36 protein-coding genes, 1 tRNA gene and 1 pseudogene are annotated in these 45,018 nt (G+C 69.8%); 21 read left to right on the forward strand and 17 right to left on the reverse strand.

The window, feature by feature from the left end; all coding sequences use genetic code 11:
* Positions 1-46: 46 nt before the first annotated feature.
* From B3I25_RS03925 to B3I25_RS12335, 5 genes and pseudogenes are all read right to left on the reverse strand, one after another.
* On the reverse strand, positions 47-802 hold the full coding sequence (locus B3I25_RS03925) for an SDR family NAD(P)-dependent oxidoreductase (RefSeq protein WP_286737864.1): 756 nt from the start codon (positions 800-802) through the stop codon (positions 47-49).
* Positions 799-1,791: a lipid II:glycine glycyltransferase FemX gene (locus B3I25_RS03930; RefSeq protein WP_286737865.1), complete on the reverse strand. Its 993-nt coding sequence runs from the start codon at positions 1,789-1,791 to the stop codon at positions 799-801. Before B3I25_RS03930 ends, B3I25_RS03925 begins: the two co-directional genes overlap by 4 nt.
* A gap of 40 nt (positions 1,792-1,831) precedes the next feature.
* Positions 1,832-3,544 carry an LCP family protein gene (locus tag B3I25_RS03935; protein ID WP_286737866.1) on the reverse strand — a complete coding sequence of 571 codons (1,713 nt, stop codon included), beginning with the start codon at positions 3,542-3,544 and terminating at the stop codon, positions 1,832-1,834.
* Between the two features lie 157 nt (positions 3,545-3,701).
* Complete coding sequence (gene purE / locus B3I25_RS12330) at positions 3,702-4,298, reverse strand: 5-(carboxyamino)imidazole ribonucleotide mutase (protein WP_349676524.1); 597 nt, start codon at positions 4,296-4,298, stop codon at positions 3,702-3,704.
* 12 nt (positions 4,299-4,310) lie between these two features.
* Positions 4,311-5,432 (reverse strand): annotated as a pseudogene (locus tag B3I25_RS12335) (5-(carboxyamino)imidazole ribonucleotide synthase); the annotation flags it as partial.
* Between the two features lie 238 nt (positions 5,433-5,670).
* On the opposite strand from B3I25_RS12335, the gene B3I25_RS03945 reads away from it, so the two are divergent.
* The gene (locus tag B3I25_RS03945; protein ID WP_064846186.1) at positions 5,671-6,303 is read left to right on the forward strand and encodes a GtrA family protein; all 633 of its coding nucleotides are present in this window, start codon (positions 5,671-5,673) and stop codon (positions 6,301-6,303) included.
* A 98-nt stretch (positions 6,304-6,401) separates the two neighbouring features.
* Here B3I25_RS03945 and B3I25_RS03950 read toward each other — a convergent pair whose 3' ends face one another.
* Positions 6,402-7,106 carry a TIGR03089 family protein gene (locus tag B3I25_RS03950; RefSeq protein WP_286737868.1) on the reverse strand — a complete coding sequence of 235 codons (705 nt, stop codon included), beginning with the start codon at positions 7,104-7,106 and terminating at the stop codon, positions 6,402-6,404.
* A 233-nt stretch (positions 7,107-7,339) separates the two neighbouring features.
* Between B3I25_RS03950 and B3I25_RS03955 the strand changes: the two genes are divergently transcribed.
* From B3I25_RS03955 to B3I25_RS03970, 4 genes are all read left to right on the forward strand, one after another.
* Positions 7,340-7,909: a WhiB family transcriptional regulator gene (locus B3I25_RS03955; protein ID WP_064846188.1), complete on the forward strand. Its 570-nt coding sequence runs from the start codon at positions 7,340-7,342 to the stop codon at positions 7,907-7,909.
* A 5-nt stretch (positions 7,910-7,914) separates the two neighbouring features.
* Entirely contained in the window at positions 7,915-8,574 is a 660-nt protein-coding gene (locus B3I25_RS03960; protein ID WP_231885538.1) for a DUF3499 family protein, read from the forward strand.
* A gap of 77 nt (positions 8,575-8,651) precedes the next feature.
* On the forward strand, positions 8,652-9,941 hold the full coding sequence (locus B3I25_RS03965) for a L,D-transpeptidase (RefSeq protein WP_286737871.1): 1,290 nt from the start codon (positions 8,652-8,654) through the stop codon (positions 9,939-9,941).
* Between the two features lie 9 nt (positions 9,942-9,950).
* On the forward strand, positions 9,951-10,670 hold the full coding sequence (locus B3I25_RS03970) for a TIGR01906 family membrane protein (protein ID WP_206399538.1): 720 nt from the start codon (positions 9,951-9,953) through the stop codon (positions 10,668-10,670).
* On the opposite strand, the gene B3I25_RS03975 is transcribed toward B3I25_RS03970, so the two are convergent.
* Complete coding sequence (locus tag B3I25_RS03975) at positions 10,654-12,279, reverse strand: dolichyl-phosphate-mannose--protein mannosyltransferase (RefSeq protein ID WP_286737872.1); 1,626 nt, start codon at positions 12,277-12,279, stop codon at positions 10,654-10,656. The genes B3I25_RS03970 and B3I25_RS03975 overlap by 17 nt on opposite strands.
* 81 nt (positions 12,280-12,360) lie before the next feature.
* Between B3I25_RS03975 and rsmI the strand changes: the two genes are divergently transcribed.
* The gene (gene rsmI, locus B3I25_RS03980; RefSeq protein WP_193519744.1) at positions 12,361-13,251 is read left to right on the forward strand and encodes a 16S rRNA (cytidine(1402)-2'-O)-methyltransferase; all 891 of its coding nucleotides are present in this window, start codon (positions 12,361-12,363) and stop codon (positions 13,249-13,251) included.
* 151 nt (positions 13,252-13,402) lie between these two features.
* Here the strand turns inward: rsmI and B3I25_RS03985 are convergent, their stop codons facing one another.
* Genes B3I25_RS03985 through B3I25_RS03995 form a run of 3 tightly spaced genes read right to left on the reverse strand, consistent with a single transcriptional unit; the run spans position 13,403 to position 18,437 of the window.
* On the reverse strand, positions 13,403-15,907 hold the full coding sequence (locus tag B3I25_RS03985; protein WP_286737873.1) for a transglutaminaseTgpA domain-containing protein: 2,505 nt from the start codon (positions 15,905-15,907) through the stop codon (positions 13,403-13,405).
* On the reverse strand, positions 15,904-17,490 hold the full coding sequence (locus B3I25_RS03990; RefSeq protein ID WP_286737874.1) for a DUF58 domain-containing protein: 1,587 nt from the start codon (positions 17,488-17,490) through the stop codon (positions 15,904-15,906). Before B3I25_RS03990 ends, B3I25_RS03985 begins: the two co-directional genes overlap by 4 nt.
* Positions 17,487-18,437 (reverse strand): AAA family ATPase, encoded by a 951-nt coding sequence (locus tag B3I25_RS03995; protein WP_098053364.1) that lies wholly within the window; start codon positions 18,435-18,437, stop codon positions 17,487-17,489. Before B3I25_RS03995 ends, B3I25_RS03990 begins: the two co-directional genes overlap by 4 nt.
* 170 nt (positions 18,438-18,607) lie before the next feature.
* Here B3I25_RS03995 and B3I25_RS04000 point away from each other — a divergent pair, with 170 nt between their 5' ends.
* The 6 genes from B3I25_RS04000 to B3I25_RS04025 all read left to right on the forward strand — a co-directional run bounded on the left by B3I25_RS04000 (position 18,608) and on the right by B3I25_RS04025 (position 25,334).
* The gene (locus B3I25_RS04000) at positions 18,608-19,768 is read left to right on the forward strand and encodes a TatD family hydrolase (protein WP_286737877.1); all 1,161 of its coding nucleotides are present in this window, start codon (positions 18,608-18,610) and stop codon (positions 19,766-19,768) included.
* Between the two features lie 701 nt (positions 19,769-20,469).
* On the forward strand, positions 20,470-21,156 hold the full coding sequence (locus tag B3I25_RS04005; protein WP_286737879.1) for a hypothetical protein: 687 nt from the start codon (positions 20,470-20,472) through the stop codon (positions 21,154-21,156).
* Between the two features lie 157 nt (positions 21,157-21,313).
* The gene (gene rsmA, locus B3I25_RS04010; RefSeq protein WP_286737880.1) at positions 21,314-22,372 is read left to right on the forward strand and encodes a 16S rRNA (adenine(1518)-N(6)/adenine(1519)-N(6))-dimethyltransferase RsmA; all 1,059 of its coding nucleotides are present in this window, start codon (positions 21,314-21,316) and stop codon (positions 22,370-22,372) included.
* Entirely contained in the window at positions 22,369-23,391 is a 1,023-nt protein-coding gene (locus tag B3I25_RS04015; RefSeq protein ID WP_286737882.1) for a 4-(cytidine 5'-diphospho)-2-C-methyl-D-erythritol kinase, read from the forward strand. The genes rsmA and B3I25_RS04015 overlap by 4 nt, the downstream gene beginning before the upstream one ends.
* Before the next feature lie 119 nt (positions 23,392-23,510).
* Positions 23,511-24,950 (forward strand): RNB domain-containing ribonuclease, encoded by a 1,440-nt coding sequence (locus tag B3I25_RS04020; protein ID WP_286737884.1) that lies wholly within the window; start codon positions 23,511-23,513, stop codon positions 24,948-24,950.
* Positions 24,951-25,040: 90 nt separating this feature from the next.
* Complete coding sequence (locus tag B3I25_RS04025) at positions 25,041-25,334, forward strand: antibiotic biosynthesis monooxygenase family protein (protein WP_085106956.1); 294 nt, start codon at positions 25,041-25,043, stop codon at positions 25,332-25,334.
* Here B3I25_RS04025 and B3I25_RS04030 read toward each other — a convergent pair.
* Complete coding sequence (locus B3I25_RS04030) at positions 25,274-26,305, reverse strand: GlxA family transcriptional regulator (RefSeq protein WP_064847158.1); 1,032 nt, start codon at positions 26,303-26,305, stop codon at positions 25,274-25,276. The two genes, B3I25_RS04025 and B3I25_RS04030, sit on opposite strands and share 61 nt — an antisense overlap.
* Before the next feature lie 157 nt (positions 26,306-26,462).
* Between B3I25_RS04030 and B3I25_RS04035 the strand changes: the two genes are divergently transcribed.
* Complete coding sequence (locus B3I25_RS04035; protein WP_286737887.1) at positions 26,463-27,101, forward strand: HD domain-containing protein; 639 nt, start codon at positions 26,463-26,465, stop codon at positions 27,099-27,101.
* 16 nt (positions 27,102-27,117) lie between these two features.
* On the opposite strand, the gene B3I25_RS04040 is transcribed toward B3I25_RS04035, so the two are convergent.
* Positions 27,118-29,070, reverse strand: coding sequence for an ABC-F family ATP-binding cassette domain-containing protein (locus tag B3I25_RS04040; protein WP_064847156.1), 1,953 nt, complete (start codon positions 29,068-29,070; stop codon positions 27,118-27,120).
* Positions 29,071-29,234: 164 nt separating this feature from the next.
* Between B3I25_RS04040 and B3I25_RS04045 the strand changes: the two genes are divergently transcribed.
* The 4 genes from B3I25_RS04045 to B3I25_RS04060 all read left to right on the forward strand — a co-directional run bounded on the left by B3I25_RS04045 (position 29,235) and on the right by B3I25_RS04060 (position 32,690).
* Positions 29,235-29,966 carry a hypothetical protein gene (locus B3I25_RS04045; protein ID WP_064847155.1) on the forward strand — a complete coding sequence of 244 codons (732 nt, stop codon included), beginning with the start codon at positions 29,235-29,237 and terminating at the stop codon, positions 29,964-29,966.
* Between the two features lie 73 nt (positions 29,967-30,039).
* A tRNA-Gln gene (locus B3I25_RS04050) sits at positions 30,040-30,111 on the forward strand.
* A gap of 64 nt (positions 30,112-30,175) precedes the next feature.
* Positions 30,176-31,651, forward strand: a complete 1,476-nt coding sequence (gene glmU / locus B3I25_RS04055; RefSeq protein WP_414672685.1) for a bifunctional UDP-N-acetylglucosamine diphosphorylase/glucosamine-1-phosphate N-acetyltransferase GlmU — start codon at positions 30,176-30,178, stop codon at positions 31,649-31,651.
* A 58-nt stretch (positions 31,652-31,709) separates the two neighbouring features.
* Entirely contained in the window at positions 31,710-32,690 is a 981-nt protein-coding gene (locus tag B3I25_RS04060) for a ribose-phosphate diphosphokinase (protein WP_064847154.1), read from the forward strand.
* Positions 32,691-32,817: 127 nt separating this feature from the next.
* Here B3I25_RS04060 and B3I25_RS04065 read toward each other — a convergent pair whose 3' ends face one another.
* Together B3I25_RS04065 and B3I25_RS04070 are read right to left on the reverse strand one after the other, a co-directional pair.
* Positions 32,818-34,515: a GH25 family lysozyme gene (locus B3I25_RS04065; protein ID WP_286737890.1), complete on the reverse strand. Its 1,698-nt coding sequence runs from the start codon at positions 34,513-34,515 to the stop codon at positions 32,818-32,820.
* A gap of 164 nt (positions 34,516-34,679) precedes the next feature.
* On the reverse strand, positions 34,680-36,158 hold the full coding sequence (locus B3I25_RS04070) for a sugar transferase (RefSeq protein WP_286737891.1): 1,479 nt from the start codon (positions 36,156-36,158) through the stop codon (positions 34,680-34,682).
* A gap of 510 nt (positions 36,159-36,668) precedes the next feature.
* Here B3I25_RS04070 and B3I25_RS04075 point away from each other — a divergent pair.
* Both B3I25_RS04075 and pth read left to right on the forward strand, forming a co-directional pair.
* Positions 36,669-37,295 carry a 50S ribosomal protein L25/general stress protein Ctc gene (locus tag B3I25_RS04075; protein WP_064845257.1) on the forward strand — a complete coding sequence of 209 codons (627 nt, stop codon included), beginning with the start codon at positions 36,669-36,671 and terminating at the stop codon, positions 37,293-37,295.
* A gap of 182 nt (positions 37,296-37,477) precedes the next feature.
* On the forward strand, positions 37,478-38,065 hold the full coding sequence (gene pth, locus B3I25_RS04080) for an aminoacyl-tRNA hydrolase (protein WP_286737892.1): 588 nt from the start codon (positions 37,478-37,480) through the stop codon (positions 38,063-38,065).
* Between the two features lie 76 nt (positions 38,066-38,141).
* Here pth and nhaA read toward each other — a convergent pair whose 3' ends face one another.
* Together nhaA and B3I25_RS04090 are read right to left on the reverse strand one after the other, a co-directional pair.
* Positions 38,142-39,434 carry a Na+/H+ antiporter NhaA gene (gene nhaA, locus B3I25_RS04085; RefSeq protein WP_064846889.1) on the reverse strand — a complete coding sequence of 431 codons (1,293 nt, stop codon included), beginning with the start codon at positions 39,432-39,434 and terminating at the stop codon, positions 38,142-38,144.
* A 115-nt stretch (positions 39,435-39,549) separates the two neighbouring features.
* A complete protein-coding gene (locus B3I25_RS04090; protein WP_286737893.1) occupies positions 39,550-40,050 on the reverse strand; it encodes a DUF2505 domain-containing protein in 501 nt (166 codons plus the stop codon).
* A 137-nt stretch (positions 40,051-40,187) separates the two neighbouring features.
* Between B3I25_RS04090 and B3I25_RS04095 the strand changes: the two genes are divergently transcribed.
* Positions 40,188-41,015, forward strand: a complete 828-nt coding sequence (locus B3I25_RS04095; RefSeq protein WP_286737894.1) for a sirohydrochlorin chelatase — start codon at positions 40,188-40,190, stop codon at positions 41,013-41,015.
* Here B3I25_RS04095 and B3I25_RS04100 read toward each other — a convergent pair.
* Positions 40,988-41,836 (reverse strand): uroporphyrinogen-III synthase, encoded by an 849-nt coding sequence (locus tag B3I25_RS04100; RefSeq protein WP_286737896.1) that lies wholly within the window; start codon positions 41,834-41,836, stop codon positions 40,988-40,990. The genes B3I25_RS04095 and B3I25_RS04100 overlap by 28 nt on opposite strands.
* Before the next feature lie 258 nt (positions 41,837-42,094).
* On the opposite strand from B3I25_RS04100, the gene B3I25_RS04105 reads away from it, so the two are divergent.
* Positions 42,095-45,018 (forward strand): transcription-repair coupling factor (locus B3I25_RS04105; protein ID WP_286737897.1); only part of this gene is annotated, 2,924 nt, incomplete at its 3' end.

Consider the following 45,018-nt stretch of genomic DNA (forward strand, 5'->3'; position numbering starts at 1 on the left):
ACGAGCCCCGCCCGCCCGGGACGAACTCTGCCGGCGCGGGGTGGGACTACTTGCGGCCCGAGACCACGTTCGCGGCGCGCGCGACCAGCGACCGCGGGAGCACGCCCGTGAGGGCGTCCAGGACGTAGTACGCGCGCGGGAACACGAGCCGGGACCGCTTCTTGTCGAGTGCCGTGAGCGTCGCGGCCACGAGGTCGTCCGGATTCGCGGAACGGCCCAGCTCGATGGCCTGCGCATTGGCGACCGTGAAGAACTGGGTGTCCACGGGACCGGGGTTAACGCTCAACACGTGTACGCCGTGCTTGCGGGCCTCCACACCCACGGCGAGGCTGAAGCGGTCCACGAACGCCTTGGACGCGCTGTACGTGGCCATGGACGGCAGGGGCTGGAAGCTCGCCACGGACGCGATGTTCACGATCGCGCCGTGCCCCGCGGCGGTCATGGCACCCAGGGCGGTGTGGGTCAGCGTCATGAGGGCCCGGACGTTGACCGTGAGCTCCTCGATCTCGTGGTCCAGGTCCAGGTGGGCGAACTCGCCGTGACTGCCGAAGCCCGCGTTGTTGATCAGCAGGTCCACGGGGTTGCGTTCCAGCACGTCCACGATGGTGTCGATTCCCTCGGTGGTCCCGAGGTCCGCCACGACGATCTGCGCGGTGCCGCCCGTGGCGGTCTGGGACAGTTCCGTGAGCTTCTCGGTGCTGCGGCCCGTGAGGATCAGGCCGTAGCCGCGCTCGTGCAGGGCATGGGTGAAGGAACGTCCGATGCCACCGGTGGCACCCGTGATCAGGGCTGTGCGAGTCATGCGCCCACCCTACGCTCGCGCAGGGTGCGCAGTTTGCCCCGGGCCGCCCCGAGGGTCTCACGGCCCGCACGCACCGCACCGTAGGCGGTGTAGCCCGCGCGGGAGACCGGCAGGTCCCACGTCCCCGGGTAGGACACGGGCTCGCCGCCGAAGGACTTCTTGAAGGACGTGAAGCCGTGCCACTCGTGTTCGGGCCCCGCGCCCTCGGGAGCGGTGCCGAAGAGGTCGAACCACGTGAGCCCCTTCTCCTTGGCGTCCATGATCATGGTCACCACGAGCGGGATCCCCGCCGAGAGCTTCCGGTGGGTCTGGTCCGTGGCCGCGTGCGCGTAGGTGCGGGTGTCCTCGGAGTCGTACACGAGCGAGGCCGCGATCGGCTCACCGTCCAGCTTGGCGAGGTAGAGGCTCGCGGCACCCGCGGGCATGAGCGATTCCGCGACGGCCCGCAGGTAGTCGTCATGCTGCCGATTGAAGTTGCGCCGCTTGGCGGTCGCGTCCAGGAAGGTCAGCAGGTACCGCACGTCCGCGGGATCCTCGGAGCGCTCGATGCTCACGCCCTTCTTGTGGATGTTGCGGTAGAGATTGCGGTTGGTGGACTTCATGTCCTTGAGCAGGTCCTTGGCGTCCTTGCGCAGGTCGATCAGCTGGGTGTGTCCCGGTTGCACCTGGCGCGGCGCGAGCTTCATGCCTCGCCGCTTGAGCGATGCCTCCGGGGTCTCCAGACCGTCCACCGGGTGACCGTTGATCGGCTCCACGCGCACGAACCAGCACCGGTGCGCCTCGGCCTGCGCCGTGAGGTCCGCCAGAGCGGCGTCGAACGTGTGCGGGGAGTCCGCTTCGGGGCCGTACGGGCAGTACAGGTACCGTCCGGTGCGCCCGCCCTCGACGGTCGCGAGGTACCGCCAGCCCGGCCCATTCGCCTGGATCACGCGGTGTCCGATGCTTTGCTGAAACCGTGCCCATTCGGGGGACTGCAGGATGTTCGCCACGCCCTCAACTGTACCGAGTGCGCGGTCCCGGGGCGCCAGGTCAGGGGACCGAGCACGTCCCGTTCGGCGACAACTGCTCCTGCGCCGGTACCTTGAGCGCGGCGGGCACGACCACGGCCGTCCCGACGCCCGCACCGCCGCCCAGCGCGGACACCCCGCCCGTTCGCGCCGCACCCTGGGAACCCACGGTGCCGGGCGTGTCGGCGGACGGCACCGCTGCGTCGCCGCGCGCGCCCCCGGCGGCCTGGGCGTCGTCGCCGTTCGCGTTCGCCAGGACCCGGGAGACGTCGGACTGGAATTGCGCGTAGTCCGGATAGGTGGGGAAGGACTGGTCGTAGTAGGGAGGACCCGCCGCGTACGCCTGCAGCTCGTGGTCCTTGGCCTTCGTGGCCACGGTGACCATGGAGCCGATCGAGGACTGCGGGATGTCCGTCTCGAGGATCTGCTGGCCAGAGCTCGCGAGCTCGTCGAACTTGGTGGCCACCGCGACCGGGTTCAGCTGCGCGAGCATCGCGGCCTGGACGCAACGCTGCCGGGCCTGGCGGTCGTAGTCCGTGGCGCCCTCGCGGGAGCGGGCGTACCACAGGGCGTGGTAGCCGTCCATGTGCTGGGTCCCGGGCTCGATCCACCCCAGGATGGGGTTCTTCAGCCCCGTGTCCAGGTTGGTCCCGCCGCCGATCGGTACGCGGCCACCCACGTTGATGTCGATCCCGCCGAGCGCGTCCACGAGGGACGCGAAGCCGTCCATGTCGATCAGCGCGTACGCCTGGATCTTCAGGCCCGTGACGCCCTCGGCGGCCTCCTTGGTGGCCTGCGCCCCGGGATCGGCGACGTCCGGGTAGAGGTCCTTGTGGTTCTGCATCACGTCCGTGTAGACGGCGTTCATGATGCACTCGTCCCCGCAATTGAACCCCTCGGGGTAGACCGCGTTCATGGGGGAGTCCGCCGGGAACGGGACGTTCTGCAGGTTGCGGGGCAGGGAGATCGTGACCGTCTGCCCCGAGGAGGCGTCGATGCTGAGCACCGTCATGGAGTCCGGGCGGCGGCCCTCGCGGTCGTCACCGGCGTCACCGCCCATGAGCAGGATGTTATAGCGCCCGTCCTCCGGGGCGAACGGCATGCCCCCGCCGAAGATATCTGAGACCGCGTTGCGGGCCACGGAGACCAGGTGCGCCGCGTAGCCGAGTCCCCCTCCGGTCAGGAGCATCGCGAGCACGGTCACGAGCACCACGGCCCGGCGCATCCCGTCCCCGAGCAACCCGGGTCTGATCAGGCGCAGCGTGTCGAACCACAACAGCACCCACCCGATCGCGAGCGCCACGAGGCCGTACATGAGCACCGCGGAGGTCACGGTGTTGGTCAGCAACCAGATCAGCGCGCTGCGCCACACGACCCACAACAACAGGGCGGCGAGCACGAGCGCCCACACCACGGCGGTCACGCGCACGGCGATCCGCCCCAGGCCGCGTCGGCCCGCCACGAGTTGCGCGGAACCGGGCACGAGCAACGTGGTACCCAGCAGCCACCAGGCGCGCTTGGTGCGGGTGGCGGGTGCAGCGAACCGGGGACTCCTGAGGGGATCCCCCACGCGGGAACGCGATCGTCGCGGCCCGTCGCCCGGGTGGCGCTCGGCGGTGGCGCCCGCGGGCGGCTCGTCCGATGCGGTGTGGGAGCCCGACGCCACGCTCTCGTAGGCCTTGGTGGCCGTGGGATGGGGGGCGGCGTCGTCGGGCCGGTCGCTGGATCCGTTCACGTGCAACTCCGTGCTGAAGGGGAAGTCGGTGTTGCGACGGGCCATGGGTGCGGGCCCGCCGGGCCGGGATCCATCAGAGGAGAACGGATCCCGACCCGATCATTGTGCCTTGTCCGCCTGGGTCCGGGCCGACAATGCACCCCGAAGGGGGTGGCGCTCAGTCCTGGGAGGCGGTTCCGCGGCTCACAGCGTCACGCAGCACGGAGCCCTTCCGGTGCGCCGCCTCCGAGAGCTCCTGTGCGAAGTCCCGCAGTCGTTCCCGCAGGTCCTGCCCGGACGCGTCCGACGCCGATCCCAGCACCCGGGCGGCGAGCAGACCGGCGTTGCGGGCGCCGTTGATCGACACCGAGGCCACGGGAACCCCCGCGGGCATCTGTACGATTGACAGCAGGGAATCCATGCCGTCCAGGGTCTTCAACGCCACGGGCACCCCGATCACGGGCAGCGGCGTGACGGACGCGAGCATGCCCGGCAGGTGGGCGGCACCGCCGGCCCCGGCGATGATGACCCGCAGGCCACGCTCGTGGGCGGTACGGCCGTACTCGAGCATCTCGGTGGGCATCCGGTGCGCGGAAACCACGTCCGCCTCGTACGGGACCCCGAGTTCCTCGAGGGCCTCGGCCGCGGCCCGCATGGTGGCCCAGTCCGAGTCCGAGCCCATCACGAGACCCACGCGCGGGGCCTCGTCCTGACCGGACGGGACCGCACCCCACGGTTGCCGCTCGGGAGCATCGCTCACGTCGGTGGGTCGCACCCCGCGGTCCTCGCCGTCGCGCAGGATGCTCGCCGCGTGGGTCGCGATCTCCCGCAGCCGCTGCACCTCGTGGGCGCCGCCCACCACGTTGACGTGACCGATCTTGCGCCCCGGGCGCACGGACTTGCCGTAGTTGTGGATCTTGGCGCGGGGTTCCGCGCTCAGTGCCTGCGGATACGCGGCGAAGAGGTCCTGGTTGTCCCCGCCCAGGTAGTTCTTCATCACGGCCGCCCCGGCCACGACGTCCGTGGCGCCCAGGGGCCAGTCCAGCACGGCGCGCAGGTGCTGCTCGAACTGTCCCGTGACGGATCCGTCCATGCTCCAGTGACCCGAGTTGTGGGGGCGCATGGCGAGCTCGTTGACCGCGAAACCCGCGTCCGTCCCGGGGGTCTCGAACAGCTCCACGGCCATCACTCCGGTCACGCCCAGTTCCTCGGCCAGCCGGACCGCGGCGTCCTGTGCCGCGCGGGCCACCTGGGGATCCAGGCCGGGGGCGGGGGCGATGACCTCGTCGCACACCCCGGCCACCTGGATGGACTCCACCACGGGCCACGCCACGGTCTGCCCCGAGGGCCGGCGCCCGACCATCGCGGACAGTTCCCGCGAGAACGCGACCGCTTCCTCGGCGAGCAACCCGGCGCCGTCGTCCTGGCCGGTGGCGCGTTCGAACCACTCGGCGGCGGTGCCGGTGCCGGCGTCCTGCGGGCCGTCGACCTTGAGGACGCCCTTGCCGTCGTACCCGCCGCGCGGGGTTTTGAGGATCACGGGCCAACCCACGCGCTCGCCGAACGCCACGAGTTCCTGCGGGGAGTAGACTTCCTGCCACTGCGGATTGGGCAAGCCCAGCTCGGCGACGGCGCGGCGCATCACGAGCTTGTCCTGCGCATGCACCAGGGCGGACGGCCCCGGACGCACCGCCACACCCTGCGCCTCGAGCGCGCGCAGATGCTCGGTGGGAACGTGTTCGTGGTCGAACGTGAGCACATCCACGTCCGCGGCGAAACGCTGCAGGGTCTCGAGATCCGTGTAGTCACCTGTGGGTGCCGTGCGCACCGCGGCCACGGCACTGACCTCCGGGCCCTCGGCCAACACGCGCAGTTCCACGCCGAGAGCGACGGCGGCGGGGGCCATCATGCGGGCCAACTGCCCGCCGCCCACCACACCAATGACAGGACCGGTAATGGGAGAATTCACGGTTTCAGGCTAGCGCCACAGCGGACGTTCAGCCATTTCGGAGTACGATGCACTCAATCTTCCTGCGGAGGCCACATCATCCGTGTCGTGGCGGGTCACGGGTCGGCGGCGGGCCACGCCGGTGCGGCCACCCATCCCTCTTCCCCGAGCGTCAGATTGGGATCGAATCTTGAACAAAATGTTTGATCGCGCACACGCGCTGTGGAATCTGTTCGTCAAAGAACTCGCGAAGTTCGGGGTTGTGGGTGCGGCTGCGTTCGCCATCAACGCGGGCCTGGTCTGGGTACTCATGCACACGCAGTACTTCGCGGAAAGCCACATCAAGGCCAAAGTGGTCGCCACGGTCGTGGCCATCATCTTCTCGTGGGTCGCCAACCGGTTGTGGACCTTCCGGGACAAGCGCCAAGAGGACAAACGCAAGGAACTCGTGCAGTTCCTGGTGGCCAACGGCATCGGCATGGGGATCGAACTCGGGTGCCTCGGGGTCAGCTACTACGTCCTGGGCCTGACCTCCGCGACCGCGTCCTTCATCTCCGGCACGATCATCGGTACCATCTTGGGCACGATCTTCCGCTACTTCGCCTACCGCTTCTGGGTATTCAGCACCAAGCTGGACCAGGACCCGGACTTCGCGAGCAGCCCGGACCAGGAACTCGCGTTCATCACCGGGCAGATCCCCGTGATCCCGCAGCGCGAGGACAAGACGCCCCGACACGACGACCCGGCATCCCACCACGGGAACCCGGCGCCGCGGCCCGAGGACACGGTGGCGAACACCCTTCCCGAGCAGGACGTGCGCCGCGCGTCCTGATCCGCGAGGACCGTCGAACAGGGCGCCTGCACCAGACAAACGCCGGCCGGACCACCGCCGGTCGCGCGGCCCGGTGCAGGCGCCACCGTGTTTCGGTGTCAACCGCGGGTTGCGCGCTCCTGGTCCAGGACAGCGGCCGTGGCGTCCTCGGGACGCGCGGTCAGCAACACCGCCCCACCGGCCGTGATGATCCCCAGGGTCCGCAGGGCCGCGTTCTCGCCCCAACCCTCGGTGAGCGGCAGGTACACGGTGCCCTCGTCGGTTCCGGCGAGCTCCAACGCTCGCGGCAGTACCTCCGCGTGGGTCACCCCGGACGGCAGGGCCACGCTGTCGGGTTGCGGGTTCTCGAGACCCCCGTACATGTCCGGTTGGGCCCGGACCTCGTCGCAGAAGTCCACCGCGCCCTGGGGCAGGGGCCCCGAGCACTCGAAGGCCAGTGCGGGTTCGGCGACCACCAGCAGGGTCTGGGCCGCGGCGTCGTCGTCAGGGTGAGACTCCGGGTACGCATGGACCACCGAATCCGGTTCGGGATGACGCGTGAAGTCCACGCGCGCACCCGCGCGTAACGCCGCGAACGTGAGCACCGCGAGTCGCCAGTGCGGCACGGGGGAAATCGTGAGGACGTCGGAGGCGCCGACGTCGAGCTCGTCCACGAGCAGCCCGGCGGCCTTCTCGACCCAGTTCACGAGGACCCGCCCGGACAGCTCGACCCGTTCGGCGCCGTCGCGCCAGATCAGAGCGGGGGTGGGGCGCTCGGCCACGGTCTGCAGGGCCTGGGTCAGGTCTGTGGGTGTGCGTCCCACGAGGAAACTCCTTAGGGTATGTGACGGAACCACGGGTTCCCGGACGGCGCGCCGGTGGACCCGGGAAGCCCAGGATACTCGGCTTGACTCAGTAGGACTTACACGCGTGTAATTAGGGGATCCACCGGGATATCGACGGTGTACGCCCCTACGTGGCGGACTCGTTTTCGGTCGGGACAACCGGGCTGGTTGAGGACATTTGAACAGCGAACGCGTGGGACGGAAGGAGTGACATGGGAGAGGCCGCACGCCGCCAGATCGATGCTCGGGAGGACTACGAACCCGGGTCGACCGGGGGTGCAGCTCCCGTGGACTGGTTCGTGGATCCCGTGGATCAAGCCCGGGGGGACTCGGGTGTGACCACACTGGACGATCTCGCCACGGCCTTCCTGGCCGCACACCCCGAGGTCGCCGGGGACGTGCTCCTGCGTTCCGACCGCAAGAAGCCGCGTGAACCGCAACCCCCCGTGAGCACCCCCCAAGACCTGAGCACCACCGAGGTCCACGACGTACAGAGCGTGGACGCCTCCGTGTGGCAGGCCGTGGCCGGGCTGTACTCCGTGAGCGAGGGTGACGCCGAGGGTGAGCTCGCGTGGCAGACCGACGCCCTGTGCGCCCAGACCGATCCCGAGGCCTTCTTCCCCGAGAAGGGCGGGTCCACCCGGGACGCCAAGCGCGTGTGCGAGGCGTGCCCCGTGAGCGGCAAGTGCCTGGACTACGCCATGGCCAACGACGAGAAGTTCGGGATCTGGGGCGGCCTGTCCGAGCGCGAGCGGCGCAGGCTGCGTCGCCGGGGACGCTGAACCCCGTGGCCGCTCCCGAGACTCCGCGGCGCACGTGCTCCAAGCAGATGTGCAACCGTGACGCGGTGTGCACCCTGACCTATGTCTATTCCGATTCCACCGCGGTGATCGGTGCCCTGTCCGCGCGGCGGGAACCGCACGCGTACGACCTGTGCCCCGTGCACGCGGACTCCTTGACGGCACCCAAGGGCTGGCGCGTGGTGCGCCTGGAGTCACCGGACGGCTGGAACCACGACGACCTCGACGCTGTGGTGGAAGCCGTCCGACCGGACGAGGATCCCGCACCCCACCGCACGGCGCGCGGTACGTTCCTGGGCGCCGTGCGACCGCCCGGGGCTGCGCGACCCTCGGGCCCGTCCCTGTCACGGGGTCCCGTGTTGCGCGACGTCTCCTACCAGGGCCGCGATGACGAATCCCGGGCCGACGCCGATTCCTCCGGCCCCGCGGGCGATTCCGGTTCCGCCGAAATGCCCCGTTCCGAGGGCTCCGCGGGCGCCAATGGCGTGCGCCCGGCGCGTCATGTTCCCATGGGCCGTTCCGGGGTGAATACCGGCTATTCTGTAGCGACGCGTACGATTGCGAACGCAAATACGCAGGTGGGGCAGCGCATGGACTTCGTCCCCCTCCCCGCAGCCCTGCGCACCCCGCACTGGCGGCGGCCGTAACCCGGTTGCCCCGTCCGGGTGGGCTGCGAGACCGTGATTCCCACGGCCGCCGTTCTCCCCCCCGATGTGAGGTGCCCATGAGACTCCCTTCCCACCACCGCGATCCGCTGCCCGGGACACCGCGCGAGCCCGCGCGTCCCGCCGGGGCGAGCGCGCGGCGTCGTCGTCCGGGCATCGCGTGCCTCGCTCTCGCAGGGCTCCTGGGCCTGAGCGCGTGCGCCGGGGGGAACGACGCCACCCCGGCAGCGCCGTCGTCCGCCGACGCCGCTCCATCGAGCTCCGCGCCCACGAAGAGTTTCGGGACCGTGCGGGTCGAGGTGAGCCCGGCCGCCGACACGAGCATGGTCAACCCCGTGGACCCCGTGGTCGTCACAGCGGACGGCGGGGAACTCACGGACGTGACCGTGAGCGCCGCGGGCTCGGGGGAGCGGGTCGAGGGCGAACTCGCGCAGGACGGCCACGAGTGGCGCTCGAAGGCGCCCCTTGCGTTCGACGAGACCTACACGGTGGACTACACCGCGCGCTCCGGGGACCGGGACAGCACGGGGCAGTCCGTGTTCAGCACGGTGGACGCCGCCCACGAGGCGGACGTGGCCCTCAACGTCAAGGACGGGCAGACCTACGGCGTGTGGCAGGTCGTGGAGTTCAACTTCTCCGAGCCCGTCATGAACAAGGACGAGGTCGAGAAGGCCGTGACCGTGGACGGGGCGCACCGCGACGGCGCGTTCCGGTGGTACTCGGACCGCAAACTACGCTTCCGCCCGGAGCAACCGTGGGACCCGAACGCCAAGGTCACGGTCACCGTTAACATCCTGGGCAAGGATCTGGGCAACGGGATGATCGGCAACGGCAACGAGACGGTGTCGTTCAGCACCGGTGCCGAGCAGCGGGTGTTCGTGGACAACAACACCAAGACCCTCGTGGCCTACGTGAACGGCAAGGAGACCGGTCGCTGGCCCGTGACCCTGGGCAACCCGGACTGGCCGTCCACCACGGGCAAGAAGGTCATCATCGAGCAAGCGGCCTCCTACGAGTTCAAGGCGTCGTCGCTGAACCTCAAGCCCGGCGACCCCCACTACTACCCGCCGTTCGACGCGTCCAACGTGTCCCGGCTGACGTGGAGCGGCGAGTTCATCCACCAGGCGCTGCCGTCCGCGATGCCCGTGCTGGGCGTGGCCAACGTGTCCCACGGGTGCGTGGGGATGCCGCCGGAGGGTGCGGCCTACATTTTTGAGACCTTCCGCCCGGGTGACATGGTGGAGGTGGTCAACACTGACTACCCCCAGGCCGATCCCGACGATGGCTACGGGGACTGGAACATCCCGTTCGAGCACTACTCGGACGAGGACTGGCACGGAAACTGGTGATACAGCCCGGTGAGCTCCTCCATCCCACGCGGCCCCTGGCCCCGCCCCACCGCGGTGCAGCGCATCCTCCAGGGATTCCTGGCACTCACTCTGCCCGTCCTGCTCGTGGCGCTGGGGGTACGACTCGTGGCCACCCCGGTCTTCCTGTGGCTCGAGTACCACCGCCCCGGCTTCCCCGCTGACCACTGGGGGATGAGCACGCAGGAACGGATGACGTTCGGTTCCTACGGGATGGACTACATCATGAACCTGGCCCCGCCCGAGTACTTGGGCGGTCTGGTGAGCAGTGAGGGCGGCATGGCGTTCACCCCGGCGGAGGTCTCTCACATGCGGGACGTCCAGCACGTGATGTCCTGGGGGCTGCTGATCGCGTTCGTCCTGCTCGTGCTGAGCGTCCTGGCGGCCTGGTACCTGCACCGGGCGACCCCGGGGACCGCCTCTTCCGCGTGGTTCGCGGGCTCGTGGCTCACCGTGGTCCTGTTGCTGCTCACGGCCGTGTTCGCGGTGGTGGGGTGGCAGAGCTTCTTCGCGGCGTTCCACTCCTTGTTCTTCAGCTCCGGGACGTGGACCTTCAGCATCTCGGACACCCTGATCCGGCTCTATCCCACCCAGTTCTGGATCGACGCCGCGATCGCCGTGGCGCTCGTGACGCTCATCGGGGCGTTCGCGGTCATGCTCGCCACGACCCGCCGGATGCGGGCGGCACGCTCTTTCAGATCCACGAGGTGAACCACATCCGCCAGCGCCAGTGCTCGTAGGGAATGGTCTGGGCGGTCCACACGGGCCAGAAGAACACCGCGAGCACCACCACGAGCAGCAGGAACACCACGCTCACCCTGCGCCAGCGCCGCGCCCACACCGGTGAGATCACCTGCTCGTGCACCGCGGCGGACGGCGTGCCCGCGGTGGCACCCAGGCGGGGGACCGCGAGCTTGCCTGTGAGCACCCCGATCGCCCCCGTGATCAGCAGGACCATGGCGGGGAAGTAGGACAGCGCGTAGAAGAAGAACATCGTGCGTTCCGGGTAGAGGAACCACGGGAGGTAACCGGCCGCGTACACGCCCACGAGGGCACCGAAGCGCCAGTCACGGAGCACCGCCCACAACCACAGTCCCAGCAGCACCGCCAGGATCCCCACCCACCACACGGCGGGGTTGCCCAGGTTGAGGATGGCCTGGCTGCACGAGTCCACCGTGCAGCCGTCCACGCCTCGTCCGGGGGATTCGTAGAAGTAGGACGTGGGGCGGGCCATGACCGGCCACGTGGCCGGGCCGGCCATGTACGTGTGGTGCGAGGACAGCCCCGCGTGGAACGAATAGGCCGCCACGTGGTACTCCCACAGGGAACGTAGGGCGGGCGGGAGCCACTGCGGGCCGTCGCCCGGGTTCAGCTCGGCCCAGTTGCGGTTGTAGCCCGTGCTCGTGGTGAGCCACCCGGTCCACGTGATCACGTACACCACCGCGCCCACGCCGATCATGCTCAGGAATCCCCACGGGCCGTCCTTGAGCACCGCACCGGCGAACCAGTTCTTGACCCCGGCGATCCGCCGCGCGTTCATGTCCCACAGCACCGCCAGGATCCCGAGCGCGGCGATGCTGAACAGCGCGTTCCACTTCACGGCCGCGGCCGCACCGCACGCCACGCCCGCGGCGATCCGCCACCACCGCACGCCCAACCACGGGCCCAGGACGCCGCCGGGGCCGCGGGCGAGCAGGCGGCGTCGACCGTCGTCGCGGTCCAACAGGACGAAGACGAAGGCGAGCAACAGGAAGAACATGAGGAAGACGTCCAGCAGGGCCAGGCGGGACTCCACGAGGTGCAGCCCGTCCAGGGAGGTCAGCACACCGGCGATCGTGGCCAGGGTGACCGAGCGGAACAACAACCATCCCGCGCACCAGATCACGGCGATGGACGCCGTGCCGAACAGGGCCGCGGAGAAGCGCCACCCGAATGGGTCGTCCGCGCCGAACAACCACAGCCCGATCGCGATGAGCCACTTGCCCAGGGGCGGGTGCACCACGAAAGAGGGGTGACCCTGTGTGTCTGGGATGTTCCCGGAGACGAACCCCTCGTCCGCGCCCTCGGGCCATTGCTGCTCCGTGCCGTGGAGCAGCAGCGAGTAGGCGTCCTTGAGGTAGTACGTCTCGTCGAAGACCACGGCGTGCGGCCACGACAGGTGCACGAAGCGCAGCACCCCGCCCAGCAGGGTCACGAGCGCCAGGGGGACCCACCAGTACCGGGGCAACCGGGTGACCGCGGGGAGCAGGCGGTCGCGCACGGAGGGGGCCACGGGTGCGGTCGAGGCGGGGGAGAAGACAGTCGAGGGCACGGATCCCATCGTAGGGTGCACCCCTGGAGATTCAGCCCGGCCACGGTGGCGTCACCGCGTTCGACCGGCGGACCTTCGTAGAGTGGACGGGTGAGTTCACAGACATCGACGACCACCCCCGGCACCGAGGACCACCGCCCCGGTGCCGTGGTGGTCGTGGGCACCCCCATTGGCAACCTCTCGGACGCGTCCCAGCGGCTCAAGGACGTCCTGCACACCGCGGACGTGCTGGCCGTGGAGGACACCCGCACCCTGCACCGCCTGGCCTCCGGGCTCGGCGTGACCGTGACCGGGCGGGTGGTCACCCACCACGAACACAATGAGAACGCGCGCACCGGCGAACTGCTGGACGATGTGCGCCGCGGTCGTACCGTGGCCGTGCTCTCCGACGCGGGCATGCCCACGGTCTCCGACCCCGGGTTCCCGCTCGTGCGCGCCGCGGCCGAGGCGGACCTGCCCGTGAGTGTGCTCCCCGGGCCCTCGGCGGTCCTCGCGGCGCTCGCGGTCTCCGGGCTGCCCACCGACCGGTTCACGTTCGAGGGCTTCCTGCCGCGTAAGACGGGCGAGCGTGCGGCCCACCTCGCGACCCTGCGGGACGAACCCCGCACCATGGTCTTCTACGAGTCCCCGCACCGTCTCGCGGAGATGCTCACCGCGCTGCGGGAAGCCCTGGGCGCGGACCGGCGCGCGGCCGTGTGCCGCGAGCTGACCAAGCTGCATGAAGAGGTGCTGCGCGATGACCTCGCGGGTCTGGTCGAGTGGGCCGCGAACAACCAGGTGCGCGGGGAGATCGTGGTGGTCGTGCATGGTGCCCCACCGGCCGTGGCTCCCGAGCCCGAGGACCTCGTTCAGGAGGTCGAGCACCTCGTGGCCACGAGCGACGTCAAGCTCAAGGCCGCCGCGCGCGAGGTGGCCACCGAGCACGGGGTGAGCACACGCAAGCTCTACGACGCCGTGATCACCGCGCGCGGTCAGAACTGACCCGACCCGCGGTAATGGCGCGCAGATATGTAGGACGACCGTCTCGCCGACGAGTGCCCCTCGGGTCGGACTTGCCGGTCTCCGTGCAGTGATGACGGCGCGGCCCCGGCCTCCGCGCGGGCGGGATGGACCCGCCCGCGCGGCGTCGTGGTCACCCGCGCGGGCCGCTCCACAGCGACGCCGGCCACCAGTCGGCGCGCAGCCGCCCGCCGCGCGAGGCCCGCTTCCGGAACTCGTCCCGGACCAGCGTGAGGTCCTCCGGCGTGGTCCGCGGGGTCCAGCGGGAGTCCGGGGCGCCGTAGCTCGCGGATTCCAGGTCCGCGACGAGGTGATCCACGGCGGTCTGCGCACCCGGTAGCCCCGCCGCGAGCCGGCGTGCCCGCACGCGAGGCGTGTCGGACGCGGGGGAGGTGACGCCGTGGTCCTCGGCGAGCGCGCGGAACTCGTCCCACGCGGCATTGGCCCGGCGCTGCGGGGTCAGGGACGCGTCCTGCAGTGCCGCGAGTCGCGCCCGACGACGCCGCCCGCGCACCACCCGCGGCGCCGCCGCGAGGGCCAGCAGCGCGAGCAGACCGAGCACCCCGGTCACGAGCCACCACGGCACCGCAGCGGTGGTCGGCGCCGCCTCGTCCTGGGGTGATGGCTCCTGCGAGGGGTCGTCCCCCGGTTGCTCGCTGGGTTGTTCACTCGGCTGATCGGACGGCTGGTCGGAGGGTTCCTCGCTGGGCTGTTGCTCGGGCTCGTTGCTCGGCGCCGCGATCTCCTCCGGGGTCTGCGAACCCTCCCCACCCTGGTCCTGGGCCGAATCCGGCGCGTAATCGGGGGTGCTGGGCACCCCGGGGGTGGGCTCGAAACGGACCCAGCCCACGCCCTCGAAGTACAGCTCGGGCCACGCGTGGGAATCGCCCGTGCTCACGGGGAAGGAACGGCCGCCGTCCGGGTCCTCGACCGGGGCGGTGGGCAGGTAACCCACGGCGACCCGCGCGGGGATACCCACTTCCCGGGCCATGAGGGCCATGGCCGGGGCGAAATGCCCCGAGTACCCCGTGCGGGTGCGCATGAACTCGTCGAGTGATCCCATCCCGCCGGCGTCGTAGCCCTGGGCGAGCGGCGCGGTCACGTCGTAGCGGAAGTCGTCGCGCAGGTGGTTCTGGATCGCGAGGGCACGGTCGTAGTCCGTGTCCGCACCCTCGGTGAACGTGCGCGCGGCGTCCGCGACCGATTGCGGGCGGTTCGCGGGCAGCCGCAGGTAGTCGCCGAGCTGCGGGTCCGACGCCGCCGACGGTGCCGCCCGCAGTGCCTCCGGGGTGGCTCGTGACAGCACGGACGTGACCGTGTACTCGGCCCCGGACATTCCCGTGGACTCGCTGAAGATGGACAGGTCGCGGGGATTCCACGCCCACCCCTCGTCACCGAGTCCACTCACGGCCACCGGGGCGTAGGGTGCGGGCAGCCAGTGCTCGGAGAAGTCGTCGAACATGACCTTGGCCGAGACCTCGGTGCCGCGGGGGACCGGGTTGCGCGCGGCGTCGGCCAGACCCGAGAGATCGCCGTCCAGGTTCTCGACGTCCGGGAACCACTCGTCCTGGTCGAAATCGGAAAGGGTGAGCAACCGCATGTACTGGGGCTGGTCGTCCGAGGTCGTGTACGAGAACCGCCGGGTGTGCTCGACCGAGCGCAGGTCCTGACCCACCGCGCGCAGCGGGCCCACCCCGGAGGCGCGCTCCGCGGTGAACGAGCTGCCCTGTGGGAAGGCCCCGTTGAAGAATCCGGGCATGACCGCGGGGACGAACAGCACCACCGCGAGTACACCGGCGATGACGAGCAGGGCGCGGGGGAGTCCTCCCGGGGTCGGGGCGATGCGCTGGGCGCGCGTGGCACCCCAGAACCGTGAACCGGCCAGCAGCGCCAGGGCGGCGAGCGCGGCCGCGGCCAGACCGAGGGCAGTGACGCTGCCCGGCAGGGTCAGCGCGGGGAGCACGAGCAGCGCCAGGATCCCCAGGCATGCGAGTCCGGCCATGCGCAGACCCACGAGGACGGTTTCCATGAAGACGGTCACCAGCCCCACCAGGGTGCACAGCACGAAGGCCAGCCCGGGGTTCGGGCCGTAGGGGGCGGCGTCGCGGGAGATGAAGTCGCCGGAGGAACGCCACAGCTCACCGGCCGCGGTGAAGGTCTCCCCGGTGGGGATGAAGCCCAGCAGGGCGTGGGAAGGCAGGTGCACCACGGTCAACGCGAGCAACAGGGCGGCCAGGCCCAGGACCGTGACGAGCGGTGAGGGCACGCGCAACCAGCGGGCCGCGCCCGTGACCACGAGCACCGTGAGCACGGTGGCCGCCACGGAGGGCAGCCACCACAGGCCGTTCAACGCACCGGCCATGCCCACGCAGCCCAGGGCGATCGCGGCGAGCAGAAGCAGACTGAGTTCGATCACGCGGGGCCGGGGCGGACGCGCTCCCTGGATGTGCTGATCGTGCGGAGTGCGGGAGTGGCCGGCGGAGCTCCGGCCGTCCTGAGCAGCCCGGAGGCCGGTGGCGTCGGGGGTCACCGAGCGGCCCTGAGCCGTGCGTGCCGCGGTGGCGGTCGCAGCCGCGGCGGGGGCCCCCGCGGAGGTGGCGTCGTGGTCCGCGTGGGGCGTGGGATCGGGGGCGCTCATGCGGTGGCCCTCCCTCGGGCGTGGCCCATCATCTCGTCCATGCGCAGCTGTCGGGTACCGGGGTCGGGCGGCGGCGGAGTCAGCAGGGTGGCCCCGCGGGTGGTCGCGAGCCATGCGGCGTCCACGTCCGTCCAGCGCGTCACCAACACCACGGACCACCCCGCGGACTCGAACACCGCGGCGCTGTCGGGGCGGTGCGCGGGGGCGTCGATCACCATGATGACCGAACACACCGTGCTCGCCGCCGCTGCCGTGACGTAGCGCCGCGCGGCCGCTGGGGAGAGTCGGCCCGTGAGCAGCAACAACGGGTGGGAGAGCCCCTCCCGTTCGAGGCGCTCGGTCAGGGGATCGGTCGACGCCTCGGATTCGGGCCGGCTCACGAGGGCCGCTCGGGAGAGGCCGTGGACGACTTCCGTGGCGGTGTCGTCGGTGACGTCCGTGTCCCGCAGGTCGGCCACCGGTGCCTCGCCGCGGGGCATTGCGCGGCCCTGGTCGTCGAGCGCGTGCACCACGGTCTCGCGGCGCGTGAGGTGCTCGATCACGGACGCCGCCGCGCGCACCGCCCACTCGAACTCCTCGGTGGATTCGAGCACACCGGCCCACACACGAGCGCCCGGCCAGTGTTCGGCCGCGGAGTCCAGGACCACGACGGCGCTGCGCGTGCTGCGCGGGTCCTCCTGGCGCACCATGAGCTGGCCGTGCTTGGCGGACGCCGCCCAGTGCACCCGGCGCATGGGGTCACCGTGGCGGTACTCGCGGGTCATCACGTTGTCGGGTCCCGGTTGCGGTTGGGCGCGCCGGGACGGGTCGTTGCCGGATTCACGCGCCATGGTGACCCCGTGCTCGGTGAGGTCCTCGGGTTCCGGGGCCACGTACAGCGACGTCCGCTCGGCCACGTCCAGCAGTTCGGTCACCACGCCGAACGGGTCGCCCACGCGCACCGTAGCCGGACCCAGTTCGTGGATCCCCCGACGCCGCGGGCGCACCGTGTACGTGACCGGCGCCCCGGACACCGGTACCGAGACGTCCTGGTCCCGGCCCAGCAGGGGGTCCACGGTCTCGTGCACGTCCACGGCGGCGACGGCGCTCGTGCGGCCCGAGCGGAGGGTGCCCCTGCGGTCCGCGTCGGTGGTGTCCGGGCCTGCCCCGCGGCCGGGGTTCGCGGCATCCGCCGGGCCATCGCCCATGCCACCCGTCAGGCCGCCTCCTGCCGTGCCCATATCGTGGACCGCGGGGTCCACCGGGTCGTGGGTGGAGCCTGCTCGAGCGGCACCCGAGGTACGGTTGCGCGCGGAGAAGGCGGAGCGACGTCGTACGCGCAGGGCCACCTGGGCGGCGTCGCCGAGCGTGACGAGCGGCGGGTCCACCGAACGTTTGAGCAGGACGCGAGGTTTGACGAGCCACATGGCCAGGGAGGACAGCAGCGGCACCATGCCCAGGAACAGGGACAGCGCCAGGACGTCCTTGCGGCCGAGCCACGTGGCGGCGGCCAGGCACAGCACGGCTGCCGCCAGGAAACACCACCCGCACACCGTGAACTTGGCGCGTGAATCTACCCGCGCCTCGGGAGCGGCGGCCTTCATCGGGTCTGGGGGGCGTCTTCGGTGGGGACGCGGACGTCGGAGAGGATCGTGCGCACGATGTCCTGGGCGCTGTCCGCACCCGAGCGACGCTCGAGGAGCAGGCGGTGGGAGAGTACGGCCACCGCGACGTCCTTGACGTCGTCCGGCAGCACGTGGTCGCGTCCGGCCAGGGCGGCCTGCGCGCGGGCGGCCGCCTGCAACTGCAGGGCCGCGCGGGGGCTCGCCCCCAGGCGCAGGTGCGGGTGCGTGCGGGTGGCCTGGCACAGTGCCACCACGTAGCGGCGCACCGGGGTGGACACGTGCAGCGAGGCCACGTGGCGTACGAGGTCGCGGGCCTCCTCGATGTCCACGACCGGCCCGAGACCCGTCAACGGGGAGCCTGCGCCGTGATCGCGCAGCATGGCGACCTCGGCGTCCGCGTCCGGGTAGCCCATGGAGATCCGCGCCATGAACCGGTCTCGCTGGGCCTCCGGGAGGGGGAACGTGCCGTCCATCTCCACCGGATTCTGGGTGGCCACGACCATGAACGGTTCGGCCAGCCGGTACGTGGTGCCGTCCGCCGTGACCTGGCCCTCCGCCATGGCCTCCAGCAGCGCGGACTGGGTCTTGGCCGAAGCGCGGTTGATCTCGTCCCCGATCACCACGTTCGCGAACACCGGGCCGGGTTTGAACTCGAACTGGTTGCGGGTCTGGTCGTACACCGACACACCCGTGATGTCCGTGGGGAGCAGGTCCGGGGTGAACTGGATCCGGTTGATCGTCCCACCCACCGCGCCGGCCAGGGTACGGGCCAGCATGGTCTTGCCCACGCCCGGGACGTCCTCGACCAACAGGTGGCCGCCGGCCAGCAGGGTCAGCAGGGCCGTGCGGGTCTCGGCGGGTTTGCCGTCGATGACCGAGTTCATGCGGTCAAGGATGGCCTTGGTGCGGGCGGCGAACTGCTCCATTATTTCCTCGTCTCACGGGCAGGGGGATCCGGGGGTGTTTGTCCCCATGTTCGCAGGTATTTGCCAGGTGCGGGTGCATTGCGAACGGGGTCGGGGCCCCTTCCTCACCGAGCGGCGCACGGATGCGGTTGCCCGGGGCCGGGCGGGAGCGCGTCATCTATCGTGGAGGGGTGATTGAGACACCCGTATCCGAATCCGTGTGGGACCACGCAGCCCGACCCGAGCCCGTGGCGGGACAGACGCCCGAGGCGTACACCGTGGAGCGGTACGCGGTCGCCGATTCCGGTGACGACGTGCCCAACGGTGAGGGCACGGAGCGTCGTGCGCACACGGATGCGCAAGGACGACGTCGCAATCTCACGTTCCCTGCGCTGCCGGAGCCGTTGCCGCACCCCGTGGTGGACAACCACACCCACCTGGACATGCAGGACGGGTTGGTACGGGTGTCCGTGGTGGATGCGATGGCCACGGCCAGGGACGCCTCCGTGTGCGGGGTGGTCCAGGCAGGGTGCGACGTGGAGTCGTCGCGATTCGCGGTGGCAGCGGCGCAGACGGTTCCGAGGGTGCTGGCAGCGGTGGCGCTGCACCCGAACGAGGCCCCCACCTTGGCCGGGTCGGGTGTCTCCGGAGACCTGGATGCACCGGCTCCGGCAGGTGACGGCTCGGCGAAGGGGTCCGGAGCGGGGCGCTTCGAGTCCGATGGACCAGGGGGAGTTTCCGCGGCTGGGCGTTTCACGGGGGCACGCGACGCGGGCTCAACGGGCGGGCGCTCGCTGGACGAAGCGCTCGCGGTGATCGATGAATTGGCGGGGCAGCGTAGGGTGCGCTGCGTCGGCGAGACGGGAATGGATCGTGTACACACCCCGGAGTCGGGGTTGGCGGTGCAGGAGGAGTCGTTCCGGGCGCACATCGAGATCGCCAAGCGGCACGGGGTGGCCATGCAGATCCATGACCGTGAGGCCCACGAGGACGTGGTGCGCATCCTCCGTGATGCCGGGGCTCCCGAACGTACGGTGTTCCACTGCTTCTCGGGGGACGCGGAGCTCGCGCGGTTGTGCAACGAGAACGGGTGGTACATGTCGTTCGCGGGAACCGTGACGTTCAAGAACGCGGCACCGCTCAAGGCAGCGCTGCGGGAAGCGGATCCGGGGCTCGTGCTGTGCGAGACGGATGCGCCGTTCCTCACGCCGCACCCGTTCAGGGGCCGGCCCAATGCGCCGTACATGGTCAACTACACGGTGCGGGGGATGGCGGAGATCCTGGACGCGGATCTCGAGGAGCTGTGCCGGCGGATCTGGGAGAACTCGGAGCGGGTGTACGGGCAGTTCTGAATTCGGAGCGGGTGTGCGGGCAGTTCTGAGGGGCTCCCACCCCGCCCCGCGCCCCATCCACCATGCCCACCCACACCCTGCGCCCACGTGGCTTCTCCTGCGTGCTCCCACAACCAGCCCACCCACCTCCCCACCGCGGCAACCGGGCTGCACCACACCTGTGCCCCGAAAAAGCAAGGAGCGAGGCGAATCCAGTGTCGTTTCGGGGCACAGATGTTTGCGAGATCGGGGGCGTGAGGTCATCCGCACTCCCCATCCAGTCCAGGCCCTCCGATTTTTAGGTCGTCCGTTCCTAGATTCCTGGCATGGACTCACGAATCACTGCCACTTACCGAGGCCCACGACCTCTCGTGGCCACTTCCGGTGAACTGGGTCGGCGGAAACACCAGCTGACCCGTGATCCTTCGATGCATCAACTGGCCCACGGGCTGTGGTGCCGCGCCGATTCGCCCCCGGATCACGTGCAACGGGCCATGTTGCTGCAACGTCATCTCAACGGCCCTGGATCGTCCGTCCGCATCACGGGAATCACCGCGCTACAAGTCCTTGGGATTCCGATCGGGTCCCACTATCGATGGGCGGATCGGGCGCTGTGTCATCCCGCGCCGCCGCGGGGTAACGACCTGGACGAACATCTTCACCGCGTTCTCCACCTCTCATGGCATGGTGAGCGGTGTAAAACTCGTGATCCCAGTGTTCTTATGACCAAGTCCTACGGCTTGGGGTCCTATGCCGGACCGTGGGGATCCACGCTGGTTCATCCGGTGGAGGCACTCGTCGTGGCCGCGCCCATGATGTCCCGCTGGGCACTCACCGCCGCACTGGATGCGTTGCTGGTGCATCGTGATCTGAGGCCGGTGGACTCGATACCCGCGTGGACGTCTCAATCCTGTGGGGAGCCGCTCTCGCTGGCGGACATCTACTCGGCATTGGAGACGCTGCCTCCCACATCCCGTGCGGTCATGGCGGTGCGCACGGCATTGAAGAGCACGCAATATCCCACGCTTTCTCCCATGGAGACCTTGACGCGGTTGATGCTGTTGGCGTGTGGCCTGCCGTGTCCCGTTATGAACTTTCGCGTGGACACACGCCTGGGTTACAGCCTGCTCGACCTCGCGTGGCCTGAACACAAGACAGCCATTGAGTTCAACGGGCGGGTGCACAGCGAGAACCACCACGCGTACAAGAACGAGATGTATCGCAACGAGGTGCTCCGAGATCTGGGGTGGAAACTTCGCATCATCGTGTTCGACGATCTCCGAGATCCCGCCCGCTCAGTCGAGTGGCGCACCTGGTTGGGGCGCCAACTCTGGGTCGTGCCCCGTTTCCCGGCAGCAGGATCTCGCGCTCGCACATCCGTGTCCCGAAAAGGCATCCATATCCCGTGATCGGTGTCGTTCTGGGGCACACGTGTTGTGCAGCGGGATTGCCGCGGGGCCCAATGAGGGTGGGAGGGAAGGTTCGGGTATGGGGGAGTGAGCGGGGCGGCGGTGCGGGCACAGGTGCGGGTGCGGATCGCGCAGGCACGCCACGTAGGATTGACCGGTGACCGAGCCCAGTACCGACGGCCCTCTCCTAGGCCCCGCCGAGATTCGAGAACTCGCCGAGCAAGCGGGGATCCGCCCCACCAAGACGCTCGGTCAGAACTTTGTGATCGATCCCAACACCATCCGCCGGATCGTGGCCGCCGCCCACCTGGGGCAGGACGAACACGTCCTGGAGGTGGGGCCCGGCCTGGGGTCGTTGACGCTGGGGCTGTTGGCGGCGTCGTCGTCGGTCACGGCCGTGGAGATCGACCCGCCCCTCGCGCGGCAGCTGCCCCAGACCGTGGAACGGTTCTTCCCGAGCGCTGCGGACCGGTTGTCCGTGGTGGAGGCCGACGCCGCCCGCGTGCGTGAGCTGCCCGGCGAGCCGACCGCGCTCGTCGCGAACCTGCCCTACAACGTGGCCGTGCCGGTGCTGCTGCACATTCTGGAGACCTTCCCGACCGTGCGCCACGGGCTCGTGATGGTCCAGGACGAGGTCGCTGACCGATTGGCGGCCGGGCCCGGGTCGCGCGTGTACGGCGTGCCGTCCGTGAAGGCCACCTGGTACGCGCACGTGAGCAAGGCCGGGGTGATCGGCAAGAACGTGTTCTGGCCCGCCCCGAAGATCGCGTCCGGGCTCGTGCGCTTCGAGCGCCGCGAGCCCCCGGTCGCCGAGTCGCTGCGCCGGGACACGTTCGCGGTGGTAGACGCCGCATTCGCCCAGCGTCGCAAGACCTTACGGGCGGCGCTGAGCGGCTGGGCGGGGTCCGGTGCCCGCGCCGAGGAGATCCTGCGCGCCGCCGGTGTGGACCCCGCCGCGCGCGGTGAGCGGCTCGACGTCGCCGACTTCGCCCGGATCGCGGCAGCCGCCGGGACCGTAAGTTCAGAGGGGACGGAGGAAGTGGCCGGAGCCGATAGCCGACCCGGAGAAGTTCCGGGGAACCTCACGACTACACGAACCGCGTCTGCCACTGGGACGGCGCCGGACGAGCACCTCGCGGAAGCCGTTGGGACCGCGCCCCGAGACGGGTCCGGAGTGAACGACGTACCTGCCACCGACCCGGGGGAGCACCCATGAGCCCCACACCGACCCGGGTCAGCGCGAGCGCCCCGGCCAAGACGAACCTCGTGCTGCACGTGGGCAGCCCCACCCCGGACGGTTACCACCCCCTGGAGACCCTCTTCGTGGCCGTGGACCTGCGGGAAACCGTGACGGCCGCCGTGAATCCCGCGCTCGCCCGTCGTGGGGTGGGGATCCGCATCACCGTGGAGGCCGAGCGCGGTAGCGAGTACGCCCGCATGGTGAGCGAGGGAACCGCCCGCCTCTCCGATGTCCCCCTGGACGGGACGAACCTGGCCGTGAAGGCCGCGCTCGCGGTGTGTGAGGCGCTGGACGTCCCCGTGCCCGGACTCGAGCTGCATGTCCGCAAGGCCGTGCCGGTCGCCGGCGGCATGGGCGGGGGATCCGCGGACGCCGCCGCCGCGCTCGTGGCGGTCAACGACCTTGTGGCCCGCCACGCGGGCGTTGCCCCAATGGATACGGACGAACTCCTCCGACTGGGCGCCGGCCTGGGCGCCGACGTGCCGTTCATGCTCCTGGGAGGCGCCGCGATCGGCCGCGGCACGGGAACCGAGGTGGAGTCGGTGGCCGCGGAGGAGCAATTGCATTTCGTGTTCGTCCCCCAGGACCAGGGCCTGTCCACACCGGCCGTGTACCGCCAGTGGGATGCCAATCACACGGTGACGAACGCGTCGACGAGGAGTGCCCCGCGCACCGGCATCGCCCCCGATCCCGTCCCCACCGCGGTGCTCACGGCCTTGGCCGACGCGGACCCCGATGCCCTCGCCGCCCGGATCCGCAACGACCTCCAGGACCCCGCGATCCAGTTGCTACCCGAACTCGAGGGGCTGCTCAACCACGGCGTGGAACTGGGTGCGCTCGCCGGATGGGTCTCCGGGTCGGGCCCCACGGTGTGTTTCCTGGTGCGCTCGCGGGATGCCGCGCGCCGCCTCGTGCTCGACTTCGTGCGGGAACACCGCCACGCCCTCGCCGTGGCCGGCCCCGTGCCCGGCGCGCGGGTCGAATCGCGCGAATGAACCCGCCCGCCGGGGTGTCCCGGGGCAGAATCGGGTCAACGTAGGCGCGTCACCACGGTTTCGAGGTCTGGGCCGGCCCGGGCGGTGCACTCCCCGAGCCCCCGGGTGAGGAGTCAGTCTTGGCCATCCGTCCGCAGCAGGCCCATCCCGTTCCCGAGCCACTCGTGCGCGCACTCGAGGCCCTGCGTCACGAGCTCAACATCCCCGACGACTTCCCACCGGCCGTGCACGACGCCGCCGTGGCCGCTGCCGCCGCACCGCGCCTACCGTCTCTGGACCGCACGGACCTCGAGCTCGTCACGATCGACCCGGAGGGCTCCCGGGACCTGGACCAAGCGGTGCTCATCGGCACCGCGGATACGGGTTTCACCGTGTGGTACGCGATCGCCGACGTCGCCGCGTTCGTGCACCCGGGCGATCCGATCGATGTCGAGGCCCACCGCCGCGGCCAGACCCTCTACGCCCCGCACCAGCGCACACCGTTGCACCCTCCCGAACTCTCGGAGGACGCCGCGAGTCTGCTTCCGCACACCGTGCGCCCCGCCGTGCTGTGGGAACTGGGGCTGGACGAACAGGGCGCACTCCGCAGCACATCGGTGCGGCGGGCCCTCGTGCGTAGCCGCGCCCAGCTGACCTATCGAGAAGTACAGGATCGGCTGGACGCGGGGACCGCGGGCCCGTCCCTCACACTGTTGCGCACCGTGGGGCAATTACGGGAACGGATCGAACGGGAACGCGGCGGGGTGAGCCTGCGCATCCCCGAACAGGAAGTGGTGATCGATCACGAGCAGTGGCGCGTGGTCCACCGCAGTGCGCTGCCCGTGGAGGGGTGGAACGCCCAGATCTCGCTGCTCACGGGCATCGCCGCCGCGCAGTTGATGCTCGACGCCGGCACGGGCCTGTTGCGCATCGTGCCCCGCGCGGCCGACTCTGCGATCCGCAAACTGCGGGCCACGGCGGCCGCCCTGCGCATCCCGTGGCCCGAGGACGTCAGCTACCCGGAATTCGTGCGCGCACTCGATCCGCAGCTCGGGACCCACGCGGCCATGCTGCACGCGTGCACCCTGTTGTTTCGGGGGGCCGGTTACGAGGCGTTCCACGGCGCGGCCCCGGAGCATCGCGAACACTCGGCCCTCGCGACGTCGTACGCGCACGTGACCGCGCCGCTGCGCCGACTCGTGGACCGCTACGGGAGCGAGGTGTGCCTCGCGATCAGCGCCGGGAACCCCGTTCCCGGCTGGGTGCTCGAGGCGCTGCCGCAGCTGCCGGCCGAGATGGAGGCGTCCGCGCGCAAGGCCTCGGCGTACGAGCGCGGGATCGTGAACATGGTCGAGACGCTGGCGCTGTCCGCGCACGTGGGCGAGGAATTCACGGCCACCGTGGTGGAGGTCAAGGACGACGGCGCTCGCGGCACCATCATCATCCGCGAACCCGCCGTTGAGGTCACCCTCAAGGCCCCCGATTTGCCGCTCGGCAAGGAGGTCCGGGTGCGTCTCGTGCGGGCCGACGTCGCGGAGGGCCGCGCCGAGTTCGAACTCGTGTCCGACGTCGCCGGGTGACGCCGCCTGGTCCGGAACCTCGTCGCAGTGACCGGTCAGGCGGTGTCGTTAGCCTGGGAGAGAAGTGATGACGAACGACAGGAGGCAGTCATGTCCGTGGTGAAGATCAATGCCATCGAGGTCCCCGAGGGTGCCGGCGCCGAGCTCGAGGCCCGGTTCGCGGCGCGCAAGCACGCGGTGGACGGTGAGCCCGGTTTCGAGGGGTTCCAGCTGTTGCGCCCGGTCGCGGGGGAGAACCGCTACTTCGTGGTGACCACGTGGGCCACCCAGGAGGACTTCGAGGCGTGGCGGGACGGTAATGCCAAGGCCGCCCACGCCGGGGGTCAGCGCAAACCGGTGGCCACGGGTGCGTCGCTGCTCGAGTTCGAGGTCGTGGACCTGTAAGGCTCCCGGACTGGATCGGTCGGGAAGCGGCCGCGGTAGTAGCTGGGCGTGACGCCGAAGTGCCGCACGAACGCGCGGCGCAGGGTTTCGTCCGTGCCGAAGCCGGACAGTCGCGCGGTGTCCATGACGCCGTGCCCGCGGTCCAGCAGAGATTTGGCGGTTTCGACCCTGACCTGTTCCACGAATTTCCCCGGCGATACGCCCAGCTCCGCGGTGAACAGCCGGCTCAGATGGCGCACGCTCATGTGCGCGCGCCGGGCCAGCTCCGCCACCGGGGGTGCGGCCGCGGGGTCGCTCACGATATCGGCGCATAGCTCGCGCAGGGGAGCGGACGACGGCGCGGGCCAGTCCAGCGCGGCCGAGAACTGGGACTGCCCTCCCGCGCGCTGCATGTAGACCACGAGTTCCCGGGCCACGCCGTGGGCCAAGTTCCGCCCGTGGTCCACGGCCACGAGTGACAGGGCGAGGTCGATCCCGGACGAGATGCCCGCGCTCGTGAACACGGCTCCGTCCCGCACGTACAGCTCGTCGGGGTGTACGGTCACTACCGGGTAGCGGCGGGCCAGCTCGGCGGCGTGACGCCAGTGGGTCGTGGCCCGGCGTCCGTCGAGCAGGCCCGCCTCGGCCAGCGCGAACGCCCCGGTGCACACGCTCGCCACGCGGTCGCTATGGTCGGCGACGGCGCGCACTGCCGTGACGACGCCGTCCGGCACCGGGCGCGTGGCGAGGGATTCTCCACCGGCCACCAGCAGCGTGCCGATCCGGGGTGCGCCCTCCAGATCCGCGAGTGATTCGGTCGCGATCCGCGCGCCCACCGACGTCTCGACGTCTCCGCCGGACGGCGAGACGAAGCGCACCGCGTAGTCGGCACCCGCGGAGTTGGCCGCGGCGAAAACCTCAGCGGGTCCGGAGACGTCCAGCAGGGTGACCCCGGGGAACAGCAGAACGACGACGTGATGGCGGGCTGTCATGTGTTCAGTATGTCCGAATCCGAGGGGTTCCTGTCACTGTGGACCTGGCGGACGGGTGTGCAGCGAGCCCACAATGGAGAGGTGGGGCAGCGCGGCTCCTCAGCTGCAGCGGCCCCTGCCCGCCCATGCACGGCCCGCCCAGAACAGGAGTCAGCTCATGACCGACACCATTTCCGGCATCTCCGTCCCTGACAGCAAACTCGCCCGGGAGATCACCGAGTACATCCGGGACAACGAGGACGACCTGCTCTACCACCACTCCCGCCGCGTGTTCTTCTTCGGCGCGCTCGTGGGGCAGGCCCACGACCTGAGCGTGGACCACGAGCTGCTGTATGCGGCGGCCATGTTCCACGATCGCGGCCTCACGGATACTTACTCCGACTCCATGCTGCGTTTCGAGGTGGACGGCGCGAACGAGGTCCGCGATTTCCTCCTGGAACGCGGTGCGTCGCAGGAGCGGGCGCACAACGCGTGGCTCGGGATCGCGCTGCACACGACCCCAGGGGTGCCCGAGTTCATGGCCCCGGAGATCGCGCTCGTGAGTGCGGGTGTGGAGACGGACGTGCTGGGCATGCACTTCGACGAGCTCACGGACGCCCAACGGCAGGCCGTGGTGGAGGTCCATCCCCGCCCGGACTTCAAGAACCAGATCCTCAAGGCGTTCAACGACGCCAACGTGCACCGCCCGCACTCCACGTTCGGGAACATGAACGCGGACGTGCTGGAGCACTTCGACCCGGAATTCAAGCGCGACAACTTCGTGGAGATCATCAAGGCGAATCCCTGGAGCGAGTGAGCTCCGGCTCGCTCGTCTACTCCAGCGCCTCGCCCAGCTCGAGCCATCGCAGCTCGAGTTCGTCCAGCTGCTCCTGCAGATCGGACTTCTGCGCCGCCAGCTTGCCGAGCCCTTCGAAGTCCGAGGGGTCCGCGGCGGCCATGGTCCCGTCCAATGCCTCGATCTGCTCGCCGAGTTTCTGCATCTTGCGTTCGACGGCGCCCAGTTCCTTCTGCGCGGCCCGCGCCTGCGCGCCGGACAGCCGCGGCTCGGAGGGGGCGGCGCCGTCGGAGGCAGGGGCAGTGCCAGAGGAGGAAGAGGACGCCGCAAGCGGGTTGGACGCCCCGGAGGAACCGGCTGCGGTGCCGGACGCCGCGGTCGCCGAGAGGTTGAGGTACTCCTCGACCCCGCCGGGCAGGTGCCGGAACCGGCCGTTGATTACCGCGTACTGCTGATCGGTCACCCGCTCCAGGAGATAGCGGTCGTGGGAGACCACCAGCAGGGTCCCGGGCCACGTGTCCAGGAGATCCTCCATGGCGGCGAGCATGTCCGTGTCCAGGTCGTTGGAGGGCTCGTCCAGGATCAACACGTTGGGCTCGTCCAGCAGGATGAGCAGCAACTGCAGGCGCCGCTTCTGTCCACCCGAGAGGTCCTTGACCGGGGTCTTCAGCTGCGCGGACGAGAACCCCAGCCGCTCGAGCAGTTGGGTGGGGGTCATCTCCTTGCCGTCGGTCACGTAGGAGGTCTTCTTCCGGGCGACGACGTCCGAGACCCGGTCGTTCGCGACGTCCTCGAGCTCGGCGAGCTGCTGGGTCAAGGTCGCGATCTTGACGGTCTTCCCGCGCTTGACCCGCCCCGTGGTGGGCTCCACGGCACCCGTGACGAGCCCCAGGAGCGTGGACTTGCCCGCGCCGTTGACGCCCAGGATGCCCGTGCGCTCCCCGGGGGCGATCAACCACGTGACGTCCTGCAGCACGCGTGTCCGCCCGGAGGCGCCAGGCGAAGAGGCGCCCGACGAAGCGGCAGTCGCGGCGCCGTCGTCGTCCGCGGAAGGGCCGGACGGACCGGACGAACCCGCGGAACCGGAAACGGCGGGGGAGGGGAACTCCACCGACACGTCCTCGATGTCCACCACGTCCTTGCCCAACCGGGACACCGCCATGCGGGACAGCGACACGGAATCGCGCGGCGGCGGGACGTCGGAGATCAACTGGTTGGCGGCGTCGATGCGGAACTTGGGCTTGGACGTGCGCGCGGGTGCCCCGCGGCGCAGCCATGCGAGCTCCTTGCGCATGAGGTTCTGCCGCTTCTGCTCCACCACGGCGGCCTGCCGGTCGCGCTCTACGCGCTGCAGCACGTACGCCGCGTACCCGCCCTCGAAGGGTTCCACGATCCGGTCGTGGACCTCCCACGTGTCGGTGCACACGGCGTCCAGGAACCAGCGGTCGTGGGTCACGACCACGAGCGCGCCGGCGTTCCTGGACCAGCGGTTGTTGAGGTGTTTCGCGAGCCACGTGATGCCGTCCACGTCCAGGTGGTTGGTGGGCTCGTCCAGGAAGATCACGTCCCAGTCGCCGGTCAGCAGGCTCGCGAGCGCGACCCGGCGGCGCTGCCCGCCCGAGAGCTGCCCCACGGGGGTGTCCCAGTCCACGTCCGAGACGAGCCCGGAGATCACGTCCCGCACCTTGGGATCCGCGGCCCACACGTAGTCGGGCACGTCCCCCACCACGGCGTGGCCCACGGTCTGGTCCGGGTCCAGCGTGTCGGCCTGGTCGAGCATGCCCACGGTCGTCCCGCTGCGCACGGTCACCCGCCCGGAGTCCGGTGCGATGCGCCCCGCGAGCAGTCGCATGAGAGTGGACTTGCCGTCCCCGTTGCGACCCACGATCCCGATCCGGTCGCCCTCGTCGATCCCCACGGTGACCGAGTCGAACACGGTCTTGGTGGGGTACTCGAGATGTAAGTTTTCTCCGCCGATCAGATGAGCCACCCGGCAAGGATACAAGCGCGCACCGACGGGCCGCGGCGTCGTCGTGCCGGCCGCGCGGCCCGTGACGCCGCCCCACACCCGGGATACGACGACGCCGCGACCGTGCCCGGGACGACTTGCCGCGGCGTCGTCCCCCGTCCCACGGGCGTGCGAGACTGTGTGCCATGCACGACGCAACAGGACGCGGGGAGACGCCCGTGGGAACCGTCCTGGACGATCCCCAGGGCCTCGCCGCGGCGGTGGCCCGGATCCGTGAGTTCCCGGGGCCGGTGGAGATCACGATCGGTGGGGACCACCCCGTGGGGCCGCACATGGGTTCGCTCGTGCGCCGCCAGGCCGCTCTACGCCTGCGCGAGGCCGGCGCGGAACCCCTGTTGTTGCGCGCGCCCGTGGCCGTGGACGACGACATCCCCGACGAGGGCGTGCTCGCGGCCGTGGACGACGCCCTGGAGCTGTGCCGCGGTGTGGGCGCCGGGTGGCTCGTGCTCGCCCTGGGCGGGGTGGCGCACCGGGGGCGGCAAAGGCGGCGGCTGTACTCGATGCTCGCCGCGCTCGCGGAAGCAGCGTCCCACCGCCAGGTCAAGCTCATGGTGCAGAACAGTACGATCGTGGAGGAAGTGGGCATGCTCATGGCCCTGCTGGACCGCGAGTACGACAACGGCACGCTGGACGTCACCGCCCCGGACGTCACCTCCATGGCGTGGGACGTCTCGCGTTCCCGGGCCGCCGGACAGGCCGACAACGCTGCGTGGGAGTACGTGCGCCGCGCCGCCGCACGCGCCCCCGTGCTCGTGCGCGGGATCACCGTGGAGGACGCCGAGACCCTGTCCCGGGGGCTCCCCGGATTCGAGGAGAACCGTGCAGCGGGGCGGGTTCTGCTCGTGCTGACGCGCTGAACGCAGATGATAAAGTGACGTCTCGTGCGTCCTCCCGGCGCACGCACATGTTGGCGCCCGCGGGTGACAACGCTCCGCCATGGTGTAATTGGCAGCACACCGGCCTTTGGAGCCGTGAGTCTAGGTTCGAGTCCTAGTGGCGGAACGCACGACACATCGAGGCGTAGATGGCCCCCACCGCCTCACGAGCAACCAGAGGAGTCTGCTCCGTGAGCACCATTGACACCGCGAGCACCGGGCAGAACCCCGCCGCCGTCATCGTCCTGGCCGCGGGTAAGGGCACCCGCATGAAGTCCAAGACCCCCAAGGTCCTGCATGAGATTGGGGGTCGTTCCATGCTCGGCCACGCCTTGAAGGTGGCCCGCGAGCTCGCGCCGCAGCGCATCGTGGCCGTGATCCGTCACCAGCGCGATCTTGTGGCCGAGCACATCGCGGCCGTGGATCCCGAGGTCCTGACCGCGGACCAGTCGGACGTCCCCGGTACCGGTTCCGCCGTGGACGCGGGCCTCGAGGTCCTCGACGCCGAGACCCCCGTGAGCGGCACTGTGCTGGTGACCTACGGGGACGTCCCCCTGCTCATGGTGGACACGCTGCGCGAGTTCGTGGCGCACCACGACTCCCACGGCAACGCCGTGACGGTGCTGACCGCCGATCACCCCGAGCCCGGCAAGTACGGCCGGATCCTGCGGGACGAGCGCGGCGAGTTCGCCGAGATCAAGGAGTTCAAGGACGCCACGGACGCCGAGCGTGCCGTGAGCGAGGTCAACTCCGGGATCTTCGCGTTCGACGCCGCGGTGCTGCGGGATGCGCTCTCCCGCGTGGACACCGACAACGCCCAGGCGGAGAAGTACCTCACGGACGTCCCGCGTCTCGCGCGCGAGGCCGGCCACCGCGTGGACGCCTTGAAGATGACGGATTACATGGAGCTCGAGGGCGCCAACGACCGCGTCCAGCTCGCGGCACTGGGGCACTACCTCAACCAGCGCACCCTGGAAATGCACATGCGCAAGGGGGTGTCCATCGTGGACCCCGCGACCACGTGGATCGACGACACCGTGGAGCTCGAGGCGGACAGCACCGTGCTACCCGGGACCCAACTGCACGGGCGTACGCGGGTCGCGGAGGACGCCATCGTGGGCCCCGACACCACCCTGACCGACGTGATCGTGGGCCGCGGAGCGCACGTCACGCGCACCCACGGCAGCGATTCCGAGCTGCGCGCGGGCGCCACGGTGGGCCCCTTCGCGTACCTGCGCCCCGGCACGGTCCTGGGCGAGGACGGCAAGATCGGCACGTTCGTGGAGACCAAGAAGGCCACGATCGGACGCGGCTCCAAGGTCCCGCACCTGTCCTACGTGGGGGACGCCACGATCGGGGAGAACTCCAACATCGGCGCGGCCTCGGTCTTCGTGAACTACGACGGCGTGGCCAAGCACCACACCAGGATCGGCAACGACGTCCGCATGGGTTCGGACAACATGTACGTGGCCCCCGTGACCGTGGGCGACGGCGCCTACTCGGGTGCCGGGACCACCGTGCGCAAGGACGTCCCCGCCGGGGCCCTGGTGCTCACGGAGGGCAAGCAGGTCATCGTGGAAGGATGGGTGCAGGAGCACCGTCCCGGAACCGCGGCGGCACGCGCGGCCCAGGCCGCTCAAGACTCTGACCGCGACGACCACGCCTGAGTCCGGGCGCACGGCACGCGAGCAGTGATCCACAGGAATTCAAGGAAAGCGAGTTCACATGACCGGCATCACCAACACGGGTTCGAACCGCATGGTTCTGCTCTCGGGTCGGGCCCATCCCGAGCTCGCCAACAACATCGCCCGTGAGCTGGGCACCGAACTGGTCCCCACGGACGCGTACGACTTCGCGAACGGTGAGACCTACGTGCGCTTCGGTGAGTCGGTGCGCGGCGCGGACGCGTTCCTGATTCAGTCCCACCCCGCTCCCATCAACCAGTGGTTGATGGAGCAGCTCATCATGCTGGACTCCCTCAAACGGGCATCCGCCAAGTCCATCACCGTGGTCAGCCCGTTCTACCCGTACGCGCGCCAGGACAAGAAGCACCGCGGCCGCGAGCCCATCTCCGCTCGCCTGATCGCGGACCTCTACAAGACCGCGGGCGCGGACCGGCTGATGTCCGTGGACCTGCACACCGCGCAGATCCAGGGTTTCTTCGACGGACCCGTGGACCACCTCATGGCCATCCCGCTGCTGAGCGACTACGTGCGCTCCGTGGTGGATGTGGACAACGTGACCGTGGTGTCTCCGGACACCGGCCGTGTGCGCGTGGCCGAGCAGTGGGCCGAGCGCCTGGGCGGTGCCCCGCTCGCATTCGTGCACAAGACCCGGGACATCACCGTGCCCAACCAGGCGGTGTCCAAGGAGGTCGTGGGCAACATCAAGGGCCGCACGTGCGTGCTGATCGACGACATGATCGACACCGGCGGAACGATCACCGGCGCCGTGAAGGTGCTCAAGGACCAGGGCGCGAAGAACGTGATCATTGCGGCTACGCACGCCGTGTTCTCCGGTCCCGCCGTGGAGCGGTTGTCCTCGTGCGGGGCGGACAAGGTGGCCGTGACCGACACCCTGCCCGTGCCCCCGGAGCACCAGTTCGAGAACCTCGAGGTGCTCTCGATCGCCCCGCTGATCGCCCGTGCCATCCAGGAGGTCTTCGAGGACGGATCGGTCACCAGCCTGTTCAACGGCCGCTCCTGACAACCGCCGGTGACCGCTACGACGCGGTTTCCGGTACGACGAAGGCCGGGACGGCACACGCCACCCCGGCCTTCGTCGTACTCGGGAGTCGTGGTGTCCGGGGCGCATCACCCCGGACACCACGGCATCACAACCGGCTGATCCGGGTCCCGCCGTAGACGGTGTTGTACCCGATCACGTATCCGTTGGAGAACTGCTGACGGATCTCGTAGCCCGCGCGGTACTCGTCGGTCGTGGGATAGCCCAGGCCGCGCTCCATACCGGACTTCGCCCAGCGCTGACCGATCGCGCCGTACTCCTTGATCGCGCGCGAATCCGTGCGCGGGGACCACATGAGCTTGGTGGACTTACCGGACGGGGTACGGAAGACCTGGTAGGCCCCGCCCGCCAGCGAGCGCTCCTCGGTGATCGGGAAGCCGTAACCGCGTTCCCGTCCGGCGCCGATGAACTTCCCGCCGATGCTGCTCGTGTTGCGCACCATGTGCCCGCCCGTGGTGCGGTGCCAGTACGCGGTGGACTTCACGCCGTTGCGCACGAACTCTTGGTACCGGCCGCCGTTCGCGGCGTTGGCCTCGGGGCCCACCGGGGTGCCCCACTTCGCGGCGCCGCCCGTGGCGCGGTAGATCGCGCCGATGCCGCCGGCCACGGAGTAGCCGGTCGCGCGCCCGCCCAGCGGCTTGTAGTTCGACGACGACGCCAGGGCCTGCAGCTGCGCCCACGAACCGCCGTACACGTTCGAGTCACCCGAGAAGGGCCCGCTATCCGTGTACTGCCAGATGTCGTAGCGCGACCAGCCATTGGGGTACCACTGGGGTGCCATGACGCCGTAGGACGCGAGGTGCAGGGGGTGGTCGTTGAACTGCGCCGTGTTGCCCGTGCAGGTCTGCCACCAGTCCGCGGTCGTGTAGATCGCGGGCAGTCGACCAGTGCGCTGCTTGTAGCGGTCCGAGAAGGACTTGATCCACGCGGTCATCTGCGGCTGGGACATGTTGTAGCACGTGCCACCCAGGGAGGCGTACGGGTTGTACTCGATGTCCAGCAGGCCGGGCAGGGTCTTGCCGTCCGAGGACCAGCCGCCGCCGTTGTTGATGAAGAAGTCCGCCTGGGCGGCACCCGAGGACTGTGAGGGCAGCGCGAAGTGGTACGCGCCGCGGAACATGCCCACCTCGTACGAGCCCGTGTACTGGTCGTCGAAGGCCTCGGAGTGATAACCGGTCCCCTCGGTGGCCTTGACGTAGGCGAAGCGTGCGCCAGCGGCGTATTCCGCGCTCCAGTTCACGGCAGGCTGCCACCCGGAGACGTCCATGCCCTGGATCCCGGTCGGGATCCAGTTGTTCTCCCGGATCACGAGGGACATGGAACCGGCCGGGCCGATGCCCGTGGTGCCCGCGGCCTGCGCGGCGGCACTCGCGGTGGCCTTCGGGTTCGCGCTCGCGGACGGCGTGGCGGGGGTCTTGGGCGACGGCGCCGCGGTCGACGGCGCGGCGGAGGGTTTCGCCGCCTCGGGGCCCAGGACGTTCTCGGCCACCTTGTCGAGTTCCTTCTCGGACGCCTCCGAGAGGTTGGTCGTGGTCGCCATGGACTTCATCTTCTGGCCCATGGTCGCGCCGGGATTCTTGTCACCGGTCTTGGGCGGGGCCGTGGGCAGCTGGGGGTCCTTGACAACCGTCTCGAGTTCGTGGGTTTCCACGGAGACCACTTTCCCCTTCTCGGGATTGAGGTTCTCCGCGGGATCGTTGGCCGCCGTGGCGGGCATGAAGGTGGTCAGTGCCAGGACCGCGGCGGTCACGGCAGCGGGCAGCACTGATTTTCGGGGGGAGATCATACGCGTAGCCTTTACTGCGTGTGGGGGGAGCCACTCGTTGGGGGAAGGCGAGCGGCCAGGGGGACGCACTAGAAAGTGTAAGTGGTCACCCAGGAATTCGATGTATCTCACACGTAACGGGCATCACGATTGCATTTCGAGAAGAAATACTTCTGATTTCGACCTCAGTAGGCGCCTTCGGATGCGAAGACCGCACGCACGGTCCGCAACATGATGATCAAGTCCTGCACCGGCGACCAGTTCTCCACGTAGTACAGGTCCAGGCGCACGGTCTGGTTCCAGTCGAGGTCCGAGCGACCGGAGACCTGCCACAGGCCAGTGATCCCGGGGCGCACACGCAAGCGGCGGTAGACGTGCTGCTCGTACTTGTCCACCTCGCTGGCCAGCGGCGGGCGGGGCCCCACGAGGGACATGCTGCCGTTGAGCACGTTGATGAACTGCGGCAGCTCGTCCAGGCTGAACCGGCGCATCCACTTGCCGGGTGCGGTCACGCGGGGATCGTCCTTCATCTTGAAGAGCACGTCCCCCTGGGACTCGTTGGCGGCCATCAGGGCGGCCTTGCGTTCCTCGGCGTCCGTGTACATGGAGCGGAACTTGAGCATCCGGAACCGGGTGCCGTCGATCCCCACGCGCTCCTGCGCGAAGAACGCGGGACCGCCGTCGTGAGCCTTGACCAGGATGCCCAGCACGAGCATGACGGGGAAGAGGATGATCAGCGCGGCCAGGGCCCCGGTGACGTCGATGATGCGTTTGACGATCTTCTTGGCCCGGGTGAAACGCGGCGTGGCCACGTGGATCAGCGGCAGACCCACGAGCTGCTGGGTGTGGATGCGGGGTCCGGCCACGTCCGTGAGCCCGGTGTTCATGACCAGTCGGATCCGCTCGTCCGCGAGCGCCCAGCCCAGGTGGCGGATCTCGGTGGTGTTCAGGGGCACCGCGGCGGCCATCACGAGCGTCTCGATGTCGTGCTCGCGGCACGCCTGCATGATCCCCTGGACGCTCGGGCGTTCCTCCGGCGCGAGTGCGTTGACGGGCACCCGCACGGAGTGCAGGGACTGCGGCAGCTGGTGGTGCGAGGTGGGCATGTAGACAGCCACGGGGTTGAACCCCGCGTCCGGCCGGCTCTGCAACTCACCCACGAGTTCCACCGCACCCGGGAAACGGCCCACCACCATGGTGCGGGACATGTTGAGCCCGTTCTTGCGCCGCTGCATGAGCTGACGCCGCGCCCACATGCGTCCTGCGAGAAGGGTCAGGGTCCCCAGGGGCAGCGCGATCAGGATATACCCGCGCGCCGTGGGCACGTTGAAGGCGTAGGAGGCGATGGCGATCGCGGCGAACAGCGCGAGCGAGGCCGTGACGAGCTGCTTTGCCTCCTCCGCGCCGTTACCGATCAGGCGCACACCGCGAGTGCCGCGCAGCTCGAGCCACAGCCACCACCCCACGGCCAGCAGCAGCCCCACGAGCCAGTAGGGCACGGGCAGCACGTCCACCTGCAGCAACCCCTGCAGCCAGCCGAACCGCAGGGCCTGGGCCGCGGCGAGCGCGAGCACCAGGGACAAAGCGTCGTAGATCCTCAGTTTCGTCTGGTAGCTCTCGCGCCACGACAGGTGCTTGTGTTTCTGGCTTGCATGTTGGAACACGGTCGACGAACCTTCCCCCAAAAACCGTTCGACGGCGAGACGCCCCACGCGCTCGCTCCGATGCGTGGACCGTTCCCAACGAGTCCCCGCACCGCGGTGTTCATCTCCCCCGAGATTTACGCCCGCTAATCAGTCAACATACCCTCTCACCTGCCCGAATACCCCCTAAATTCATGAATCGGTACAGAATTGAGGACATGTGACGCTCTTGACGGGGCCGCGTCGTCGCCCGCTTGGGGGTCAAACCCGGAGGCGGTGCCGGGGGTGGGGCACGTGCTATCGTGGGCCCGTTGCCAAGGCGAGGGGGCGGTCGTCCCGCCCCGTTATCGACGACGGCTTGTGGATCCTTACGATCCATCGCGACCGGTGAGTGCATCCCGGGCGGTGGGCGAGTGGGTACCGCACCACGTCGGTCGTAACAACGTTCGGGACGCACGGTGCGAGCACCTCCACCGTGACTCGGACGGTCTGACGGTAACCAACCAGACCCACGATCGAAGGAGAACCACCATGGTGGACGTCATCACCATTCCCGCGACCCTGCGCACCGAGTTCGGCAAGGGCTACTCCCGCCGCGTGCGCGCCAACGACCAGATCCCCGCCGTGATCTACGGCCACGGTGCCGAGCCGCTGCACGTGATCCTGCCGGGCCACGAAATGATGCTCGCGTCCCGTAACTCCAACGCTGTGCTCGAGATCGACGTGGACGGCGAGGGCCACCTCGCGATGATCAAGGACGTCCAGCGCCACCCCGTGCGCCCCGAGATCCTGCACATCGACCTGCTGACCGTGCGCCGCGGTGAGCGTGTCGAGGTCGAGGTCCCCGTGACCGTCGAGGGCGAGGTCGCCGCGACCGCCGTGCACAACGTGGAGGAGAACGTCCTGCTCGTCGAGGCCGACGCGCTGAAGGTTCCCGAGAACGTCGTCGTGGACATCGAGGGCCGCGAGGCCGGCGAGCACGTCTACGCCGCGGACGTGACCCTGCCCTCCGGTGTCACGCTCGTGTCCGACCCCGAGCTGCTGGTCATCAACGTGTCCGAGCCCGTGGAGCAGGACCTGGGTGAGGAGCCGGAGGCCGAGGACGCCGAGGGCGAGACCGCGCAGGAGTCGGCCGGGGAGTCCTCGGACGACGAGTGATCCGAGTGATCGCCTGTCCGTAACGGGTTGAGGCGATGTGATGAGCGGCGGCAAGCACCACGTGTGCCTGCCGCCGCCGTCGTCCCCGGGTCCGGACACGGCCCCGGCAACGAACAATCCGACACCCGATACGGTGCGGGACGAACGAGCGGGGCCGCCCCGCCCGGAAGAAGGGACACGAGATGACGCAGCGCACGCTGGTCGTGGGACTGGGCAACCCGGGGGACCGCTACGCGGGGACCCGGCACAACATCGGTGCCATGGTCGTGGCCGAACTCGCGCAGCGCGCCGGCGTGAAACTCTCCGCCCACAGGGCGCGTGCCGCCGTGGCGGAGACCCGGATACGTCCGGGGGCGCCGCGACTCGTGTTGGCCCAGCCCCTGAGCTACATGAACGTCTCCGGGGGGCCCGTGAGCGCGTTGGCCAAGTACTATTCCCTGGGCGCGGACGAACTCGTGGTGGTCCACGACGACGTCGACCTGCCCTTCGGCGCCGTCAAGCTCAAGTGCGGTGGCGGGGAGGGCGGTCACAACGGGTTGCGGGACATCACCAAGGCCATGGGCGGGCCCGGTTACGCGCGGGTGCGCGTGGGCGTGGGTCGACCCCCGGGACGCATGGACACCGCGGACTACGTGCTCAAACGCTTCTCCGGCGCGCAGGCGAAGGAGCTGCCCCTGCTCGTCTCCGACGCCGCCGACGCCGTCGAGATGCTCAGCGAGCGGGGCTTGACCGCCGCGCAGCAGTACTTCCACCCGCGCAACCCGGCCTGACCGCCCGGCACGAGTAACGCGCCCGCTCCCCGGATCGGGGGAGCGGGCGCGTCTCTTGTGCAGCGGTGTGTGGGCGTCAGTCCAGGGTGTCCGGGTCGTGGCCGGCTGCGCGCATCGCCTTGTATTTCTTGTTGCGCGTGGCCACGAGAGCGCCACCGATCAGCGCGGCGAGCAGGGAACCGCACAGGATGCCCACCTTGGCGTGGTCACCGTGGGGGCTGCCCTCACCGAAGCTCAGTTCGCCCACGAGCAGGGACACCGTGAACCCGATGCCCGCGACGATCGTCATGCCGAACATGTCGAACCACGTGTAGTCCCGGTCCTTCTCCGCAGACGTGAAACGGTCCATGAGCCACGCGGCACCGAAGATGCCGATGGGCTTGCCGAGCAGTAGACCGGCCACGATGCCCAGGGCCACCGGGTCCGTGGCGGCGGAGGTCACACCGTCCCAGCCGCCCACGGCCACACCCGCCGAGAAGAACGCGAAGACGGGGATCACGAAGCCGTTGGACAGCGGACGGAAGCGGTGTTCGAGCGCGGGTGCCAACCCCATGCGCGGGTCCTCCTGACGGATGATGCGCGGCTTCTGCTTGAGCACGGGGACCATGAAGCCCAACAGGACGCCCGCGATCGTCGCGTGGATCCCGGACTCGTAGACCAGCCACCACGTCACCACACCGATGGGCAGCAGGATGACCCACGCGGCCCAGTGCCGGGCCATGAACCACCCCATGAACTTGTGGGTGAGGAACCAGTACAGTGCCAGCAGCACCGCGGCCCCGCCCAGGAACGGGAAGTTCACGCTCTCGGTGTAGACGAACGCGATGATCGCGATCGCGATGAGGTCGTCCACGACCGCCAGGGTCAACAGGAACGTGCGCATGGCCACGGGAAGGGATGAACCCACGACCGCGAGCACCGACACCGCGAAGGCGATGTCCGTGGCGGTGGGGATCGCCCAGCCGTGCAGCGCGGTGCGCTCCGAACCGGCGGCCAGGTTGACCCCCAGGAAGATCAACGCGGGAACGAGCACGCCGCCGCACGCGGCCACGACCGGCAGGATCGCCTTACGGATGTTGTGCAGTTCCCCGTCCACGAACTCGGCCTTCAACTCCAACCCCGTGAGGAAGAAGAAGATCGCGAGCAGCCCGTCCGAGGCCCAGTGCCCCACGGTGTGCTGCAGCCCGGCCACACTCGGGCCCACCTCGGTGTCACGCAGCCCGAAGTAGACCTCCCCCCACGGGGAATTGGCGATCACGAGGGCCAACACCATGGCGATCAGAAGGAGGAGACCGCCGGTGGTGTCCCGGCGGAGGAAATTCGTGAAGGATCCACCGGAACCGGAGGACGTCTGCGTGTCTGTGCTCAAGACAAGGAACTCCCGTCACGTGGTTCAGAGGTGAACCGCGGTTGTCGAGTAGGACGAAGGATGGCCGGGCGGGCACCGATGGTTCCCGCCCGGCCATCCTAGACCCGCAAGGCGCTCAGTTCTTGGCGATCCACGCCTCGGCCTGGCGGGCCTGCAGGGTCAGAGCCTTGCCGATGTAGGGCTCGGCGGCCGCGGCGATCTTCTTGCCCACGAGCGGGATGTTGGCCTGCACCTCACCGGTGACGTCCACCGAGGTCTCGTTCTCACCCAGGGGCTTGATGGTCTGGTGCGCGGTGGCTCCCACGGGCAGACCGGCCACTTTGATCTCGGTGCGCACGGTACGGGAACCGTCCGCGGCGGGGGCGTCGTACGTATCCACCTGGGTGAGCTTCACCCCGCCCTTGACGAACTTCTGCGCCACGTCCGGCAGCCTGTCCGAGCCCATGCTGCGTACGGTGCTCGCGGTGAACGCCGTGGAGGTGTCCCCGTTGACCTCGAAGGACTCGAACTGCGTCCCGGCCATGTCGCTCACGTGACGGACGAAGGCCTCGTCCACGAACGTGGCCAGGACGGTGTCCACGGGGGCCTTGATGGTGGTGGAAGCGTTGACGGACATGGTGCTCCTCAGGGTCGTCGCCGAATCGTCGGTTTCCGCGCGCCATGGGACACGGTGCGCGGGCTGCCCTCATCCTAGTCATCGGTCCCGCGACCGCGGCCTCCCGGATGCGCCGCGCAAGCCGGGAAACCGGCACAATGGACTATGTGAACCCGCATCCCGCCTCCGCTCCCGTCCTGCTCGCGTGCGCCCACGGGACCCGCGACGAGCGGGGACAACGCGCCGTCGCCGCCATGGTCGAGCAGGTGCGTGCGGCCCTTCCCGAGGTGGACGTGGTGGACACGTGGGTGGACGTCCAGGAACCCGACCTGGTGGCGCGCACCCGGGAACACGCCGAGCACCCCGCGGTGGTCGTGCCGCTGTTGCTCTCCGCCGGGTACCACGTGTTCGTGGACATGGCCCGGGCCGTCCAGTCCTCACCACAGCACGTCGTGGCCGCGGCACTGGGCCCCGACCGGCGCCTGGCGGGCGTGATGGCCCGGCGGCTCACCGAGGCGCTCGACGCCGCGGGCGCACCCGGTCTCGCACCGGCCGATCGCGTGCTCATGGTCGCGGCGGGATCCTCCGATCCCCGTTCGCGGGACGATTGCGAGCTCATGGCCCGATACCTCGGCGATGCACTGGGCACGCCCGTGACGGCCGCCTACCTCTCAGCGGCGCGGCCCTCGGTTCCCGATGCCGTGGCCGCCGCGCGCGCGGAGCTCGGTCAACACTCCGAACGGCCCGGCTCCCACGGTCGAGCATCGCGCCCGTACGCAGCGCAGAGCTCGGAAACCACGCCAGCCGATGCCGGGCGCGTGCTGCTCGTCCCGTACCTCCTGGCGCCGGGCTTCTTCCACGGTCGCGTCCTCACGGCCGGCGGCGACGTCGTGGCCGAGCCGCTGCTCGTCCACCCCGGATCGGTGCCCCCGGAACTCATGGAGCTCACTGTGGAGCACTACCGCGAGGCGGCCTCCCGCGCGTGATCGCACACGGCCTTGACCATGGCCCCCAGGCGGAACCGCTCGGGCACCACGGCGTTCGTGATGCCCGCTTCCTCGAGCGGTTGTACACACACCGGCCCGATCGCCACCGCGGTGCACCGGCCCTCGCGTAATGCGCCCACCAACTCGTCGTACGCGCCCACCGAGCGAGCGGCGTCGAACAGCGCGTCCACGGCGGGCGCGGCGGTGAACGTGACGTAGTCGATCTCCCCGGCCACGACGTCGCGTACGAGCCCGGCCAGTCGGGAACCCTCGTCCGCGGACTCCCACTGATAGGGCGCCACCACGCGCACCGCGATCCCACCCGCGCGCAACCGCTCGAGCTGCTCCTCGTCCGTGGTGCCGTGCACCTGCACGGTCACGGTCGCGGGGCGCTGCGCCGCGGGATCCCCCGCGAGCACGCGGCCCACGAGTTCCGCGGTGCGCCCGGACGCACCCGTGTACGCGCACGTCACGCCCTTGGCCTGCAACTGCCCCCGGGCCTTCGCTCCGCGTGCCATGACGACGACGCCGCGCAGCGTTTCCAGCAGCTCGTCACCCAGCCCTTCCTGCTCGGCCACGCGCAGCCACCGGTCGAAGCCGTAGCCCGTCGTGACGAGCACGGCGTCCGGGGGAGTCGCGATCGTCTCGCGCACGGTGGCCAACACGGCGTCGTCCTCGTCCACCGGGGCGAGCTTGAGCGCGGGCGCGTGGAGCACACGTGCCCCGTGGCGTTCGAACGCCCCGCCCTGCTCGGCGGCGCGGCGATGCGCGGTCACGGCCACGGTCAGTCCGGTCAGGGCGGGGTGTTCAGCTGTTGTCATGTCTCCAGGGTACGAGCGGGCCGCCCGGTGCGAGTCCGGCCGTGGGAACGGGTGTCGGGTCCGCGCGCTCGCGTACGGGGCTGACCTCGCGTGAGTCCGGCCGACCCGGTGCACTTCTTGCGAGGGCATGTTCCGGACGGGGCGCTCGCGGGGGATCGTGTCCGACGTCCCGAGTAGGCTGTAGCGCGTTCCGTCGCGCCCGTCATGGGCGCGGGGCCACAGGTCCCGATCACCGCACCCACCAGGAGTCAGCCACCCATGTCCCTGACCGGTCTGCTCACCGCGCTCTCCGAGGACCGCAGCTTCGCGAACATCCGCGCGCAGGCCGCCCGGCCGCTCACGGAACGCTCCGCCGAGACGATCATCAGCGCGACCGACGGCTTGCGCGCGCCGGTGCTCGCGCAGATCGCGCGGGGGCTCGCGGACGGGGCCGGGGCAGCGTCGTCGTCCGACGGGGCCAAGGGCGGTTCCGCAGGGTCCACCCCGATCCTGCTTGCCGTGACCGCCACGGGACGTGAGGCCGAGGAACTGCAGTCGGGGCTCGCGTCCTACGTGCCCGCCGAGCAGATCGCGAACTTCCCGTCCTGGGAGACCCTGCCGCACGAACGACTCTCGCCGCGCTCGGACACCGTGGGTCAGCGATTGAGCGTGCTGCGGCGCCTGGACCACGCGCAGGACGGGGAACAGCCGCTGCGCGTGGTCGTGGCGCCGGTGCGTTCGGTGCTGCAGCCCGTGGTCGCCGGGCTGGGTGCCATGAAACCGGTGACGCTGCGCACGGGCCAGGAGTACGACTTCCAGCAGCTCGTGGCACGTCTTGCCGGGGCAGCGTATTCGCGCGTGGACATGGTGACCCGCCGTGGTGAGTTCGCGGTGCGCGGTGGCATCATCGACGTCTTCCCGCCCACCGAGGACCACCCGGTGCGCGCGGAGTTCTTCGGGGACGAGCTCGACGAGATGCGGTGGTTCGCGGTCGCGGACCAGCGCACGCTGACCGATGCCGAACACCCGTCCGTGATCGTGGCGCCGCCGTGCCGCGAACTGCTCATCACCCCGTCGGTGCAGTCGCGCGCCGCCAAGCTCAAGGAACAGCTGCCGGGCGGGCGCGAGATCCTGGAGCGTATTGCTGGCGGGCAGTACGTGGAGGGCATGGAATCGCTCGCGCCACTGCTCGCGGACGAGATGGTCCAGCTCATGTCCCTGCTGCCCGAAGGCTCCATGACCGTGGTGCTCGAACCCGAGAAGGTCCGGGCCCGCGCGCACGACCTCGTGGCCACCAACCAGGAGTTCCTCACGGCCGCGTGGGAGTCCGCCTCGGGCGGCAACGACGCCCCGCTGGACCTGCACGCCGCGCTCGACGCCGACGACGGCGCGTCCCGCACGCTCGCCGCCGGGTCCTTCCACACCGTGGGGGAGGTCCGGGAACTCGCGCTCGACCGGTCGGTGGGGTGGTGGTCCGTCACGGGGCTCAACGTCAACGCCGTGACGACCTCCCAGATCGACGCCGACACCGCGGACGAGGAGGTCCGACTCGCGGACACCGACGCCGACACCCTGACCGTCACGGCGCGCGAACCCACCCGGTTCTCGGGGGACGTGGAGGCCATGCTGCGCTTCCTGGGGGAGCGCGTGCACGACGACTGGCGGGTCGTGCTCGTCACGGACGGCCCCGGACCGCTGCAGCGGCTGAGCGAGCTGCTGCACGGGGCGGAGATCCCCGCCGCCCGGTGCGACAGCCTCACGGAGGTGCCCCGGGCCGGTCTCGTGGAACTGACCACGGCCCGCGCCGGACGCGGGTTCGTCATCGAGGCCACGCGCACCGCCCTGTTGACCGAGGCGGACGTGCTCGGGCGTTCCACCGCCTACGACAACCGGGCCCAGCGCAAACTGCCGCAGCGGCGCAAGCGCAACCAGGTGGACCCCCTGGCCCTGCAGAAGGGCGACTACGTGGTGCACGAGCAGCACGGGATCGGGCAGTTCATCGAACTCGTGCAACGACCGATCGCCGGGGCCATGACTGCCCCGGGTCAACCCAAGCCCGTGCGCGAGTACCTCGTGCTCGAGTACGCGCCGTCCAAGCGCAACGGTCCCCGGGACCGGTTGTTCGTGCCCACGGAGCAGCTCGACCAGGTGAGCACGTACGTGGGCGGGGAAGCGCCGTCGTTGTCCAAGATGGGTGGCGCGGACTGGAACAAGACCAAGCGCAGCGCCAAGAAGGCCGTCAAGGAGATCGCCAACGAGCTGATCCGGCTGTACTCGGCGCGCATGGCGTCCAAGGGGTACGCGTTCGGCCCGGACACCCCGTGGCAGCGCGAACTCGAACAGGCCTTCCCGTACGTGGAGACCCCGGATCAGCTCACCACGATCGACGAGGTCAAGGCGGACATGGAACGGCCCATCCCCATGGACCGGTTGATCTCCGGGGACGTGGGCTACGGCAAGACCGAGGTCGCGGTGCGCGCGGCGTTCAAGGCCGTGCAGGACGGCAAACAGGTGGCCGTGCTCGTGCCCACCACGCTGCTCGCCCAGCAGCACACCGAGACCTTCGCCGAACGCTTCTCGGGCTTCCCGGTGCGCCTGGCCACGCTGTCCCGGTTCCAGAGCGCCAAGGAGTCCAAGGCCACGCTCGAGGGACTGCGCTCCGGCGCGATCGACGTCGTCATCGGGACCCACCGACTGCTCTCCAAGGAGACCCAGTTCAAGAACCTGGGCCTGGTGATCATCGACGAGGAACAGCGTTTCGGCGTGGAGCACAAGGAGAAGCTCAAGGCCATGCGCACGGACGTGGACGTCCTGGCCATGTCCGCGACCCCCATCCCGCGCACGCTGGAGATGTCCATGACGGGCATCCGTGAGACCTCCACGCTCGCGACCCCCCCCGAGGAACGCCACCCCGTGCTCACGTACGCGGGGCCCTACACGGACAAGCAGGTCTCCGCGGCCATCCGGCGTGAGCTCATGCGCGAGGGCCAGGTGTTTTTCATCCACAACCGTGTGTCCTCGATCGAGGCGCAGGCCAAAGCGCTCGCCGAACTCGTCCCCGAGGCGCGGATCGCGGTGGCCCACGGGCAGATGAGCGAGTCGCGCCTGGAGCAGATCATCGTGGACTTCTGGGAGAAGAAGTTCGACGTCCTGGTGTGCACCACCATCGTGGAAACGGGCCTGGACATCGCCAACGCCAACAC

The sequence above is a fragment of the Kocuria sp. UBA1838 genome (genome assembly GCF_002338785.1).
Classification (GTDB): Bacteria; Actinomycetota; Actinomycetes; order Actinomycetales; family Micrococcaceae; genus Kocuria; species Kocuria marina.

Coding starts and splice junctions, on each gene's coding strand:
- B3I25_RS04015 (WP_286737882.1), top strand. CDS start 22,369: ATGAGCCCCACACCGACCCGGGTCAGCGCGAGCGCCCCGGCCAAGACG.
- B3I25_RS03990 (WP_286737874.1), bottom strand. CDS start 17,490: ATGAAGGCCGCCGCTCCCGAGGCGCGGGTAGATTCACGCGCCAAGTTC.
- B3I25_RS04095 (WP_286737894.1), top strand. CDS start 40,188: ATGGACTATGTGAACCCGCATCCCGCCTCCGCTCCCGTCCTGCTCGCG.
- B3I25_RS04065 (WP_286737890.1), bottom strand. CDS start 34,515: ATGATCTCCCCCCGAAAATCAGTGCTGCCCGCTGCCGTGACCGCCGCG.
- B3I25_RS03945 (WP_064846186.1), top strand. CDS start 5,671: ATGTTTGATCGCGCACACGCGCTGTGGAATCTGTTCGTCAAAGAACTC.
- B3I25_RS03925 (WP_286737864.1), bottom strand. CDS start 802: ATGACTCGCACAGCCCTGATCACGGGTGCCACCGGTGGCATCGGACGT.
- pth (WP_286737892.1), top strand. CDS start 37,478: ATGACGCAGCGCACGCTGGTCGTGGGACTGGGCAACCCGGGGGACCGC.
- B3I25_RS04005 (WP_286737879.1), top strand. CDS start 20,470: ATGACCAAGTCCTACGGCTTGGGGTCCTATGCCGGACCGTGGGGATCC.
- B3I25_RS03965 (WP_286737871.1), top strand. CDS start 8,652: ATGAGACTCCCTTCCCACCACCGCGATCCGCTGCCCGGGACACCGCGC.
- B3I25_RS04030 (WP_064847158.1), bottom strand. CDS start 26,305: ATGACAGCCCGCCATCACGTCGTCGTTCTGCTGTTCCCCGGGGTCACC.
- B3I25_RS04025 (WP_085106956.1), top strand. CDS start 25,041: ATGTCCGTGGTGAAGATCAATGCCATCGAGGTCCCCGAGGGTGCCGGC.
- B3I25_RS03985 (WP_286737873.1), bottom strand. CDS start 15,907: ATGAGCGCCCCCGATCCCACGCCCCACGCGGACCACGACGCCACCTCC.
- B3I25_RS04035 (WP_286737887.1), top strand. CDS start 26,463: ATGACCGACACCATTTCCGGCATCTCCGTCCCTGACAGCAAACTCGCC.
- B3I25_RS04075 (WP_064845257.1), top strand. CDS start 36,669: ATGGTGGACGTCATCACCATTCCCGCGACCCTGCGCACCGAGTTCGGC.
- B3I25_RS03975 (WP_286737872.1), bottom strand. CDS start 12,279: ATGGGATCCGTGCCCTCGACTGTCTTCTCCCCCGCCTCGACCGCACCC.
- B3I25_RS03955 (WP_064846188.1), top strand. CDS start 7,340: ATGGGAGAGGCCGCACGCCGCCAGATCGATGCTCGGGAGGACTACGAA.
- B3I25_RS04090 (WP_286737893.1), bottom strand. CDS start 40,050: ATGTCCGTCAACGCTTCCACCACCATCAAGGCCCCCGTGGACACCGTC.
- B3I25_RS03995 (WP_098053364.1), bottom strand. CDS start 18,437: ATGGAGCAGTTCGCCGCCCGCACCAAGGCCATCCTTGACCGCATGAAC.
- B3I25_RS04060 (WP_064847154.1), top strand. CDS start 31,710: ATGACCGGCATCACCAACACGGGTTCGAACCGCATGGTTCTGCTCTCG.
- B3I25_RS04100 (WP_286737896.1), bottom strand. CDS start 41,836: ATGACAACAGCTGAACACCCCGCCCTGACCGGACTGACCGTGGCCGTG.
- B3I25_RS04045 (WP_064847155.1), top strand. CDS start 29,235: ATGCACGACGCAACAGGACGCGGGGAGACGCCCGTGGGAACCGTCCTG.